Genomic DNA, 57,671 nt, shown 5'->3' with positions numbered 1-57,671 from the left:
AGATCTCTGGTCGATGCGGACGGCTCAAATGTTGTCTCCGTTACGAGTACGAAACGTATCAGGAGTTGCAGAAAGAACTTCCTCCGGTAGGGTCTGAAATCGTCACCAACGAAGGTCGGGGGCGCGTTTTAGCCCAGGAAATCCTGGTAGGAAGGATTCTCGTCGAAATGGAGGACATGCGCCATTTGGCTCTGGATGGCTCGGCAGTCCTGACCGTGCTGAAAAAGCCTGGCAAGCGGAAACAAGGGTCGAAAGCCACTACAAATGGGCACTCTGGCGAAAATTCCTCTCGTTCCGATGAGAACCCGCAGCCAGATGCTGACGAAAGTTCGTCTGCGGAGTAAGATGTAGAGAAGGCGAATTCATTTCTTTACAGTTCATCCGTCGCCATTTTTCATTTGAGAATTGACATCACCATGAACATGCTGGACCCCGATCACCCACTGGCAGAACTGCTAGCACACGATAAGCGTTACAAGCTCGAAGCGTATATCTTTGTTTTCGAAGCATTGCGACATGCGCAAGAAAAGCTTGGGATGGGAACAGAGCACTATCCCGAGGATGCGGTCGAAGAAGAGGAACCTGAAAAGCATGTCACGGGACAAGAGCTTTGCGAAGCGATGCGCATCTATGCTCAGGAACAATTCGGCTACCTGGCCAAGTGTGTTCTGAATAGTTGGGGGATCAAATCAACAGGCGACTTTGGTGAAATTGTGTTCAATCTCATCAAGATCGAACAGATGCGTAAGACACCTTACGATCAGCGTGAGGATTTCGACGATGTCTTTGACTTTGATGAAGGATTTCAGCACAGCTTTCAGTTTTCGCTTCCTGAAACAGGTGAGGAGCGCAGCTGCTGATGGGGGTCAGAAAGCAGCGCGCTAACAGCACCAGCGTGGAAGCGAATCCTCCCACATTGACCCCCAACCCCCCCCGTGGAAGCCGTTGGCAACTCATACTTTCTGGTTTTCTCTTACTAATCTGGTTGTTTTTTCTCGCCTGGATGGCTTTTGCCAGTTGAAATCTTGGCCGTCAACACGTTGAATGGACGGGACAGATTGCATACGAATGAAACGATTCTTGATGAGTGGAGACTGGTAGCAAGATGAATGTGGTTCCGATCGGCGACAATTTGGTGGTCAAGCGTCTCAATGCGGAAGAGACGACGGCGGGAGGAATTGTTCTGCCTGACGCCGCGCGAGAGAAACCCCAGCAAGGTCGCGTGTTGAGCGTTGGGGATGGGCGGATGCTGCCCAATGGAAAGCGTTCGGCTCCAGAAATGAAAGAAGGAGATCGGGTTGTATTTGGCAACTATGCCGGCAATGAAGTAGCCATCGATGGCGAATCTTTGCTCTTTCTACGTACGAGCGACGTCCTGGCGATTCTCCGCTAGTTTCCCTGGCGATTCTAGTGACATGGGTGTCGGATTCTCCGACAGACACTTTGTCACAGCTACTTTCTTGTGGGTACGGTGAAGGTCAGGGATTTCACTTCGGACCGTCATTGCGGTACGATTTGAATTAGCAGTTTCATTTTTCTACTGCCTTCCAGAAATCAAAGTGGAGTCTCCCATGCAGACCAGAAATCTGCCCTCAAAGTTGTTGTTTCTTCTTTCACTTGCCATCGTGATGGCCTGTAGTCAGACGCTTTCGATTCAGGCGACGCAAGCAGCAGCCACGGATGAAGCGACTCAGATATCAGAATTGGTCGATTCGGCTGTCGGTTTTCTTACTCAAGCGCAGGCCGATGACGGTTCCTTTAGCAAAGACTCTGGCACAGGAGTAACCTCCTTGGTGGCAACAGCCCTATTGCGAAATGGGTACACACCGGAGCAACCCGTGGTGGCGAAATCTCTGGAATATCTATTCCAGTTTGTGCAACCTGACGGGGGAATCTACGAACCCGGTAGCACACATCGCAATTACGAAACGTGCCTGGCGGTCGTCGCATTTCATGAAGCGAACACAGACGGTAAGTACGACGACTTAATCGCCAAGGCGGAGTCCTTCATCAAAGGTGAACAGTGGGATCAGGGCGAGGGAATCGAACCGGACGAATTGAGTTACGGTGGATCCGGCTACGGATCGCATTCTCGGCCCGATCTTTCCAATACTTCGTTCTTGATCGACACATTGCATACCTTGGGCCGCGGCGATGACGACCCTGCAATCCAGCGAGCACTAATTTTTGTTTCGCGGTGCCAGAACTTGGAAACGCAATACAACCAGACCAAATACGCCAGCTTGAATCCCGATGGAGGATTTTATTACACGATTGCCGCAGGGGGCTCGAGCCAGGCTGGGGAAACCGAGGATGGCGGGCTGCGCAGCTATGGTTCGATGACCTACGCGGGCCTAAAGAGCATGATCTTTGCAGGAGTCAAAGCCGACGACCCACGGGTGCAAGCCGCGAACGAGTGGATCCAAAAGAATTATACGCTCGATAACAATCCCGGCATGGGGGAGAGTGGGCTCTTTTACTACTATCACACGTTCGCCAAATCGCTGGATGCCGTTGGCAATCCAGAGTTTGTCGACGAATCTGGCAAATCACACGATTGGCGAGAAGAGCTGGTTGCGGAATTCGCCAGTCGCCAGCAACCCGATGGCAGTTGGAAGAACTCTAACGAGCGTTGGTTGGAAGGGGACCCCAATCTCGTGACAGGGTATGTGTTGCTGGCGCTTTCTTATTGTCAGTAGAAACACACGTATTTTTCCTAGCCGGCGGCCACTTGCCTCCGGACTCCGTCCCGGAGGCAGGTGTGCCTCCGGCTAAGGGATCCCGTGTCGAATTGCTAATACTTTGCTAGCAATCCAGGGGCACTGCTCTTTGCCTCATCTCAGTCTTTTGCTACATCTTCGCCCCGCGCGGATCCTGCGTCCGCAATTATTTTGCTCACGCCTGCTATTAATTCGGGGTTCTCCCATGGAAACGAATTCTGACGTTGTTGTTCGCCGATCGCTTGTCGGCCGCCTGTGGAAACCGGCTACTGCCGTCGTTATGGCGACATTGAGTGGCGGGGGTGCCTATTGGCACTGGTCCCCTTCGTCGACTGCCGACACAGATCGGACAGTTGCGCGGAGTGCTCCTACTGCCACTGACGAGCTGAAGAACTTGTTCGCGGAGGAGAAATCGGAGCCGGCGCTCAGCGAACAAGCTCAGCAATTGTTCGGTTCAGCGGACACACCTGTCGATACCGTTGCAGAAGAAGCGGAGACTACGAGCAATTTCCAAGTAGCCAGTGCCCCAGCAGACACTTACGGTGACCGCTATTCAAATTACACGACCGCGATGACTTTGCCTCCTTTGGAGGCTGAGCCGGAAGACGAGCTGGAAGAAGTGACTCGAGGTCAGGGGCCAGATGCGAATCCCTTGCGGATGGCGAGCCAAGAAGTTGAAGTGCATCCTGTCTCCGTGCAGTCCGATGCACGTGCTGCCTTTGCTGACGCGGTACCACAATCGCCACAAACTTCAGGCGTCCCAATTCAGAACGCTGCAAACCCGCTTGCGACGGCTCTTGATCAAGCCCAACCTTTGTCCCCAATTCCTGCTGCGGCTCCAAGCACGCCTGTGAGTACACCTCCTCAAACTGACAATCAATCGCTGGGAAATAATCCATTTGCCTCGGCGCCTGTTCAAGCGGCACCACCGCAGACGAATGCAACCGCTCCCACTGGTCGCTATGCGTCGGCTCAACCGATGCCAAGCTTGCCCCCAGCCGTAGACATGCGTTCGTCTGACGCGGGAGCGACTTCTCGCGAACCAACTCCTGCATTCGAGTTGGAGGAATCGGAGTTCAATTCTTCAGCCTCGCAGCCAACAATCGCCCCCGCAGACGCCACCTCTGGCTTCACTCCAACACCGGGACTCACGTCCCAAGTAGGAACCGGTCGTCCCGGTGAGAAAATTCTTGAGGGAACTCAGAGTCCATCGATTACAATTCACAAGCTTGCTCCACCGGAAATCCAAGTGGGCAAGCGTTGCACGTTCGCTATTCGCGTGCAGAACACGGGGCAGCGCACGGCACAGAATGTGCAGATTCACGACGAGATTCCCCTGGGAACTCAGCTAGTCGGCACAGCGCCGCGGGCTGCGGTCTCGGGATCGAAAGTCGTGTGGGACTTGGGAACCTTATCAGTCGGTGAACAGCGTACCGTCGAGATGGAATTGATTCCCGCCGAGGAAGGTGAGCTGGGGAGTGTCGCCACTGTGACCCTGGCGGCCCAGGCCTCGGCGAAGGCCCGTTGCACGAAACCTGAGTTGGCATTGCGACTCTCCTCACAGCCTCAGGTTCACGTCGGTGAGAAGCATCTTGTACAAATCGAAGTCAGCAATCCTGGCAGCGGTGAGGCGAGTAGTGTGATGTTGCTTGAAACGGTTCCCGCGGGAGTAAGCCACGAAGCTGGACCTGCTCTGGAATTCGAGCTAGGAAATCTGGCTCCTGGCCAGACGCAGCGATTGGAATTGGTGCTGACTGCTGAGCAGGCAGGGCGGATTACCAACACCATGACGGCACGTGCCGATGCAGGGCTGTTGGTTGAAGCGAGCTGTGATTTTGAGGTGATCGCCCCTGAGTTGCGTCTCACGGTTGATGGTCCGGAACGGCGTTTTCTAGAGCGACCTGCTACTTATCAAGTGAGCATCGAGAATCCCGGCACCGCTCCTGCAAAAGAGGTGCAATTGGTTGCCCACCTAACAAAGGGTATGCAGTTTGTTAGTGCAAACAATCTGGGTGAGTATGATGCGGCACAGCACAGCGTGTTCTGGAGTTTGGCAGAATTGCCGGCTAACGAGCGTGGCATGGTCGAGTTGGTGGCGCTCCCTGTCGAGCCCGGCCAGCACACGTTGCAGGTTAGCACCAAGGCTCGCGATGGTTTGACCGATCAAACTGTCAAGGAAGTGACCGTAGAAGGAATCGCAGCACTCATGTTCGAGGTGATCGATCGCGATGATCCAATCGAAGTGGGTGGCGAAGCAAACTATGAGATTCGTGTGACAAACCAAGGTTCCAAAGCGGCCGCCAATGTGCAGGTGGTGGCGGTCATGCCTGCTGGTCTCCGCGCACTCTCCGGAAATGGCGATACGCAAACGACAGTGCAAGGGGATCGCGTGGTGTTTGCTCCGATTCCGCAGCTGGGTCCCAAGGCAGAAGCCACATTCCGTATTCAAGCTCAAGGCGTACAAGCCGGCGATCAACGCCTGAGCGTGCAAGTCACGACTGACGAGATTCGTGATCCGATCACGAAGGAAGAAAGCACGCGGGTGTATTCGGATCATTGAGCTGTTGAATTGAGAAACACGTAACGCCCAGGGATTGGAATCCCTGGGCGTTACGCTTTCATGAAGGTCTCACTCTACACCCGCTCAAACACCGTTGCGATGCCTTGGCCGATGCCGATGCACATGGTGGCGAGACCGAGGGTGGCATCGCGGTCAATCATGTTGTGGATAAGTGTCGTGGCGATGCGTGCTCCGCTTGCTCCCAAGGGATGACCGATGGCGATGGCGCCGCCACGGACGTTTACCTTGGCTTCGTCGAGTTCAAGCATCTGGTTGCAAGCGATCGATTGGGCGGCAAAGGCTTCGTTGAGTTCCACGAGTTCGATGTCGGCGAGCGAGACGCCGGCACGTTTCAGGGCTTTCTTGGTTGCGGGGACTGGGCCGGTACCCATCACGGCGGGATCGACACCGGCCACGGCAGTTGAGCGAACACGCACCAGGGGCTTGAGTCCGAGTGTCTTGGCTTTTTCCTCGCTCATCATCATAAGGGCCGCCGCGCCGTCGTTGAGTGGAGAACTATTGCCTGCCGTCACCGTGCCAATGACAGGCATGAAAGCCGGCTTCAAGGCGGCCAAGACTTCAAGGCTCGTGTCAGAGCGGATGCATTGGTCGACAGTAATCAAAGTGCGGTTGCCGTCTTCGTCGAGACCCCAGACGGGAATAATCTCGTTGTCGAACTCACCGGCCTCGGTGGCAGCGGCTGCCTTTTGATGACTTGCCAGAGCAAACTCGTCTTGAGCCTCGCGGCTGATGGAGCGCGATTGGGCCAAGAACTCAGCCGTGTAGCCCATGCTGAGCGCTCCTTTGCTGGTGGCTTGGAACAACTTGGGATTGAAGTCCACGCCGGCATCCATGGGGATGTGTTGCATGTGTTCGAGTCCGCCGACAATTTGCACATCTTCACCACCAGCGATGATCGAATGAGCAGCCTGGTTGATTGCTTGCAGACTGCTTCCGCAAAGCCGGTTAATGGTGGCCCCAGCCGTGCTGCTCGGCAGCCCGGCGATGAGTGCCACGATCCGGCCGATATTGAATCCCTGTTCGCGTTGCTGTTGGGTATTGCCGAGGATGAGGTCTTCGATTTCAGCGGGGTCGATCTCGGTTCGCTGCACCAAGGCCCGGACGACGGCGACAGCTAGATCGTCGGACCGCACATTGCGAAAGACACCCTTTTCCGCTTGAGAACGGCCTATGGCGGTACGACAGCAATCAACGATAACGGGAGATTTCATAGAGATTTTTTGCCTCGTGGGGAACTCTCTAAGGATACGCGTTTTGGCAGGCAACTGGCAACGCCCTGGGATTGCAATCCCAGGGCATTCTATGCGGTGGAACTGGGAGTGCAGTCCGTTATACTAGCGAGACTGCCTTGGGGCCGGTGTCCTGAGGCGGGAGAATACCATGGGAGTTGATACGATGCTCAGGATTACTGTCTTTTTTGTATTTGCCGCTACTTGGTTTGGTCTCGACGCACAGGCGCGAGTTTGGACGGACTCGACAGGAAATTATTCCCTAGAAGGTGATTTGGTCGCGTTCGACGGAGCGGATCTGGTTCTTCAGAAAGCGGATAATACGCTTGTCGGTGTCGATCTAGAGCAACTTTCTGAGAAAGATCAAGAATACGTCAAGTCGAAGGAAGCGAAGGACACTCTGGACCAAAAGGGCAAAGGTGAGCATGCATGGGAAATGCGGAATGGCCTCAAAGTAATCGGCAAGGTGGTCGACTATATGCGTCGTGATGTCACCTTTCGCATGTTCCGTGGAACTATCTATGTGAACGATCAGAAATTTGAGAATCTACCTGAGGTCTATCAAAAGATTACTCCCTTGGTGGCGGCCCACTTCACCGAGCGAAACATCACGGACAGGGCAGGGCTGTTTGATTGGCTCAGGCGACGTAGAGGAGAGCCCGAAACATTCACTACTGAAGGGGTGCTGCTGGAACTGCCCAACGGCAATCACTATGCGGTGCCATTCTTTCTGTTCAGCGACAAGGCATTGCTTGCGCTGAAGCCAGGTTGGGATCGCTGGGCCGCTTCTGCCCAGGAGTACGAAGATCAACAGGAGTCAGCTCTCTACCTGCAGTCCCAGGCTCAGGCTTTTCAGGAGGATGCCCAGCGGACAGCTGAGTTTCAGAAGCTCCAACTCCAGTTGCAGGGATACACAGCTGGGTTGTTTAGTTTGTGGGAAGTCGTGTTGTATCCCAATCCAGGGACCCCTGGGACGGCGCTCTCGGTGGTCGTCCCTGGACGCGATAGTCGCCAGGCATCCATTACAGCGATGGAACGGAACCCCGGTTACTCGGTAGGCCCCGTCGCTAGAGTGAACCGTCAGTTTTGAGTCATAGATTTTTTTGAGAAGCTTATGAAACCTATTCGTCGTCTGTTGGCTGCCAATCGTAGCGAGATTGCCATTCGCGTGTTTCGCAGTGCCCATGAACTGGGTATCCGAACCGTGGCGATGTATTCGCACGAAGATCGCTATGCACTGCATCGTTTTAAAGCAGATGAAGCTTATCTGATCGGTGAAGAAGGCAAACCCCTGCAGGCCTATTTGAACATTCCGGGCGTCATCGAATTGGCAAAGGAACATGCCATTGATGCGATCCATCCAGGCTACGGGTTTCTTTCCGAGAATCCCGAGTTCGCCCAGGCATGTGCTGATGCGGGCATTACTTTCGTTGGGCCGCGCGTGGATTTGCTGGAGAATCTGGGCGACAAGCTCGAAGCTCGCAAATTGGCAACCAAGGTGGGTGTCCCGGTGCTGGGAGGGAGCGCTGAGGCAATTGTTGAGGTGGCCGATGGTTTGGCGACGGCCGAGAAGCTAGGGTTCCCCATTATTCTCAAGGCGGCCCATGGAGGCGGTGGTAGAGGAATGCGTGTGGTGACCGATCCCAAAGAGTTTGAGAGTTCCTTTGAGGCCGCCCGCCGCGAGAGCCTCACCGCTTTTGGCAGTCCCGAGATTTTTGTTGAAAAATATATCCAGCGAGCTCGTCACATCGAAGTGCAACTCCTGGGAGATCGCCACGGCAATCTGGTTCATCTTTTTGAGCGAGATTGCTCTGTTCAGCGCCGGCATCAAAAAGTCGTGGAAATAGCTCCCGCGCCAAATCTGCCAACCAAAGTTCGCAACGCAATTTGTGAAGCGGCACTGGAAATTGGAAGGGCGGTGAAGTACGACAATGCGGGGACAGTAGAATTTCTGGTCGATGCCGACACGCATGAACTCTACTTCATCGAAGTCAACCCACGGATCCAAGTTGAGCATACCGTCACCGAAGAGGTGACCGGCATTGACGTCGTGCGGTCGCAGATTCTTATTGCTCAGGGGGAAAAGCTCACTTCCGAGGCGGTCGGACTCGCTTCGCAGGAGGACATCAAAACGACCGGTTTTGCCGTGCAATGCCGTGTGACGACCGAAAATCCCTCGAACCGATTTATGCCCGATTACGGTCGGCTTACGCATTATCGATCTGCGGGTGGAATGGGGATTCGCCTCGATGCGGGCACGGCATTCTCTGGTGCTGTGGTCTATCCCTTTTATGATTCGTTGTTGGTGAAGGTGACCGCCTGGGGCCGGAACTTTGAAGACGCCACACGCCGTTCGGAGCGTTGTCTGCAAGAGTTTCGTGTACGGGGCGTGAAGACGAACATCCCGTTCTTGATTCGACTGGTGACCGATCCCGTGTTCCTGGCAGGCGAATGCACGACACGATTTATCGACGATACTCCTGAGTTGTTCGACTTTGTCCCACGACGTGATCGCGCTACGCGCCTGTTGCAGTACATTTCCGAAGTGATCGTCAACGGTAGCCCCATCGTGGGTGACAAGCTGCCCTCTCTGCGGCGAACCCCGGTAGTTGTACCTGATCTGGATGAATGTCCGCTTCCGAAGGGTACTCGCGATCGGCTCAAGGAACTTGGCGTCGAAGGGTTTGCCCGCTGGGTGAAAGAGCAAAAGCCGCTGTTGTGGACGGACACCACAATGCGCGATGCTCATCAGTCACTATTGGCTACGCGGTTCCGCACTTTTGATCTTTGCCAAATCGCCGATGCCTATGCACGGCTTTTGCCAGAGTTGTTTTCCATCGAGATGTGGGGCGGCGCGACATTTGATACTTCAATGCGGTTCTTGAAGGAATCCCCTTGGAAAAGGCTCGAATTACTGCGTGAGAAAATTCCGAACATTCTGTTTCAGATGTTGCTACGGGCATCGAGTGCGATGGGCTACGCGAACTACCCGGACAATCTGGTCGAGTTATGTGTTCGTGAGGCAGCGGATGCGGGGATAGACGTGTTCCGTATCTTCGACGCACTCAATTGGACTCCCAACATGCGCGTGGCCATGGAAGCGGTGCAGAAAACTGACGCGATCTGCGAGGCGGCCATATGCTACTCGGGAGATATCCTGGATCCGGCGCGATCAAAGTACGACCTCAAGTATTACGTAATGCTGGCCAAAGAGCTGGAGCAAATGGGAGCCCACATTCTGGCCATCAAGGACATGGCCGGCTTATGCAAGCCCCACGCTGCAGAGATGTTGGTCAAGGCGCTGCGAGACGAGGTGGACTTGCCGATTCATTTCCACACACACGACACGGGGGGCGTCCAGGCTTCGGCGATACTCAATGCGGCCGAGATGGGACTCGACATTGCCGATGGAGCACTGGCAGCGATGTCGGGCGGGACTTCGCAGCCGAATCTCAACACGATGGTCGAGGGACTACGGTTCACACCCCGGGCATCGACGCTTAGCTCCGAAGCTTTAGATAGGATTTCCGATTACTGGCGCGAGGCGAGAGAATTCTACTCAGCGTTTGAAAGCCCAACTCTGGCCGCCGGAGCTGACCTCTATCAGCACGAAATGCCAGGTGGGCAATACACGAATCTGTTTCAGCAGGCCCACGCGCTAGGCCTCTCTTCGCAATGGGCCAAAGTCTGCAAAGTTTACGCCGACGTGAATCAACTTTTTGGTGACATTGTGAAGGTAACGCCTACTTCGAAGGCGGTGGGTGACATGGCGCTGTTCTTGGTGGCCCACGACATGAGTTGTGCGGAACTTATGGAGAGCGATCGCGAGCTGGCATTTCCCCGCTCGGTACTCGACTTGCTCAGTGGTCGCATGGGGCAAGTAGAAGGAGGTTTTCCGACCAAAGTGCGGGACCGAATTCTGCGAGACGAGAAACCGTTGGAAGGTCGTCCCGGCGAGAGCTTGCCCCCCGCAGATCTCAATGACGCGAAAGAAAAAGTCGCCAAGATGATCGACCGCGAGCCGACGCAGCAGGAGATCGTTGCCTATCTGATGTATCCGCAAGTCTTTGAGCAATACGCTGCCCACTGGGAACAATACTCTGACACCAGCCTGCTTCCGACCCCTGTGTTCCTGCACGGCATGGACGCAGGAGAAGAAATCTCCGTTGTGATCGAACCCGGCAAGACGCTCATCATCAAGTTTCTTACTGTCGGCGATCCTCACGCCGACGGCACCCGCAGCGTGTTCTTCGAACTCAACGGCCATCCCCGCGATGTGACGGTGCATGATCGTTCTCTGGAGAATACCGGAGAGTCGACCCCCAAGGCAGACCCCAACAACGCTAAACAAATCGGATCGGCAATGCCAGGAATGGTAGTGTTGGTCGCAGTTGAACCCGGCGATGCAATCACTCAAGGCCAAAAGCTGATGACGCTCGAAGCAATGAAAATGGAAACCACCATAGCCGCCGAAAGCGAAGGCAAAGTCGCCCAGGTGCATGTCGGCACTGGCAGCCAGGTAGAGGCAGGGGATTTGTTGATTACGTTGGAGTAGGGGGAACAGGATCAAGATGAAGCCATCAGTCTATGTCGAAACAACGATCCCCAGCTATCTCGCCGCCAGACAGAGCCCTCAAATCGTGATGGCTGCGCGACAACAGATCACGCATGAATGGTGGAACGATCATCGAACCAACTATAATCTGTTCATATCACAAGTGGTTATAGATGAGTCTGCCGATGGCGATCCAGAAGCTGCTGCAAAGCGAATGAATCTTCTTAGAGGGATCGACATTCTCGAACCGCCAACCGATGCCGATGAAATAGTGTCTGCGTTAATGCAGCGAGTGCCTTTACCGTCGAATGCTGCAAATGACGCCCTACATATAGCAATTTCTGTTGGAAACGGCATCGACTACCTGCTAACCTGGAATTGTCGTCATATTGCCAATGCGACGCTGCAGGCAAGAATGGAGATGGTTTGCGATTTGTTTGGCTTCGAGATGCCAACAATCTGTACTCCCGAACAACTGATCGAGATTTGACCATGTACACCGATCCCGTCCTCGACGAAATACGAGAATATCGAGACAATGTCGCCGCAAACTTCAATTACGATGTGAAGGCAATGATTGAGGATCTTCGTCGGCGGCAAAAGGAATCTGGCAAGCCGATGGTGTCTCGCAAACCGAAGTGCGTTCCTGCTGCGACGGATACTGACCCGAACTCAATTGCAAAGACTCTTCCGTAAACGAAGCAATGACGAGTTTCTCGCGCATAAATGCCGGGGCTACTACCGGCTGCGCCGGGGAATTCCGATGAATCGGGATAGTACTGATTGTTAACGGCTATTTGGCAGGCTCTCGCTCGCTGAAGAAATTCACTTCAACTACAATCTTGGAGTTGCCAAGTTGCTTGTCGCACTCTTACGAATCTAGCCGGTGTAGACTTTGACAGGAAAATAATTGAAATGGGTCGATACAGAATGAATTTGGAATGCTTGTTGGTACCGAGCCTGTTTATGCTGCTCTTGGTTCCGGTTCGTACGGCGGAATCAGAGGAGGTCATCCAATGGATCGATTTGATAGATACCAAGGGCCCCACGGGGATTGTCCAGCTCGGAAAGAATGCAGTCTTATGCGGCGATGTGACGTTGGAGCTGAATTCGAAATCACTAGAGGCTCAGCCCGGCGAGGGTGTGGTCGCGGCGCTTTCGAAATCCAAGTTTGGAGAAGCAAACAACTTGCTTAGCAGGCAAGAGTTCGGTGATTGCGAAGTCCAGCTAGAGTTTCTTATCGGCAAAGGGAGCAACTCTGGCGTGAAGCTGCAACAGCGCTATGAGATTCAGCTTTACGATAGCCACCATAAGGACAAGCCTTCGGCCAGGGAGTGTGGTGGAATTTATCCTCACTGGTTGTTTCAAGGCGAAGGCAAGCCGTTGAAATACATTGATGAAGGTGTGCCCCCACTGGTGAACGCTGCGAAGCCTGCTGGTAAGTGGCAAACCTTGGAGGTGGTATTCCGGGCGCCTCGTTTCGCTAGCGACGGGACGAAAGTCGATAATGCAAAGTTTTTATCTGTAAAACTCAACGGTCAGATAATACATCAGGAAGTAGAGGTAGCCTCACCGACTGGCAATGCCTCAACTCCACTGCCCGAGGTGGCCGAAGCAGCGCTCATGCTTCAAATGGATCACGGGGCTGTGGCGTTTCGCAATGTACGCGTCAAACGGTTGGAGTTGTAGACGAGGGTATTCGCTGTTTCGACTATCATCTAGCCTTTCTTGGCCGTCGGAGGGAGCCTGCGGTTTCCGGAACGACAACTATCGGCTTCCGCCGACGGCTATGAAGCTATTGTATATCTGCCTCGCTGCGAATCGTCTCTTCAATTACAATGAAAGGACGACGAGTTCCTTACCTCTCTCAATCTCCAGTAGCCGATGCAGCGTTCGCGAATTGGTCCTTTTGTGTTGGAAGAATGCCTCGATCCCCGAGGCTCGGCTAATGTTCTGCGCGGATTGCACGTTGAGCGCAAGACTGCGATGGCGGTGAAGCTGTTGCCACCGAGTCTGGTGAACCAGGCGATGGGTGGGAATCTGTTTGCTGCCGACGTCAAGCGTTTGCAGAAGCTTGTGCATCCAAGCATCGTGCGCTATCTGGGCGGAACGATCGAGGACGGGCAGCCTTATCTGGCTCTCGAACTGGTCCCTGGGGAATCGCTGCGCGATTTGATGGATCGGCGGGGGAAGATTCCTTGGGAGCTTGCGGTAGAGATCACCGACGGCATTTGTGAGGCACTGCGGCATGCTCATCAACATGGGTTCGTGCATCAGAGGCTCACCCCGAGTCGCGTGTTGCTTCCTGAAGGGGGCGGGGTCAAATTGGCGGGGTTTGATTGTGCTTGGGGCGATCGGGATGAGGTGTTGGGGTTGCGATCTTCGATGGAGGTGGCACCCTATCTGGCACCCGAAGTGTTTCGCGGTAAGCAATCGGCGACGCTCCCTCCGTGCGATCTGTTTAGTTTAGGGGTGATTCTGTATGAATGTCTGGCGGGAGAATTACCCTGGTCAGCAAATACTCCATCGGAGTTGATCCAGGCACGGCGCGCAGGTCCAGCGCCGCGAATTGCCCCCAAGGTACTCGACTGCCCTGTATGGCTGGATGTGTTGGTGGCTAAATTGCTCGAACCTAAACGTGCTGACCGACTTTCGTCTGCAGAAGAAGCCCATCGGGCGATAGTTAGTGCGATGCAGAAAGTCGCTGCGGGGGTGGGCGCTACACAGCAGGCACTCGCTGGCAAGTCAGGGGTATTGCGAGTTGGGGGAGATCAGAAAGAACTGCGAAAGTTGTCGAAAGGATTCCGTCGCAAGCATCGCGATACGAGCCCTTTCTACGAGCGCGCCTGGTTTCTGGGAGTTTGTTTGTTGCTGTTGGTTGCGGGGGCGGCTTGGACGCTGCGGCCAGCGGATGAGGATGCCTTGTTTGAAGGGGCAAAACCTTACATGGATTCCGAGAGCCCCGTTGATTGGAAACGGGCCGAAGAACAATACATCAAACCACTCTTGGCTCAGTATCCCGACACAAAGTACGCCGATGAGATTCAGGAGTTTGAAGATCGCTACCTAGTGTATCGGGCGCAGACTCGCGCAAAGAACAACGACCGACTGGGTCGGCCTGCGGAAAGTGAAGCGGAGCGGCTCTATACCGAGGCTTGGGACTTTGAGAAGCGGGGAGACCGCATTACTGCCTGGCAGAGATACGAAGCACTGGCCACGATGTTCAATAAGAGCGACGATGAGTACGACCGGGCCTTTGCTGGCTTGGCACGTCAGCGGATTTCGAATCTGAGATCCGACCCGCAGGACGGAAAGAGCCAAGCGGATTTCGTGCGCGATCAATTGGCTCAGTCCAAGTCCCTGATCCAGGAAGGGGATTTGTACAAAGCTCGGCGCATCTTGGACGGGATAGTCTCATCCTACAAGGACAACAGAGAATTGCAGCCCTTGGTGGATCAGGCCAGGGTGCAGATTCAGAATCTAACCAAGGATTAGATTTGGCGAGCCGGATGTGTAAGCTTCCGGCGTTTGCGGTATCACGGGGGATCGCACTCCCCTTCGGGATCACGGCAAAACCTCAGGGTTTGCCCAGGTGGTGTGAACTGTCGAAAAGGCTGAAAAAGTGGGGGTTAGAGTCGGTTGTTGGGGCGTTGTCTGAGTGGAGAAGTCGAGTTATAATCGCGAGTTCGCTATTTTCCCAATTAACCCAAATCAACACCCATTCCCAACCCTCAGTTCGTCTTCGGGGCACCAGCCTATGCGTTTTTGGCTACTGGATCGGATCAGTTCGTATGAGCCCGATACCGAATTGACGGCTGTGAAAAATGTGACGCTCTCGGAAGAGTATCTCGCGGATCATTTTCCTGAATTTCCCGTGTTGCCGGGCGTCTTCATGCTTGAAGCGGCCACGCAAGCGTGTGTTTGGTTGATCAGGTTGAGCGAGGACTATGCTCACAGCATTATCGTGTTGCACGAAGCGAGCGCCGTTAAGTATGCCGACTTTGTTGCTCCGGGTCACACGCTCACCATCCGCGTCGAGCAAACAAAAAAGGACGAGCGGTTTGTGAACTTCAAGTTCAAGGGTGAAGTGGCCGGCAAAGCCTCGGTGAGTGGTCGACTCGTCCTGGAAAGATTCAATCTTGCGGATGCAGATCCTGAACAGGCCGACCTTGATGCGAGGATGATCGAGTATCAACGGGGAACCGAAAAGCTACTGACCCGAAGTCTGAATTCAGAAGTCGTTCCGACGTAAAGAGAGTTGTCAGTCGTCAGTGGCCAGTTGAAGCGGACCACTGACCACTGACAACATATACCAACCATTTTATCGGAGGTTATTTTTAAGCCATGCCAAGCAATGAAGAGATTTTTGAAAAAGTACAAGAAGCGTTAGTTGATGCCTTGGGAGTCGATGATGATGAAGTCACTCCCCAAGCAACGCTTCAGGGTGATCTGGATGCGGAGTCGATTGACTTTCTGGATATCGTGTTTCGCCTGGAAAAGGCCTTCGATATTAAGATCGAGCGGGGCGAATTATTCCCGGAAGATATCTTGACCAATTCTGAGTACGTGCAGGATGGCAAGGTCAACGCCGAGGGAATTGCCAAGCTGAAAGAGCGGATGCCGTTTGCCGATCTCTCCAAGTTCGAGTCGAATCCCATCGTACAGAACTTGGCTCAAGAGCTAACCGTTCAGGACATGTGCAACTTCGTGGCGCATAAGTTGGCGAGTTAAATTCCGAATGACGAAGCAAGAATAATTAGACATTCGAGCTTTGTCATTCTTTCGTCATTGTTCATGGGACATTCGTCATTCATCGGAGCGGTTCTGACGTTACTCTAAGGTACAAGCAACATGCGTTGGTTTTGGATTGATCGATTCACCGAGTTCGTATGCGACTCCCACGCGACGGCCGTCAAAGGGGTGTCGTTAGCGGAGCCTCATATGCATGAGCACATTGTCGGCTATCCGATCATGCCGAACTCGCTCGTGACAGAGGGAATCGCCCAAGCCGGCGGCCTTCTGGTGAGTGAACATTATGGCTTCTCGGAACTGGTTGTACTCGCCAAACTGTCAAAAGTTAGTTTCCACTCGTATGTGCGAAATGGCGAAACCCTCACCTATCGCGTGACGGTCGATGCATTGCGGCGCGACGGAGCGGTAGTCTCAGCAACCGGGCATGTCGGAGACCGCTTGCACGCCGAGGCCCAATTGTTTTTCGCTCGACTGGATGAGTCCAACGATGTAACCGGAGGGGCACCGCTGTTCCGTCCGCGAGACTTACGGCACTGGCTGCAGCTGGTCGGCGTGTTTGAAGTTGGAGTGCGGCAAGACGGCACGCGTATCCGAGAGTCAGAGTATCCGTTGGTGGAAACGTCGCCGGTGGTGTAGCCGCCTTTCGCTCCGCGAAAGTAGCGATACTTTGGCAATCAGTGCCGAGAGAATTGTTTTCTAGGAGATTTTACCATGCGTCGTCGGGTTGTCATCACGGGTGTCGGTTGCGTTACGCCGTTGGGGACCACGGTCGATTCGCTGTGGGCGAATCTCATGGACGGTAAGAGTGGCGTGGGCCGCACCACCATCTTTGATGCGAGTAGTTTTCCCACCAAGATTTCCGCTGAAGTGAGGGATTGGTCCGTCGCGGCTGTTGGTCTCGACCCTACTGAGTGGGACGACCGCAGTCGACACACTTGTTTCGCTGCGGGGGCTGCCCAGCAGGCCATCACAGAATCAGGTGTGCTGGGGACGGTTGAGCCGACGCGGTTTGGCGTTTATCTGGGCGCCGGCGAAGGAAGTCAGGATTTCTTCAATTTCTCGCAGATGATGACCGCCGCTGTGCAAGGGGGCGATCTTGATTTGAATGGATTCGTCACCGAGGGGCTGAAGATACTCGACCCCCAGGCTGAGCTGGAGCAGGAACCCAATATGCCCGTCGGCTACTTGGCAGGGATGTTTGATGCCCAGGGACCCAACGTAAATTGCCTTACCGCTTGTGCCGCCAGTAGTCAGGCCATCGGCGAAGCGACCGAGATCATTCGCCGCGGTGAGGCCGATGTGATGCTCTCCGGGGGAGCCCACAGCATGATTCACCCCTTCGGCGTCACTGGATTTAACTTGCTTACCGCCCTGAGCGAACGAAATGACGAACCCGAGCGAGCATCGCGCCCGTTCGACAAGAATCGCGATGGTTTTGTCTTGGGAGAAGGGGGCGCGATGGTCGTGCTCGAAGAATACGAACACGCCCGTAAGCGGGGTGCCCCAATCTATGGCGAGCTGCTGGGCTACGGTACAACTGCCGATGCGTTTCGAATCACGGATACCCATCCTGAGGGTCGCGGGGCGATTAGTTGCCTGAAGATGGCACTTAAAGATGCGGGCAAGGATCCGACAGATATCGACTACATCAACGCCCACGGCACCAGCACCGCGGTGAACGATCGCGTGGAGTCGCTAGCGATCCGCCAGGTGTTCGGCACGCATGCCGACAAGCTTCCTGTCTCTAGCACCAAGAGCATGACGGGCCATCTGATCGCCGCCGCCGGGGCGACGGAGTTGATTATCTGCCTGATGGCGATGAAGCACAAAGTGCTCCCCCCCACCATCAACTACGAAACACCCGATCCCGAGTGCGACCTCGACTATGTCCCCAACACGGCCCGCGAGGCCAAGTGCGACATCGCCGCCTCGAATAGCTTTGGTTTCGGCGGACAGAACGTTTCCCTGGTGGCGGGCGGGGTTTGAGAGCCCCTGGGAGCCTCTGATAGCAGGCATTTGGGTAAATTCCTCAAATTTTGCCTATTTCCCTGTGACACTTCTTGCCAGATTCTGCCTACATTAGTGAGGGTGGTGCAGCAGGGGGCTGTTCAAGGGGTTTCTTATGACTGATTGTTCCAGCACGAATCCGCAACTCTTGCTTTCGCAAGCGCTTGCGGGAGAGCGCGACTGTTTTGGGCAGTTGCTCTCGGTGTATCGCAATTACCTGAAGCTGCTGGTAGTGGCCCAGTTGGAGCGGTGTCTCCAGCAACGCGTCAGTCCCTCGGATGTGGTGCAGGAAACCTTTCTTGAGGCCAACCGCGACTTTGACCAGTTTCGGGGGCAGTCGATCGGGGAGTTCTGTGCGTGGCTCCGGATGATCCTGGTTAATAATCTCCACCGGGTGGTCGAGCAGCATGTGCTTACTGCCAAACGGTCCGTCCGACGCGAAGTTTCACTGGAGGTACTGGCCGGTTCGTTGGAGCAATCTACTGCCAGGCTCGATGCGATGCTTTCTGATCCGGGGAATTCTCCCAGTGGAACCTACCAGCGACAGGAACAGGAACTGGATCTAGCCAACCAAATTGCTGCATTGCCGCCGGACTACCGGGAAGTGATTATATTGCGACACATCGAGGCTTTGCCATTTGAGGAAGTGGCCAAGCGGATGCAGCGTCGGACCGGTGCCACTCGAATGTTGTGGGTACGTGCCATTCGCTGCTTACGAGAAAAAATGGATGAATAAGGAATCAGTTAGCCAATTGCAAACTGCCAACAGCTACCAATGATTAGTGAGCCCTCTCAAACTTTGAATCCTTGTGTCCTGGACGACAGGGAATTGGCCGAGGTGCTGGATAGTTATCTGGCATCGCTCGAAGAGGGCACGCCGTTGGATGTGACCCTATTGGCCACAGAGCATCCGCGTCTGGCGGAGGATATTCGTGCCTTTGCAGCTAGTGTCGAAATGTTGCATGAAGCGACACAGGGTGTGCGGGCCGCCAAACCTAGTAAGAGAGGGTCTGCTAAGTCGACAGCACCTTTTTCTGCAGGACCGACTGATGTCGGTGCGAAGCGATTGGGTGACTTCCAGATCGGCGCAGAAATTGGCCGGGGTGGAATGGGGGTTGTTTATGAAGCACAGCAGATATCACTGCAGCGCAAAGTCGCCCTGAAGGTACTGCCGTTTGCTGCTATGTGGGATCACAAGCAGCTTGCTCGCTTCCAGAACGAGGCCCAAGCAGCGGCTCAGCTGCATCATCCCAACATTGTGCCCGTGTTTGCCGTTGGTGAGGAACGGGGAGTGCATTTCTACGCGATGCAATTCATAGCGGGGAGATCGCTCGACCGGGTAGTCCATGCGCTACGCAATGACGAGGAAGATGCCTCTAGCCCCGAGTCAGCCCCTCATGCCGTCTCCACGCTTGTTGCCCAGACGACGCAACACTCGGGATGCGAATTTCTCACCTCTCGCCATGCAGGGAGCCACGCGGAATACTGCGTGGCAATTGCCCGATTGGGGATTCAAGCTGCCAACGCCTTACATCATGCCCATCAATGTGGGGTGATCCACCGCGACATCAAGCCTTCGAACCTACTGCTCGATGACAGGCAAAAACTGTGGATTACCGATTTCGGCCTCGCGCGTATCGCAAACAACCCTAGCGTAACCATGACTGGTGACATGGTCGGCACGCTGCGGTACATGAGTCCCGAGCAGGCCAATTCAGGGCAACTGGTTGTCGATTCGCGCACCGATATCTATTCGCTCGGGGCCACACTCTACGAATTGCTCACATTGCAGCCTGCTTTCCCGGGAGAGGATCGCCAGGAAGTGCTACGAGCGATTGCCCAAAAGGAGCCAATTGCTCCGAGCATGATCGATCCGGCGATCCCCCACGATTTGGAAACAATCATTCTCAGTGCGATGGCCAAGTCGCGAGAAGATCGCTACGCCACGGCGGAAAAACTGGCCGAGGATCTCACTCGCTTTCTTGAGGGGAAGCCGACACTGGCGCGTCGCCCCACCTTGCGGGATCGCTCCGCTAAATGGATACGCCGACATCGAGTGCTCGTCTCGCTCGCGGCCAGTTTTCTGGTGGTGCTGGCTGCGGTCTCGACGAGCTCCGCGTTCTTGCTGATGCGCGAGCAAGGTCGCACCCAGGCGGCCTTGGTGACTGCCGAGGAGAACCTCCAGCAAGCGCGTCAGGTAGTTGATCGGTTTGGGAATCGGTTTTCACGTGAGCTTGCCCAGCTTCCCGGCAGCGAGCCACTACGGCAAGCGGTGCTGGGAGACACGCTCGCCTACTATGAGGATTTCATTGCTCGGGCGGCAAGCGATCCGACACTCGATCAGCAACTTGCGTCGACTCATTTTCAGGTGGGGACCATTGCCAGCCGATTGGGCGATCGACAGCGTTCCGAAGAATCCTACCGTAAGGCTTACGAACTATTTACTCGCTTGAGCGAGGCAGGTGACGATCCCCAGTTGTTTCGGCAGGAAAGAGCAACCTGTCTGAATAACCTCGCTTTACTCTCGGCTGCAGAAGGAAATCTCCAGTTGGCCCGCGAGCATTACACCGCGGCAATTGATTTGCAGAAAAACATCACTGCGAAGAATCCCGCGGATCGCGCGAGTTTGCGTTTGCTTGCCGAGATGCTAACCAACCAGGGTTTTCTCGAGCGACAACGCGGGGATTTGCCATCCGCTCTGCGTTCGTTTTCAGCGGCAATCGGGCGATTGGAAAAAATCGCGGCCCATTCGCCTGAAGACGTACATGCCCGGCACGATCTGGCTCTTGCGCTGAACAACCGAAGCTTTGTCGAGCAGGAGACCAATTGGGAAGCTGCCCGGTCCTCGTGTGAGCGGGCAGTGGAGTTGCTTCAAGAGATTGTCGATCAACGCGCAGCAGATACACCTACACTGGCAAGTTGGCGGAGTGATCTGGCGCTTTGCCAAAACAACTTGGGTGCCATCGTGGGCCGGATAGGTGACGACACGGCGGCGGTTGCCGCCTATCGCCAGGCGATTGAGACTCAAGAGCAGCTCGTGAGGCAGTTTGCCAGCGTGGTACAATATCGTAGCGAGTTGGCGCTTACCTGGAACAATCTTGGCCAGACACTGGCCCGCACTCACGCGACCAGTCCGGCGGTGGCTGCTTATGCTCATGCACTTGAGATCCTGACCGAACTGGTTGCCGACTTTCCGCAGGACGCACGGTACCAGAGTTCGCTGGCGGGAGTGTTGAACAACCGGGCAATGGTGGCAGAACAGACTGGCGACTTGGCCCGCGCTATAATCGACTACGAATCCGCGATTGAGCACCAGAGCGCAGCCCTGGCGGCGAATCCCGCTCAGCCCGAGTTCCGCGAGTTTCTGAGCAAGCACTATTTCAACTATGGTCGGACTCTCCGAACTGCAGGCCGCCCGGCCGAGGCTGCCTCCGTAGCTCTCGAGCGACGGACACTCTGGGCTGACGATGGCGAACATCTGTATTATGTTGCTGGCGAGTTGGCCGAAGCGGCGCAACTGCTTGGCGGTGAGTCAGCCGAACAGGACCAGATCCTGCAAGAAGCTTTGGAGACATTCAAGCAAGCAGAATCTGCAGGTGCCGACGTTGATCGCCTCCGTCGCGAGCATCCCTTGCCTGAGATTTTCAGCGAGTATTCGAGTAGCGACGTTCTCACGAATTCCAGCACATTCCCGGAGAAGCAGCCATGAGATTTTCTGGGAACAAGCGAAGACGCTTCGACAAAGGACAAGAGATGCGTTCGTCGCGTCCGGTCTGTCGTCGCTCGCTGGGCTTCGAGCAGATGGAAGAGCGCATCACCCTCTCGACCTCCACCGGGGGACTAGCGATTACCTTTGATGGTACGAACTTTTCCGAGGGTGGTTTGATTTCTTTCTCCACCGACCAAATGTTCGTCGGCGACATGCGTGGAGTCATCGACTCCCACGGACTCAGTGGATTCGAATTCTCAGCGACCTTCGGTACGGGACAGATCTTAAATACTCAAGACCTGATTACTACTGACATCGATGGGATTGACAAAGGGGAGGCAAATTTCCAATCCCGGGGGGATCTCAATGCGAGCACCCTGGGGGGAGGGTTGGAGCAGGTGATCCCGATTGCCCCACTGGAGCAAGACCCGCCCACCCAGCCAGATGGAGGGGAGGTCCAGATCGCCCAACTTTTTGGCCCTTCCTTTGAGCAGCGTCCGGGTGTTCGGTCGGAAGGCGGCTTAGTTGACGCGCCTCGTACAGAATCGCTGCAAATTGAAACAGCAGTTCGTGCGCAAGAATACGCCCCGGCCCAGGGGCGCGAGATGGCTTTTGAAGTTGCTTCGCTCCGACCTGCTGCTGCCCAGAGCAATGCTCGAGATTCAGAGTTCAACGAAGTGCAAAAGTCAGAGGTTGCCCCCAAGATTTCTCTACCCACAAGAACACCTGCGAAGGCAGATTCACCGCGCGATGAATCGCAACCACCTGTAGTACAGTCTGCCAACCTGATTTCGTCTCGACCAGAGATTGCGCCGGGAGAGAATATTCTCCAGGCAACTTTAACCGCGACATCACACCTCGAAACCAGCGAGGCGAATAACTCGGCTGAGGCTGTCCAGGAAACTGCCCGAGATCAGGTCTTCGCCGAATGGGAGGAGCAACGCCCCGCTGAGGTCGAGGCACCGACCGCTCCGCTGACTAAGGAACGCGAACGTCATGCGACTTCTTCGCTGGTGCTCGGTGGCGTGGCAGTCCTGGCAACCGGGGCTCACCTGGCGCGAGTGCATAGACGCGATTCTCTGAAAGAAATTGAGCCGCTACTGGGACGGGACGAGTAGCGAGCTTACACGGAAACTCTGCAATGGAGATTTTCTGAGAGAATCATGCCCGTTCATTTGCCTGTCATTGGTTAAACTGCTGTGTTAGTTGCAGCAGGCCTATGTGCACCCTGGAACTTTACCAGGCTGCTCTCTATGGGACTTCCCGAGGCACTTATTGATTCGGCGAACTGCGAATTTGCAACGAGCTAGGGTGTAAGATAGGATGGTCAAGAGTCGCGGTCCGACTCTCATGGGGGTACCCGCCTCGTTGGCAGAGAGCTGACCAAACTTGTTGCCTATTGGTTTTTCGTTCGAATGCTACGTACGTCTTGTCAGCTTATTATGCGGCGATTCAAAGCAATATTGCTTCTTGTGGCGCTTACGGTCAAACCTTGTCTTGGTGATATCGCGATCAGCAACACGACTATAAGCGGAACGTTAGAAGTTCCTGCTGGTGAGTTTGGCAATCTCGGGGGAACCGTTACGCTCGACAATGGACTGATCGATGTGTATGGAACTCTTAGTTCTGGTCTGGGCACGGTCGTCCTGACCGGCAACGGTGAGGTTTATCTTAATTCTCCCACAGGCAGATGGTCCTATGGATGTTGTGGAACCAACAGTGTGACCATTGATCCTGGTGTCACGGTGCTTGGCGAGCGAGGAACGAGCTATGCCTCGAAGGGAACCGTGAATCGAGGCACGTTCGCTGCTGTCGCTGGAGGCTCGACAAGCAGCGGGTTCACGATTCTTGCCAATCATGGTTTCGTTAATGAAGGGGTGCTCGAAGCACGTAGTGGTGGCGTGCTCAGAATCGACGGAGCAACACCCGTAACTTTTGGCACAGGTAGCGTATTGCGTGCGAATGCAGATGGAGTGATTCGCGTGCAAGGAGCTGCGATTACTTCGCTTGCCGACCTCGGAACCGTGGAGAATCTCGGCGGCACGATTCAACTCTACGGAGCGAATCTGAATAACGCTGGCCAAACGACCAGCTTCTCGGGGGGAGAATGGTCATTGCTCTCCGGGACAGAAATCGTGGGTGGCGTGTTGGAGACTAGTTCCGGTGGGACATTGTCAATCGTGCCCCAAGGAACTTCACCTCGCGACAATCCCGTGCAGTTCGACGGCGTGACACTGCTCGGCGATCTGCAATTGCTCTCCGGCGGAGTTCTGAAAGCTGTCAACACCATGACGCTCGACGGAGCCAACGTCCGCTTTGAAGGTGGTACCACCTATCTGTATCTCGATGCGGCAACGGCAATCGGCGGAACAGGTACGCTCGTTTCAGAAGGGACCGGCACCGCTCGGATCGAGGCCAGTGGCGGTTTAGTCACGTTGCCCGCAGGCGTTGATCTCCGTGCTTCCTCTGGCACGCTGTCACTCCTGCGTCGTAGTGGCGACGCGACCAGCACCTACGACATTTCCGGCGACGTGGTCGCCTCGGCTGGAACCATTTCCAACACGACGGAAGTGACTACGCGCGCAATGGCAACCGCAATCAATGGGGGAAAGCTCACGCTAGGCAACACGTGGAACAATTTGGGCACCATGCAAGTGGTCAACGGTGGCGTGCTTGAACTGACTGCAACGCTGAACAACCAAGGTTCGCTAACGGTCAACAATGCCAACATCATCTACCGGGGAGGCATGATTTCAGGGCCAGGGAGCCAAAGCATTACGAATTCACGGGTGCTTGCTTCCGGCAGTTCCACTTTGGGGCCTTATCTGGCAATTGGCGGAACCGGTTTGGATCGCGGCGTGTATAATGGCTCACTCGATCTCGAAGGCGGCACGATCACGGTGGGCTCGCAGCCAGGCGAGTTCTGGACTTTGATCGACGGCACGTTGTTTAACGGAACCGTGAATAGCGTCGGGGGCGGTGAGTTGACCATTGGCGTCCCAACGGGGCTCTTGGGGAAACCGCGCGGCACGGTGCGCAACCTGGAATTGAATGCCGACATTCGCATCACGACGGATGCATCTCTGACGGTCGATGGCCCCCTGACCGGCACAGGTCAGCTCATAGTCGATGGTGGTCTGCTTACGATTGGCAATCGACCGGACGACATTTTCTCTCACGCGGTGATCGAACGTGTTTCGCCACTCGCCGGTACAGTAGTTCTCACTGGACCGATCGATAACGTAGGCCAGACGATCCACCTCCCAGCAGGAGTCGAGTGGCGGATTTCACACTCACGTACTGATGTCTTTCGCGGCGGCCGTATCGAAGGAGACCCCGGAGTCGAATTGCGAGTCACCTACGGCTATTCCTTTGAAACAACCGAATGGGCGACTTTTCGCCAAGGAGTCACCTTGGCGTTGCCGATGGTAATTGACAACACGCGGATGTCGGTCCGCGAAGGTCTCACGCTGGACGATACTTCCATCAGCATTGGCTCAGGGAATGGAGACCAGTTTGATGACTCGCGGATCGCCTTTCAAGGTGAGCAAGTCCTCAGCGGTCTTGGTGAAATCCGTTTCAACAACATCAACGGGTTTCCTAGCAACCCCCTGTATCCGCGCATCAACATGATTGAGATAACCGACCAGCAGAGCTTGCCGGCTGGATTGACGATCGGCCCCGACATTGTCATCCGCACGGCCGGTGGTAGCGGCTATGTGGGTGGAAGCTACTTTTATCAATTGCCGCCAGAGCGCGTGCCGCTTGCTAATCACGGCGTCTTGCTGGCCGAGAATGGCCATACGTTGACTCTGTTCGCCAGCAGTTTTGACCAGCAGGGGACACTGCGGGCGGAAGCCGACTCTACATTGCGGATAGAAATCGATGCGTTCCAAAATGATGGACACTTGGAAACGACAGGTGGAGTCTTTCAGTTCACGGGCGATTTCACACAGTCGAGCACCGCGTCCTTTACCGTGACACTTGCAGAGATCCTCAGCGGGGCGGCGATCGATGTGGCAGGTGTTGCTCTGCTCGAGGGGTTACTGAAAGTCGAGCTTGCGGAATCTTATGTTCCGACTGCGGGAGAAACGATTCCGCTCATAAATTCCTCAGGTGGATTGTCGGGGATGTTCTTACAATCTATTCTTCCCAGTCTTCCCACGGGACTATTCTGGCAGATGGAAAAAACGCCTAATTCTCTGTCGCTAAGTGTGTTCGATGGCGGACCTCTAGGAGACTTCGACTCCGATGGCGATGTGGATGCGGCGGATTTCCTCAAATGGCAACGAGACCCCAGTGTCGGCCTACTTGCCGATTGGAAGACTAACTACGGCGTGTCGGCATCCACGGCCACTTCTGCCGCAGTGCCCGAGCCGAGCAATCTTCTGCTGGGAGTGATGGTAAGTATCGTAAGCCTCGCTGCTAGGCGTCTCAAGTGATTTTGATGGAACACTAGGACAGTCACAATCAACAACCAGAATCCTGGCCAAGTAGACAGAACTCACTAGCCTACAAGCACTTGCAGCAATTCAAACAGAGAAGTCCGCTCAGGCCCACTTGGAATTGTGCCTGTCCGAATTGCCCCCTCTAATGCCCTTTTATCGCCAGTATGAGCGACAGAGAAGTGGTCCGAAAGCTGCGAAGGCAATTAGCATCGTCGAGGGTTCGGGGATTGCTACGAGAGTTGACACGAACGCACCCTCAGTTCCATCTGTAAATCGGGCGGTGAAGGCAAGTTGACCAAGATCGTTGAACGCACTTGGGCGACCATCGCCGTTGCCAGTGCTTCCTATAAAACTTAGGCTGCTGACAGTCCTGAAATCAGAAACGGTGCCATCACTAACATCCAGAATAGCACCTGTAAGTGCGATGAGCTGCAAGTCTCCGCTCTCATTCTCCGCCCAGATCCCCAGTTGGCCTATTGAATCGGGGCTATCACCTCTGATTTGACCAACGAATGCAACTTGGCCACGTTTGTTGATAGTCGTGCCGTGGAAATCTATGAACTTAGCATCACCCTGGGTCCCTGGAGCGGCGGTTCCGGATCGAACAACAAGAGTTAGGTCGTCTCCACCACCACCTTTCCAAATGCTGGCCGAGCTTTGTCGAGGATCTACGTTTGTGCCGCGTAGAAATGCAGTAAAAGCCAGTTTTCCTTCGTCATTCAGAACTGGGTCGCCGAATCCTGCGAATTCAACGCCTAGTTCCATTCCGGGAACTGCGTCGTTTGCTCTAACCAGTAGTTCAAGGCCGGAATCTTGCGATTCACTCCAAATGCCCGACGCGTTACCATCGCTTGAGTTGGAGTTAATTGTTGCTCCACTCAGTATTCCTAAGAACGCAGTATTTCCGAGGCTGTTAATAGCTACATTGGGGAAGCTAGTTGCGGCTACAGTTCGGAACGTAGTTTCATCCCCTAGTCCTGGGGCAGGAATTCCTCGTTCAGCTACAGACAGCAATTGATTATTCCTGGTAGCCCATATACCTCGACGGGTACTGAAGTTATCTACTATTTCCCCAATGAATGCGGTTTGCCCACTGGCATTTATGGCCACGCCAGAAAAATCATCGAATTCATTTGCCAAGTGGATGCTTGGTGTCCTATCTCCTTTACGAGCGACTAAGTGCAGGCCTCCGTCTATATCCCCACTCCAGATACCTCGATTGTTGCTGTTGTCTATTCCATTACCCTCTAGAGTTCCACCAAAGGCCACTGCTCCATTGTCGCTGAGAGCAGGAGCTCCAACTCGAGAATAGACCACGCCTGAGTCTGTATCGGGAGCTACACTACCAGAGCGAATGACAAGATGAAGTTGATTTGTTGCTGCATTGTGGAGCCAAATACCATTGTCGTTGTTGCTACTTATCACATCAATGTCAGTGATAGTGCCGGATATCGAAGTTAGCCCTTCGTTGTTGAGTGATATTTGTAAGAAATCACTGAACTTAAAACCCGGATCGGTGCCCGGAGCAAAATCTCCTCGTCGTATTACAAGTGCTAGAGTTCCTCGACCTTCACTCCAAACGCCTGAGCTGGTTAGCCCAATTACTCCACGTCCTGCAAGAAATCCGCGGAAAGCAGATTGCCCTTTATCGTTTATGACGTGGTCCGAAAAGCCATTGAAAACTACACCCCCACCAATATCGATTGCGGATTGGCCGGAGATTGCAACAGTTCGGAGTGCGTCGCCGTAGGCACTTATTAAGAGATTGGTAAAAAGTAAGAGTGCAATACAAAGAGTTCTAATGCATATCATCGTGCTTGCTCTTCTATATAATCGCTAGAACACCAGTGGATGAAAGTACTCATACGAAAATTTCACAGCTAAAAATACTTCGGTTGCCAACTGTACTTATTCGTGGGAACTAATGCGTGAGTCCATGTTCGCTCCAATAAGCAATTCGGGATTTCCATCTAGCATAACCGCACCACTCGTCGATTGCTACCAAACGTCCCGAACTTAATCACTCCACCCGATTCTAGCCCCCACCAGGGTAAACAGGTTGCTCGAGCGGTTACATCGACCTCCAATTTGAATTGAAGTGCGCCAAGTAGTAGCACAGGTCTGAAACGCACTTTATGGCCACACGGCCTGTACTAGAACTGATCTGTCGGAACTGCGCACGGCTTGTTCACGGCCTACGAAGGTGGTATTTCCGCAATTTTTGGTTGCTAGCGGATTTCTTGCGTGACATTGCCCCTCCAGTTCCGGCCTTCTAGAGTACGGCTGGAATAGGCTTTTCCGCCGGTTTCTGGGTTACAATGCCCAGCGTTCTTTCTCCCCCGTCTCGACGGGACAGTGAAGAGGCAATTTTTTCGCATGGTTAGTCGCAAACAGCTGGGAACCTCCTTTTCGTCTCTCCTCCGCCGGGGTTGGGGGGGTGCTGCCCGGGCGCGGTCCCCTCGGAAGGCCGATCAGCGATTTCATGTCGAGCGACTCGAAGATCGCTATCTGATGGACGGGGCAGGGTTTGTCCACACCGACCCCGATGCAGATCCTGATTCGGTGGTTGGTGTGGCCGGGATCGAGGCCCAGGACGACTACATCGAGGCGAGCACAGGTACCCAGCAACTCCGCATCGATGTGCTCTCGAACGATCCACTGCCGGATGGCGCGACTGGGCTGCACATCAAGATGGTGAGCGAGACGGCCAAAGGGGCGACGGTCGCGATCAGCGAGGATGGGAAGCGGCTAATCTATACACCGCCCGAGGGAGGCGTGACGTTCGATACGTTTTACTACATTGTCGAGGACAACGATGGCAAACTCGGCAAGGCGAACGTGACGGTGGGAGAGAAAGACTCCGGAGAAGGCTATCGGCCCCCGTATTATTTCAGCCGAGATGACAACTATACGCTTTACGAAGACAGCCCGATTCAGACGCTGAAAGTGTTGGCCAACGATGGTCCGTTTGCCACTGGCGAGATTATTGAAATCGCCGACCAGGAGGGTATTGGTGGAACGGTGGAAATCGCCGAGGACGGAAAATCCTTGCTCTACCAGGCTCCACCAGCCACGACGGGCAGCGATCGGTTTACCTATACCGTACGGAATGCTGAGGGCGAAACAGCGACCTATCACGTGTCCATCAACGTTATCAAACCAATTCAAACACGTTCCGAGGACGGACTGAATTTTGATGTCGGTACGGGTCCCCATGTCTTGAATGTGTTAGAGCGAGACGTGATTCTGGCCAGCACGCCCGAAACACCTCGGATCGTGGAAGTATCGCAACCAGAAGTAGGGGGCACATTTCAAATCAGCGCCGACGGACAACGGGTGATCTACCAACCTAGTGAGGGTTTTCTTGGTTCGATCAGCTTCGAGTACGTCCTGCGCTACGGATCGCTCGACCATCAGGTGGTCACCGGCTATGAGACCTTGAGCATCCAGAACACATTTCTGGCTGTCGACAATTGGTTTGCAGTGAGTCCTGGCAGCCCATCGCAGGAACTCGATGTCTTGGCAAACGATCCCACCCTTAAGCGGCGCATCGGCTGGAGTGGCACCAAGCCAGACGTAACGCTTTCGATAATTGGAGTCAGCGTTGGTACTCACGAAGGGCAAGTAACCATCTCAACTGGCGGCAAGCTACTCTACACTCCCGCGGCAGGTTTCACCGGTGAGGAGACTTTCAACTACACGGTAGAGGACTCCAATGGTCACATTGATTCCGCACAAGTGACCGTGCTTGTATCCGAACAGGTTGCTGATGCAGGCGTGCCGAAGTTTATCTTGCCGGGGGAACTCGAACAATTTCTCATCGATCAGGCCGTCGAGCGCTATAAGAATCAATTCGGCATGACGCAGATGCATTACACCGGACAGATCGAATATAGCTACACCTTATACGATACTACGAGTGACGTGATAAGAACGACGAATTTCCTTTCGTCCTCAAGCGATCACTCAGAGACCAACACCCAAGAAGCAGGGGTCGATGAGGCAGACATCGTCGAGACCGACGGCCAGTTTGTCTACACCTTCTCGCACGGCAAGCTGGTGATCGTCGATGTGTCTGACCCGACAGATCCTGATCTGATGTCATTCACAGCTTTCGAAGACCGCTACCACGAAATGTATCTACAGGGAGACCGCCTGACGCTCATCTCCCGCGGTTGGAACAAAGTCAGCCCTTCGATTGTTACTGTGCTAGATATTACGGACCGTGCGAATCCGGCAATCGTCGAGCGAACCGAGATCGATGGTCGCATCGTTGATTCGCGTGCTGTGGGGGATCGAGTTTATGTAGCCATCAGTGGTGTCGAACTGCCGATTGTGGAGAGCACAGTCACTGTGCCGGCCGAGGAAGGGGATCCCTACGAGTACCGTACCAATGAAACTCTCGACGAGTATGTAGCCCGGGTGCGGTCTACCTTGTTAGAAACCGCGTTGCCGACTTATGAGACTTACGACGCTGCCGGCGAACTCATCGCCTCGGGTTTATTGACCGATCCCACGCAGATCCATAAGCCGATCGACACAGTCGACAACGATTTGATGTCGCTGGTCACGTTTGATGTGGCAGACGGTGAGGCAGGGCCGGATAGCTCCACGGGAATATTCACTTCCAGCGCTAGCGAAGTGTACATGTCGGGTAGCTCGTTCTATGTAATGCGAAACTCGAACGAGGAAACGGCGATCTTCAAATTCACAATCGATGACGAGGGGACCGCCACCATGGCGGCCACCGGCAAAGTTGGCGGGCTGCTGCTCAATCAATTCTCGGTCGATGAGCACGAAGGGCGACTGCGCATCGCTACGACCGAGACTCGAATGGAAACCGTGTTGGATCGCTGGGGCCGAGAGATCACGCGGCAACGACAGCGATTCAATAACTTGTTCGTTCTCGAACAAGAGGGGACGGAACTGGAAGTTGTCGGAGAAATTCGAAATTTGGCCCCTACCGAGACGATCAAGTCAGTACGTTTCATGGATGACCGAGCCTACGTGACCACCTTCCGGGTGGTCGATCCGCTGTTCTCGGTGGATCTCAGCGATCCGACCGCTCCCACGGTGACCGGTGCTTTAAAGATACCCGGCTACTCGGACTACTTGCACCCCGTCGGCGAAGATTATGTGATCGGTATCGGCCGCGATGCGGACGAAATAACGGGTCGCCTGGGGCCGCTGCAGATCTCACTTTTCTATGTGGGTGATATGACCAATCCTACGCTCGTCGATCAAGTAACCATGGAAGGTGCCGAGTGGCATTTAAGCGAAGCATGGAGCGACCACCATGCGGTGGCATACTTTGCCGAGGATCAGGTACTTACGATTCCTGTCGGCTGGAGCGAATCGGTGCCGGCTGATTGGGATGGAGACGGCATCTTTGAAGGGACAAGCTACGAAAACCACTCGGCGATCTGGGCATTCGAGATCGACGTCGACCAGCAAGGTGGCGGTGCGATTGAGATTGCAGGAAGCGTGGAGCATACGAGCGACGCGACATCGTATCGATACCACGGAAATCAAGCACGCCGGAGTGTGCGCGTGGGTCAGTCGCTCATTACCCTTTCAGATGACTATCTCAAGATCAGCCGACTACATAATGTCTCGGAGCAACTCTCCGAGATTTATTTGGGGACGCTTCCCCGAGACGATCAGTTCACGGTGGAAGAAGATAGTCCCGAGGTGACACTCGACGTGCGGGCCAACGATCGACTGGGTATTGGTGGTGAGGCGCCTCGCATTGTCTCCGTTACGCAACCCACGGCTGGAGTTAGGTACTGGGACAGTCCTATCTACGCCATGAATTCTTTAACCCTCGCAGTACCGATGGTTGCGGAGTTGACGCCTGTTTCGCAAGTCAAAGATGTCGGCACGGTTGAGATTTCAGAAGATGGCGAGTCGCTAGTTTTCACTCCTGCAGAAAACTTCTTCGGCACGGCGACCTTCACTTATGCGGTTTTCGATGAAGTCCGCGGCGAACAGCAGGCTACGGTCACACTCACCGTGACCAACACGCCAGATGATCCTGATGCGGTGGATGATGAATTCGAGATTGATGTTGATTCTGGTCCCACAAAACTTGACGTACTGGCCAACGACGCGAACCCCGACTGGGGTGGCTACTTTCCCTTTGCTACGCCTTATTCGGTGATCGATACGATGGTTATCAGCGATGCTATTTTTAGCATTCCCTATCATCCCCCCTCCGTCGTTGGACTCACGATTACCGACATCAGTTCGCCTGACCAAGGGGGTTCGATTGCAATCGATCCAGGGGGGCTTGGACTTACCTACACACCGGCAGCAGGTTTTGAAGGGATCGAGACCTTCACTTACACGATTACTAATCATGTTGGGGATACCGATGTTGCTACGGTAACCATCCGCGTGGGAGAAACGGCTTCGTTGGAAATTGTCGATACCCCATTACCGAATGAAGTGGAGCCGGTCAAACCGAGTAAGATCGAGTCGACCGAATCACTTCCCTATCTCTCTCGAGAACTTTTTCGACCTCAAGGACGACAGCGGTCAGACACACCGGTTACCCAACAAGTTGCCCACAAAGAGAGGGAGCGAGTTCCAATAGATAGAATTGCTGGACGAGCGACATATCGTGCAGCGCATTTGGATTTGTCAGTGCCTCGCGACCGGGCCTTCGCCAAACTCACAGCTAGTGATTTGGTGTTTTCATCTGAATTCGACTCCGACGCACTTGCCCGGGAACTCGCGGCACTCGTTGGCTGAGAGAGTAATAGTGTTAGCAACGCATCATCGCCTTTCGGCGATAGCCATGAATTAGGCATCGGCTTCCACATTCACCGCTGGTTTCTCGGGTGGTTCGGGCTTGCCGTTGACGATCTTTTCCGGGCCGATGGCGGCCTCGATTTGGCGGAGGATTTCCTTGGTGGCTGCGCGGTCGTAGTAGTAGTCGTCCAGGCGGATTTTATTTTTCTTGCCGCCGTCCTGATAGTCCACCCACGCGATCCCTTTGGATTGCCATTTCTTTTTGTCGAGTCCAGTGATTTGACTGAAGTCAGTTTGTTGCCCCCCCTTGGTTCGCAGGGTAGTCCCTTCAGTCTCGACCCAGCGGCCGAGCATGTACACCAATCGGCTGAGGAAACCCAATCCGATCAGGCCAGCACCACCGGCGTAGAAGAACTGCTCATTAATGTCGACCGGTGCGAGCGGCTTGCCGGTTTCTGGGTTGAGAGGATTGTCGGTGGGCCAACCGCGTTCTGCGGCACGTTCTTTCCACATTTCGCTCAGCTGAAGTTCCCCCAGTTTGTCGCCATTGGCATCGACATCGTCTTTGTGGACTTCAAAGAATTGAATTCGGTCCAAACCACGCTCGCGCTTGGCGGGATAGCCGACCAACCCATCATAGAGAAACCAGAGCCCTCCGAGGACGCATACCGAACCAACCAGGCCGAGGCGAATAAGATAGTTAGGGCTGATAGTTGCACGCGTTGCCATGGATCACATCTCCGCCGAGAGGGCTATTAGCTGTTAGTCGTTAGCCAGACCACATTGGTCTAGGCAAACCGAGATTTAGGATGCCGAAAAGTGCATTGTACCGTGAATTGCCTAGAACTATAGCACCGAAAGCCGCTGCGAAATGGCCAGGAACAGGTTTCAAGGGCCGGTTGTAGCGACGGGGAGGAATTTGGGTATCTTGACCAGCCGCCGTACATTCATACTCGGTTTTGTGTGTTGTCAATTAAGCCGCTCTTCAGCGCATTGCGGCAGATAGTTTGAATTCGCGGCTACAGGATAGAATGCAGCCCAAAATACAAGTCATCATCATCAGACTTGGTTCTGGAACGGCCAAGTTTGCACTCAGCGAGCCCGTCTCGTACTGAGCTTGCCAGTTGACCAAGCTGCTTGCACTCAGAAATGGAACGGAATTGCCTCGCTGCCACACCAAGAAATCCTGGCCATCCACGTCGCCATCGTTATCAAAATCGGCTGAGGGCGGCGGTCCGTAGAGGAACTGTACGCCATCCACATCGTCGGGGTCGGGAATGCGATTGACAGGGGCTTTGCCATCGCCGTCCGGATCGAAGTAACTGCACAGACTGCCGTCGAAACCGGAGTCGACATATCCGCACATCAAACCATCGGACACATCCGAGTGAGCTAGCCCCAACGCGTGTCCCAGTTCATGGGCCGCTAGCCCTTCGAACTCGTTGCGATAGAATCCGCCGCCGGGGGGATATAGGTCGTATAACTCCCCCTCGGCTTCCGGTGCCACGTAGAATGAGATATCGGACTTGTTGTTGAAGATCACATCCCCTTCGAGCGTCGTGCCGCCGTTAGGGGGAGCAGTAAATCCTACCGCTGCCGAGAAACCATCAATTTCGAAAGCGCCGATGCGGATGTCGCCCAGTACCTGCCCAGGAGCGTAAGGCGCCGAGAACGGAGTGCCATCGTCGATCCCCACGTAGACGAACTCGATGTTAGCGACCGTTGACCAACGGTCAAGCGCGGATTGAATCATCGCCAGGGCCGCTGCTTGTCCCCCCACTTGATTAAACACGGGAGTGAGGTCCGACGTCCCGTGTAGGTAAGTCGGAGCGGAAGCGTCGAGCGTGGTACCAGTTGGCATCAAGCTCCAGGTTACTGCACCTCCGGGTGTGCCAGCATGATTGTCCCCTCCCCATTTTGCATAACCCGTCTCACCTCCACCGAGTGTGAAAGGAAACAAATTGTATGCAGTCGCTGAGTGGGGGCTCGAGTAGAGAAAACCAGCAGCCAGTGTTAAGAACAATGCCAATCGCATGTTACGCTCCCCGGAAATCAGGCAACGGATTGAATGCCCCACATTATAGCCGAGCTTCAGGAGCGCGCCTATTTTTGGTTTGTCGCCTGTAGCTGAACTGACTAGGATGAAGCACTCCGTCTCTTTCTTACAAGGCTTTTCTATGGACCAGCAGCGGCAATCTTTCATGTCCAAACGCATTTGGTGGCTGGTGGGTATCGTCGTCGGTTTGCCGCTAGCATGGGTTTTATATCAGATTTTTGCGCCTAATGAGCAGATCGAGATCTCGCCCGAGACGACAGTCCTCACCGAACCGCTTCGCGCGGATGGGCTGCCCGACTACGCCCAGTATTTCTATGAACTGGGGCACGAGGGGGTGACTCCGGAGAACAACGGGGCCGTCGAGTTCTGGCAGGCAATGTGGCCGGGGGACCTGGCGGTGGAGGATTGGCATCCGCTCTGTGATGCGCTGGGGATGAAAGCGGTGCCAAAAGAGGGGAGTGGTTTGGAGTCACCCTATACCCAAGAAAATCGCGCGAAGATCGCCGCGAAGCTGACGGAACTCTATCAGCAGACCCTCGAGGGTTCTGCTGGGGAGGATTTGCTTACCCAACAGAATCAGACATTCATCAAAGACACTTTGGCTCACGACGCGATTGGCCTAGCCATGGAGCGACCCTGGAAGTCGGCGCAATTGCCGGCGCTGGCGGAGTGGCTTGAGCGAAACAGCAGGCAGCTTGATCTCTTGGTGGCGGCGACCGAGAAGCCCAAGTTCTGGTCCCCATTGCCAAGTATGATACATGACAGAGACGAAGGTCTCATTGCATTGTTGTTGCCGAACGTACAATCGATGCGCATGGCCACGCGGGTATTGAACATTCGAGCCATGTGGCATCTGGGAATGGGCGACAATCAGGCTGCCTGGACTGACCTCAAGGCATGCTATCGACTGGCCCAATTCACGAGTGCTGGGCCCACACTGGTCGAACAGCTCGTGGCGATTGCCATGGAAGGAATAGCCAATCAGCAGACGGTCACGCTGCTCGACTCGGGGCACGTCGACGCGAAACTCGCTAGCAGGATACTCGGCGACCTGACTGCCATGGGGCCCGCCTGCGATATCGCCAATTCGGTCGACACCGGAGAGCGGCTGTTGTTTGTCGACACGGTGCTCAGGCTGGCTACGGGACGCGACTCAATGGCTGGGCTCACAGGCGGGGGAGGCGCACCCAACTTCGATCCGGTTCCGTTGATGCACATCAAGTGGAACTATGTTCTGCGCGAAGGGAACCTTTGGTACGATCGGCTGGTAGCGGCTGCCCGACTACCGACGCGAGATGAAAAAGATAAAGCAATAAAGAATCTCGATTTTGAATTGCGACAAATGGCGAACGCGCAAAAAAATCCCTATCGGCTCCTTAGTGGATTGGTGAGTCGACAGGCCCGCAGCGAGATCTTCGCGGAGGTGATGGCAAGCTTGTTCTTGCCGGCGTTGCGCGCCGCCTATGAAGCGGAGGTGCGTGCGGAGGCAGTTTGGGAACTGACGCGGCTTGCTGCCGCGCTGGCGGTCTATCGTGCCGAACGGGGAGAATATCCCGAACAGCTTACGGCATTGGTTCCTGGCATCCTGCCGGAGGTGCCGCTGGATTTGTATGTCGGCGAACCGTTCAGATATGAACGCAAGCCAGATGGCGGGTATTTGCTCTACAGTGTCTATCGGGATGGGAAGGATGACGGCGGAACGAGTATGGACGAAGAGATTGTCGCCGGTGAGTGGATGGCGGATAAAGCGGAAATCGATTCTGGCACCCGTGACATCGTCTTCCGCGTCCCCGTGCCGGAGTTCAAGCTTCCGGAGCTTCCTGTGGAGGAGGATCTATTGACCCCTCCAGGTGAGTAGCCTTTTTGACGCTTTCAAATTATCAATTGGATTTGACAGAGTGTCGGTTATAGCCTACAATTATTTTGAATGGATGCTCAGGAGCAACGAATCCGAATTTATCATACGAGGGAAGGTAAGCGTCCTTTCTCGAAGTGGTTTGCTAAACTTCGAGACCGCAGAGCCCAGCAGCGTATTGATGCAAGGCTTACTCGCGTCGCTTTGGGAAATTTCGGAGATTGTAAGCCAGTAGGTGAAGGTGTTTTAGAGCTTCGCATTGATTACGGTCCGGGTTATCGGGTGTATTTGGGGCGAGATGGTGAGGAACTAGTTATTTTGTTGACTGGCGGAGACAAGAGTAAACAGTCAAGAGATATCGCGACGGCTAGAGACTATTGGGCTGACTATAAGTCTCGGAAAGAGGAGAACACCAATGGCATTAACGAGTGATTACCAAGAAGAGTTGCTAGAGCGATTGAGCGATCCTGAGTATGCCGCCGGATACATCTCAGCATGTGCTGCAGAAGGCCAGGAGGAGTTTTTGCTCGGGCTTCGCAATGTCACAGAGGCCCTCGGCGGCGTTGGCCAACTCGCATCAACGACTGAGCTCAATCGGCAGGGACTCTACGATATGCTTTCCGAAGATGGCAATCCCAGGCTTTCAAGTCTTTTTTCTGTTTTTGGTGCGATAGGGATGCAATTGGGCTGCGTACCTGCCTCAAAGTAACCCCTCCAGGTGAGTAGCCACACACTCGGCCAGCACCGGCGGGTTGTAGCCCCCTTCGAGCGTGCTCACCAAGCGGCCTTCGGCGTAGGTGTTGGCGACTTCCACTGCCGCGGTGGTCAGCCACTGGAAATCCTCTACCTCCAGGCCCAAGGAACCGATGGGGTCGGTACGGTGGGCGTCGAAGCCGGCGCTCACGAGTACCAACTGGGGACGCATGCGCGCGGCGAACTCTTCCAGGTCGCGGAGAACCGCGTCCCGATAGTCGCGCTGTGAGATACCGAATTGCAGTGGCAAATTGTGCGTGGTTCCAAGACCCGCACCGGTGCCCGTTTCGTCAGCATCGCCCGTGCCGGGATAGAAAGGCCAGCGATGGACAGAGAAAAACGCCACGCGGGGTTCGTCGTAGAAGATCGCCTGGGTGCCGTTGCCGTGATGCACGTCCCAATCGATGATGAGCACGCGCTCGACTCCCTGGTCGAGTGCCGTCTGGGCTGCCAGGGCGATGTTGTTGAGCAGACAAAATCCCATTGCCGTTTCGCGCAAGGCATGATGCCCCGGCGGTCGCACGAGGCACAGAGCGCGGCGATCTTCGCCATGAAGGACGCGAGTGGTCGCATCACACACGGCCCCCGCAGCAAGCTTTGCTACGTCGAACGATTCGGGGCATATCACCGTATCAGCATCGGCGCGGCCACCCCCTGTATTCGCCAATTGTTCTAAGTTGCGAATCATCTTCTCTTCGTGGACCGATCCAAGTACCGCGTTTTCCGCGGGGAGCCACTCGGCCAAGGTACAGCGATCCTTGAGGCCCGTGGCTTCCAAGTGCCTGACAATATGCTCCAGTCGCGCGGCGCACTCGGGATGGTTGCCGGTGTGGTGCAGCAGGAATCGCGGTGAAGTGTAGAGAAGGACCATGGTGTGTCTATTCCTAGCCGTCGGCGGGAGCCGATGGTTTTCACAGGTTCAACCATTGGCTCCCGCCAACGGCTATCAAGGAATCAAGCTCTACTGAGTAACTCGTCTCTCAAGTCATAAGCTTGACACGGTCAGTCCACTCTGGGTAGGGTGGGTGTAGCTAAACTCTTTTATGGTAAACAGTTATGTCGAGCCAAGTTGCTCAGAGTTTGGCGAACTCCCATGGAGACTCTACAATAGAGGAAGCGAGCGACTCGCATCTCCCTTGCGAGGCTTTTCAGAGGCATTTTTCAACATAAGGAACAGGGCCATGTGCGCTGTCTGCGGTCGGGGCGTTTCAAGAAAACTTCGATGGTGTCTATTGGGACTGATCGCGATGGCGGTCTTGGTCCGATGTTTTTCTGGTTCGGCTTCGTATGCTCAGGAGCCCGGCGAACGGTACGACACGCTGCCGGCCAAGTTGGATGCACGTGAAGCTCGTCAACTTGCTCCGGCTCTTGAACAGGCATTGCGGAACACGTCAGGGTTTGGTGCGGAGCAAAAAGCTGTCGACGATTATCTGACGAAGTACTACTTGCCGAATTTGACTGTCTACTCTCCAGAGGCCTTGGCAGATTTGGCCAAAGATCGCGAAAAATACTTTAAGAACTATATTGCCAAAGCGTCCCACGCGAGTTCGCGACAGCATCTGGTCGAAATCGCATTCAAGTTTGGCCAGTATTGCGTGCGCAAGAATATGCATCCGGCGGTCCGATACAATGCAGTCTTGATGTTGGGCGATTTGGATCAGCAGCCGGCCACTGGAACGACTCCTCCGATTCCACTGCCTGCAGCGACGTCAGAGCTTTTAGATTTGGTGGAACAGGACGAGTTTAATGGCGTACCGGTGCCGGAATCTTTGAAGCTGGGGGCATTGATCGGGTTGGAGCGTCATTCACGCTACGGCATCGATCCGCAGGTCAAAGATCGTTTGACCAAGGCGATGCTCGCCATGGTTGCTGATCGTGAGTCGCCTGAGGATGTCGATCAGAATGTTCATGATTGGGTAATCACGCTCGCGGCGCAGGTATTGGCCAACCAGAATGCCAAAGAACCTTCCCAGGAAGTTCAAGATGCCCTTACGAAATTGATTGCTGATGAAAAGTTGGGACTCGATGATCGCTGCAAGGTAGCCGCGTTGTTGAAGAAGATGACCTACGCCCCGGGGGGGGCAGTTAGTGGAGCGGCAACGGTACCTGCCTTGGGTCAGCTCACTTTGGATGTCGTGTCCGAAGGTGCGAAATTGGCGAAGAAGTATCAGAAAGAATTTCTTGGTGAGGGGGGTATCACGGCCCCAATGGCTGGAGGATATGGTGGACGTGGAGGCTATGGCGGAGGCTACGGCGGTGAAGGGGGTTATGGTGGGGGCTACGGCGGTGAAGGAGGCTATGGTGGCGGCTATGGAGGGGGCTTCAGTGGAACGCAGGAAGATACCGGCCCCAAGTTCGAGCGCCGACTTCTCATGGCTCGACTCGTGGACATTGCTCGTGGGGGAAATTCCCTTAGCGAAGGTCTCCCCGATGCAGAGAAGGAGCAGATAGGTTCGCTCATTGATGAGATGAAGCCGGTGATCAATGTCATCGAGGACAAAGATGCCGTGCAGATCGATGTTAGCAGTGCAGTAATCGAACTTGAGGAGCGACTCAAAACACTACTAGCAACTTGGCAGCTTCCCGAGGACAAACCTGCAGAAGAAGCGGGAGAGGACGACTTCGCTGGGTAAAATTACTTCACCGAGCAGAAGCAACCATCACTGCAGTCTTCAAGCCCGCACGCGCACTCTTTGAGGTGTTCTCGCGGTAGCAATCGTCAGGCAGGTCACTAGCACGGCAAGATAGAACACGTCGCCGGCGAGCATCGCGCGATAGAAGGGCAATCCGGCAACATAGCAGACCGTGAGTCCTGTGAGTGACTTTTCGTACATGCCGGTCGATGCCCAGTGGACGAAATTGGTCACGACAAAGAAAGCTGTCGCGGGTAACACGCCTCCCAGTACACCCAGACTCACGCGCTGCCAGCCTTGGGAGTGTTGAGCCATGCGACCCAAGAGAAGCGGTACTAGCATCATGACATGTACCGAGATTTGAACAGCCACGCTGTTGTGTGCGGGCAAGATGAGGTCCGAAACTGCCAGTATCCCCACGGGCAACAATACCGCTGCTAACAATGAGCGGAAGTAATAACCTCCAATGACGGTCACAGCAGCCAGCGGAGTAAAGTTCCAGTCAGGCTGTGCCCAGCGCCCGGCAACACCGATGGCCAACAAGAGTCCAAAGACGCTTAAGTCACGAAGGGAATCTTTATTTTTCATGGGAATTAAATCCTCAAAGCTCGTTTGGGCCAATCTAGTGTCAAATAGACTTACCCATTCTACTGTTCATCCGACGCATCCGTAAACCTCCAGCGGACGAGCTCTCCCGGGGCGACCTTTTGCAGGCAAAAACTTACTGTTCCCGGCTTGTCGGCGACCTCGTAGAGCCAGTTTCTCGCGTTCATCCCCTCGTTCTTGAGGCCGTCTATCTCGGTGAGCAAGCCGCTTTCACCCGTGCCGAACTGAGAAAAGCCGATTCCTGGGCGGAAGTGGCTGGCCGCGGAGAGTACGTCAGCCACGGTCATATCTGGTTGCCAGAGGAGCTTGTCAAATCGTCTTGTTGCGCCGTTGCCAAAATCGATTTCCAAGCCGACGGTTTCGCCTGTCGGCTGCGCCGAAGGTGTCCAGTGAGTCGCTTCCGGGATAGAGTCGTGATTGGGAGCATTCAGGCCAAATCGGTTGGAGAGGACTACCCCCCCCAGAACCAGGAGCAACAACAGCGGTAGCAACCACGGTCTGCTGGAATTGCGAGAGGTTGCGTCGTCTGGGCTTGAGAGCGATGTTTTCATAGAATGCACATTACCGGGTCCGTGGTTCTGCGTCGAGTAAGAATTGGAAAGCGGATGAACGCCGATTCAGCGGATTCGCACAGATCAGAGTGAGTTGATGTGAATGATCAGCGTTCATCGGCCAAATCCGTGCTTATCCGCGGCCCATTTCTTCCATTACAAGATCATCGGCCTGGCGCCGTCGACTGTGAAAAAATCTGTCCTGCCAACTCTATGAGTCATTCCTATGTCCGATCCATCAATTCTCGCGCTCGACTATCCTGCCGATGATGTGGCAGTGATCACGATCAATGATCCTACTAAGAAAGTGAATATCTTGTCGCGAGCGGTGTTGGCCGAGTTGGCAGGACTGCTTGATGAATTGGAATCGCGCTCGGGCGTCGCGGGATTGATATTTCAATCAACCAAGCCAGGCAACTTCATCGCGGGAGCCAATCTGGAAGAATTCGTTGCGAGCATCGACAAACCAAAAGAAGAAATCGTCGAGCTTTCTCGTGAGGGGCACCAGCTGTTTGGACGTTTGTCGCAATGTTCATTCGTCACCGTTGCCGCGATTGGCGGACTCTGCATTGGGGGTGGGGCGGAACTGGCTGCGTGGTGCGATCGACGCATCATGGCCAATGACGACAAAGCGAAATTCGGTTTTCCCGAAGTGAAACTGGGACTGTTCCCTGGCTGGGGCGGAACGGCCCGAACGCCTCGGATTGTGGGACTCTCTAATGCCCTGGAGTTGGTCACCGGTGGCGAGAATATCGACACGGCCGCAGCCGAAGCGATGGGGCTAGCCATCGCAGCACCGGCCGATCGTTTGTTGGAAGAGGCCATCGCGCTGGTGCGAAGCGAACACGAGACGAAAGAGTACCTTGCCGATCGTGAGCGCTGGTCTGGTCCGATCTCGATCAGCGACACGGAGCTAGCGTTTCTCGGTGCCAGTGCGAGCGCGTTTATCCAGGGGAAGACCAAGGGTCATTATCCGGCCCCCATGGCAGCGCTGGAGGTCATGCTCAATGCGGCAGGAGTTGATCTGGAAACCGCTTGCCAGATGGAGGCCGAGGGGTTCGCGGAATTGTTTGGTTCGCCAGAGAATCGGGCACTTCTGAACGTGTTTTTCTTGCAAGATCACAATAAAAAGGTCAGCGGGCCGCCGGACTCGGAAGCCCGCGAGATTCAAACCGCCGCCGTGGTTGGAGCTGGTGTGATGGGGCAGGGGATTGCCGCCGCCAACGTCAAACGCCGCATTCCGGTCACCTTGGGCGACACGTCCGCCGAGGCCATCGCCCGCGGGGTGCAGGGCGTCATTACCGAGGTGAGTTACAACAAGGAAACGAAAAAGCCCGATGCGCAGCGAGCGCTGGATTTTCTCCCCTTGTTGAACGGCACCGAGAACGACGCCGAGGTCGCCCAGGCCGATATCGTGATCGAAGCAATCTACGAGAACGCCGAAGCAAAACGTGCACTGTATGCCAAGCTAGAACCACAGCTCGGCGAGCAAGCGATTCTCTGTTCCAACACTTCCACGATCCCCATCACAGAGCTAGCCCACGGCCTGGAGCATCCTGAACGATTCTGCGGCTTACATTTCTTCAATCCCGTGAGGCAAATGCCGCTGGTCGAAGTGATACGTGGCAAGCAAACCTCGGGCGACACGATTGCCACCGCGGTGGCCTACGCCAAGGTCATCGGCAAGTCGCCGATTGTTGTCCAAGATGGGCCCGGTTTCTTGGTGAATCGTGTGTTGCTGCCGTACATGAACGAAGCGTTGTTGCTGCTGGAGTCGGGTGCCTCGATCAAGGCAGTCGACAAAGCAGCTAAATCGTTCGGCATGCCGATGGGGCCGATCGAGTTGTACGACACCGTGGGTCTCGACATCGCCCTGCATGCCGGCAAAGTGATGCATGAGGCGTTTCCCGATCGCGTGGTCCCTTCAAAGATCTTGCCCGCGATGGTCGAAGCGGGCCGGATCGGCAAAAAGGCTGACAAGGGTTTCTTCGACTACATGACCGACAGCAAGGGACGCACCAAGTCGCAACCCAGCCCCGAGGCGGCTGCAATCATCGAGAAGGTTTCCGCAGGTGAATGCGCGGACGATCTCACAGATCGCCTGTTCCTGCCGATGCTGCTTGAAGCAACGCGGGTGGTCGAGGATGGTATCGTGACGGATGTGCGGGACGTGGATTTGGGGCTCATCTATGGCATCGGGTTTCCCCCGTTTAAGGGGGGGCTGTTTTTCTGGGCCGACACGCTGGGCGCTGCGGCGATTGTAGAGAAGCTCGAGAGCTTTCAGCCGTTGGGTGAGCGGTATGCTCCGACCAAGATGCTGCTGGAGCATGCAGACAAGGGGAAAGCGTTCTATCCCAAGCTTTAATCCCCAGCGATGCGTTGCATCGCGGCCAGGAAAAAATCTGCTTGACACGTTATTCTAATTCTTTAGAATTAGTCGCGTAGTCTGCGTTTCTCATCTTCCTAGCCGCGACGCAACGCGTCGCAGGGAGCTGTTTTAATGCCACGCCCCGCAACTCCTCACCCTACCGACGGCGAACTCGAAATCCTACGGATTCTCTGGGCCGAGGGTCCTTCGTCGCTCAGCACGCTTTGCGAACAACTTCGCACCGAGCGCGAGGTAGCCACCACCACCGTTGCCACCATGCTCCGTGTGATGCTCGACAAGAAACTGGTCAAACGAACGGGAGCAGCGCGCGGGGCGCTCTGGTCGGCGGCAGTCAGCCAACAGAACACGGCCCGCGGAATGGTCCGCAAGTTGGTCCATGGAGTGTTCGATGGTTCGGCAGAGCGGCTAGCTGCACACCTCGTCGAAGGGGGGCAACTATCGGCCAAGCAACTTGCCGAGCTCCGCACACTCATCGACGCACAATCCAAGCGAAAGGTCTCATCATGAATGCACTCTTGCAGGGACAGGGATGGCACATTGTCGGTTGGACCATGGTTTACTTTCTGGCGGCAGGAACAGTCGTCATACTTGTTGGTGCGGCTCTCCGTTTCGCACTGCGCACGGCAAGCCCGACATTACGCTACACCACCTCGCTTACCGTCTTCGCGGTGCTGGCACTCCTGCCCATTGCAATCGTAGGCTCGCTTGCGAGCCGGGTCGTTCCCGACCACGGTCCGTACAGCGCCTCCAAACTTGCTCAACTCCCCGTTCGAGTCGAACTCAAAGCAACAGCCTCCGGTACTGTAACGGAACAAGCTCTGCTCCCGGAGGTCATGCCGTTTCCCTCTGCGGAATCGAATCTTACTCCACCCGTGCAAACTCGCGACGAGATCGCATCGCTGCTAACGGGAGCGGTGGAATATCTGCCGTGGGTGTGGATCGTGGGAACGCCGCTGACGTTTTTGCTGTTGGCTAGCGGGTTGGTGGGCGCCGAGCGGTTGCGAAAAACGAGCCGGCCGCTCGATGCGGGGCCGATAATCGCGACCTGTGAATCACTACGAAAGGCTCTCCAGGTTGGTCGCCAAGTGAGGGTGGCTGTCTGTGAGCGGGTAGCCACGCCGCTGTTGGTGGGCATCGTGCGGCCGCTGATCTTGCTGCCCCCGGCGGCGCTGACGGGTTGGTCGCCAGCAGAACTGGAGATGGTCTTGCTGCATGAATTGGCACACGTGCGGCGCTGGGACAATTTGGTAAATCTCGCCCAGCGCGTGGTCGAGTCGCTACTGTTCTTTCACCCAGCAGTATGGATCGCTAGCCGTTGGGTCCGCCATGATCGTGAAGATTGTTGCGACGCCGTGGTGGTTGCCTTTACGGCGAAGCCGCAAGCATATGCGGAGTTATTGCTAGCCCTCGCTTCTCATGGCGGCTTGGCGACTTCAGTCGCCATGAGTCAACACCCAGTCGCTCACAGAATCCGCAGGATTCTCAATCTGGAGGACGAACCGATGTTAGTCTCACGCAAAACCCTTGTCGCAGTCGCCACAGGCTTTCTGTCCCTGGTCCTCACGATTGTTCTGATAAGCCCTCACTCAACCGACGCGGAAGAACCCGGTGTGAGAGCACCGGAAACCAAGGCGAGCCGCGAGCGTCAGCGACCGGAGGAGGAAGAGGTTGCTACTGAGGACAATGAGAGCACGAAGGAGAAATCAAAGCTTCAAGAATTCTCTTTTAGCAAGACGACTCAGATAGAAGAAATCCAGTCATTCGTTGAATTTTTGAAGTCGAAACAAGGATTAGAGGTGTCCATTCGAAAAAACAAGGATGGCACGATTTCCGTTCTCGGCAAGGCGCTGATCGAACCAACTGCTCATCAGGTTCATTTTCCATCCATAGAAGAACAGCGCGCGGCAGATGTGGCATATAAGCTTCTTCACTTGGAACTGGAGAAACTCAGCGAGGAAGACCTCAAGCGGGTTCAAGCCATGGGATACCAAGGCGGGATGCGAATCGATTCTACGTATCAGGTGGGTTCCCTGAATACGGGAGATCTGTTGGTTGGACTTCACGTCTGGCCCACCGAGTCGCTCAATCAAGTGAATGAGATACTCAATCGCGACGATATCGATCAGCTTTCGCCACTGAAGTTTTATGTGATTCGGAAAAAAATGGTGGATAATAGCAAAATTGGATCACTCCCACTGGGCCCGGATCAGCTAGTCACCGGCCGAGTACCGGTTGATCTTACGGAGTGGAAGAGGTTGCGTTCAGCAATAGCAAAGAATACTTACTCTCCCCATCTAATCCAAACACTTCATCAACAACATCGGTTAGATCAACAAAGATTGCAGAACGAAATTGCCAAAGTTCAATCGCAATTACAGGAAGCAAACAATCAAAACAAGCGGTCGGCACTGGAAGAGAGAGTTGCAGCCCTTCAAGCTGAGCTGGCAAGACTAGCCGAGCGACAAGAAGCCATGAAACAGCAGGATCATTGGAAGGAACCACCAGCTCTGCCACAGCAACCACCACAACCACCGGATGTACCTATTCCGCCCGAGGATAAATCGAAGGAATCCTCCGAGAAAGGCTCAGCACTACTCTACGACGGCAAGACGTTTGACCAGTGGAAAAGGATACTAATGACGGAACTCAACGAAGAGAACCGAATCGAATGTATCAAGGCCCTGGCTGCTTTTGGTGCTTCTGGAATGGGTAAGGAGGCCGCGATGGTGATTTTCGATTTGGCAGATCAATACGATTTTACTGAGACGCAAAGTGGCAAAGTAGTCAAACTGCAAAATGCCATTTATTCAGCACTGACAGGTTCGGTCGATGTGGGCAGAACCATTCCCGCTGAATTCTGGCTGGACCTGCTGATCCAGCGATTAGCCTCTAATCCAGATCAGTGGAATAGATTTGCTCAAATTGTGCTGCGAGATGTCAAGACGCAAGATCCAGCAACAAAAACCAAACTACGAAGTCTCGCAAAGGACGAAAACTATGCACCAAAATTGAGGGCTGCGGCGGTGTCATCGCTAATCCGCACTAAAAATCAACTAGATGACGAACAGATTCAGTTGCTCATCTTTGACGCTTTGAGTGCTCAGGAGCCCGAATTGACATCGGCAATTCTCTGGCACAATCTCGACCAACTACTAATAAGCAACCACTTAATCGAAGTACAGAAACTACTGTTTAGTGGTGACCGTGAAATGCGAGAGGAAGTATTGAAGGCACTCAATAGGATGAAATATCCACAGTCTGCTGTTAGATTGCTCAAACCCTTGCTGACTCTACTTGATGACCCGCAACAAAGTGCTGATCATTTGACGGCACTTGCAGCTATATTCGAAATATCCGAGCTGATTATGCTCAGGCCCGAAGCCCAAGCTCAGGCTAAAGAAAGCTTATTTAAGATTCTTCTCGAAGGAGATCCTGATAAACTTCCCGCAGTTATTCGAACCATCAATCGCATTACGAATGGAACCGCGCAAACCGAAGTTCTACAGAGACTCATGGAAATCAACCCTGATGGTGCCGCAGGTGCGAATGCTGATGTGGAAGAGGCGAGAGCATATCGATTCCCGCATGAATTGAAAGTTGAAAGATTTGCAAGTCCGCAAGCAATTCAGAACCGCAGCCCAGATAAGAAACCAGCGAAAGCGAGGATTTCGCCACCCTGGGTTACGAGGAAGATAGAAAAAGTCGTCCAAAGAGTGGGTTTGCGTACCGCCGAAATATTGCTGAGGACGATAGGAACACGGTCCCATTTCGGCCTCGGCAGCACGCTTGAAGACGATAATACTTCCAGTTCGGCCGATGACATAGGTTGACGACTCGACCCCAGGTGGCGGCAAGCTCGCGGAACTCACTTTGCCTTACCTGGGGCTAAGGGGTGTAATCACTGCGTGATATCGGATTGCTTACCGAAGCACCCACTGCGACACCATCGCCAGCGCTGCCGTTTCTATGCGCAGGATCCGCTCACCCAAACTCACCACTTGCCAATTGCTTTCTACTGCCAAAGAGATTTCAGTGTCCGTAAAACCTCCTTCGGGGCCGACGGCCAGGAGGACGGAGTCGCCGGTTTCGATTTCGGATAGAGGGGCTCCGTTGGGATGGGCTAGTACGCGCAGCGGCGCTAAGCCGCAAGCGGCTAGGGTGGACCAAGATTGGGGCTGCTCGATCTGCATGAGGCGGTTGCGGCCGCATTGTTTGCTGGCTTCGATCACATAGCGGGTCAGTTTTGCCGATGCCTCGGCAGAGTTCTTGGTGCTTCGCGCGGTGGTGAGCGGGATAAGGTGGGTGACTCCCAATTCGACGCACTTTTCGATGAGCCACCGTTGGCGGTCTCCTTTGGGCAGCGGCACGGCTAGCGAAATCTCGGCAGAGTTCTCCCGCTCGATTGCCGCGTGTTCTTGCAAAGTCAATTCGACTTCTGCACGACCCAGGCATGCGATCTCAGCCGACCATTCTCCTCCCAGGCCATCGAAGACCACGACTTCTAGCCCAGGTTCGGCCCGCATCACATGCAGCAGGTGATGGGCCTCGCTGCCTTGCAAAGTTACCGATTCACCGGATAGGGGCGTTTCAGAAAAGTAGCGATCTTTCATGGTGACTTGCTAGCAATGCTGGCTAAGGGACTTGGATTATGTGGCAAGGGAAAGATTCGTAAGCGGAACTACCGATTCAACAAGTAACAAGAAGATTTGAACAGGAGAAAACAGAGCCAACGGAGTTGGTTATTAGGAACTCTCTGCCATTGCGCGGATTCTCCGTTTCCTCTGCGACCTCCTGTTCAAGATGATTGGCATTAGTAACCCATTTTGCCCTCACAACTCACAACTCGCAACTCTTACCTTTAGAGGGACATCAAGCTATGCACACCTGGGGATTAGAAAGCTCGCCCTTTTCAGTCGGTAGTTGTGAGCCGGTGTTTTTCGCGGGTTTGCCACAGCAGGAGGCACTCGCGCGGTTGCGGTTCTTGGTTCACAACTCTCGGCGGCTGGGATTGGTGCTCGGCCAGTCGGGTGGGGGTAAATCGCTACTGCTAGAACTTTTCGGTCAGGAGTGCCTTAATGAAAACTGGTCCGTCGTACGATTGAATCTGCTGGGGATGTCGGTTCGTGACCTCCATTGGCAATTGGCAGTCGGATTGCGTGCCGCACCAAGAACAAGCGATGAACCTCTGCGATTGGCGCGACGGTGGCAGGAACAGCTTCAGCAGCATCAGTTGCAAGATGAACGCACCGTGTTGCTCTTGGACGATGTGGATCAGGCAGGCGCGGACGCGCTGACGCAACTGACTCGGCTGATCCAAATTCCGCCGGCGCAAGTGGGCAACCTGACGATTGTGTTGACTGCGAACACCACCGAGACACACCGGCTGAGCAAGCGATTGGTGGATTTGGTCGACTTGCGGATCGAACTGGAACCGTGGGAAGAAGCGGATACGGTTGGCTATCTGCAAGAGGCCCTGGTGGCGGCGGGTGCCGAACAACCTATCTTTGACGAACGAGCTCTTGCCGAGATACATCGCCTCTCGGGTGGGGTGCCCCGACAAGTAAATCGCCTGGCAGATTTTGCGCTCGTGGCGGGTGCCGACCTGAAGCTAATTGATCAGTCAACGATCGTCGATGTCCACGCCTCGCTTACAGATCGGGCTGGCTGTCTGAGTTGAATGCCTCCTTCAAATCGCCCAGTGACTCCCGCAAGATGACCAACTGTTTGTCGAGCGCCTCGCGATCGATTCGTACCCGGTCGAAGATCTTCTCGTTGGCATTGCGAATGGTTTCAGTCGACTTGCGAATCTCGTCTAGATATTGTACTCGCTTCTCGATATCGAGTACTGCCTTGTCAATCGTGGTGAAATCGACGTTCTTCTCGGTTGCCTGCTGAGCACGTACACAGAGTGCCCGGGCGACTTCCAAGGCAGCCTTCAAATTGGCGTCGGTCGTGGGGTCTTCGGCATCCCAGACGACCAACAGGTCGCTGCCATAGCGACGAAATGAATCGCAATGAGCTGGGGCCGTTCGCTGGGAAAAAACGAACACGCCGAACTGGGAATTTCGGTTTTTGCGTGCCTGCTCGATTTCAGAGCGGGCCTTGGCAAGCGTATAGCTGGCATCTTCTTTGGCCTCGATCACAATGCGAGCTCCCGCAGCGGCACTATCGCAACCGAGTTCCACGACGACATCGCCGATCTTGCAGCTCTTGATCATGCCGACGCTCGAACCAGTTCCTTCGACGGTTTCTCCTCGTGGATGAGAATCACTTGCAATGAATTCCAGCACCGCATCTTCGAAAGTGCCACCATGCAGGGTAGAGCGGGCTTCGGTTTCGCGCTTGGTCACTAGCTTGCCGAGGGCGACCTTGACTTCTTCCTGGAAATCGGCTGCCGATTTGATGTGCGCACCGAGAATTGCTTCCAGGTGAGATTGCATTTTCCGCAGGGACGACTCTTCATTGTCCAGCGAGAATTGTTGGGTGATTGTTTCCTGAGCCGTGTTCACTTTTTTCACGAGCCGACTTAAGGCAGAGTTCTCTTCGTCGAGAGAAAACTCCTTCACAACATCGTCAATCTTGCCTTTCATGTCGCGTGTGAAGTCACCATGCTTGCCAGAGACTTCGCAAACTAGACGACTGAGGGCTCCCTCGGGATTGTCGAGTGAGAATTCTTTGAGAAGCGTTTCCCGCTGAGATCCGAGTTGCTTCTCAACTTTCCCCTCCATGGCTGCCAGAAAACCTTGCGATTGATCGGGGCTGAGCAATTTCATGAGCGGACTTGTCTCGCCAATGTGAGCGACCATGGTTTTGGCCAACTGAGAATTGTCGCCATCGACCAGTGAGCGGATCATACGACCTACTTCCCCGTCGGAGGAGGCGAGTTGTTTCACGCGCTGAGTGAATTGGCCGTCTTGGGGATTAAAGTATTTTCCCAACGAATCTTCGAGTCGCTGCTTGGACGTGTCCGCGTGGGAGTGGAACTGCTTTTGAAGCGATTCGAGCAAGCGATCTGTTTCACGTTTGATAAACTCGCCGTCAAGCGAGGCCGACGCCCGTCGCAAGGTGAGTACGCCTATCTTGAGGGCTTCGAGGGCAAACTCCTCACGCGAGTCTCCTTCAGGATACTTTGCGAGTTCAGCAATCGTGTCCGGATCGCCGACCGTGAGTTCCAACGAGAGTTGATAGGGTAATTCCGAATCGGTTGACCAAGCTTCTGAGCGATCTAGTGTGTTCGACATGCCGTGGGATCCTCCGTGAGGCGGTGCTTGACGAGTTGTGCTATGAAGACTGGGGTCATGAACACCCGTCTACTATCTGTCTAGTATGGCGGATTTCATGCGTCAGGGCAACGGGTCCGTGGGGCAGCCAACTTGGCTGTCATTTCAATACGGGCTTGAAGACTGCACTACGTTTCTCCCATCCGTGGACGAGTGGGCTCGCAAGATAGAGCTTTTTTAGCTTTGACAATTAGCCGCCTTGAGTAAAAAATACAGAAATACAAAACATCCCAATTCCAGATGATCAGTACGAAAAGCTCATGGGCGTCGCCAAGGCTGCAGGTTATGAAGACGTTCCTGCGTTCATCAGTGCCTTGGCAAACGAGCCGACGGAAGACCCTCGCGGTCGGCTTTCCGAAAAGGAACTTCTAGACAGCGTAGCTATGATTAAACGTGGCAATGCCGAGATCGAGGCAGGAGGTGGGATGGCTGCTGAAGATGCATTCAGGAAGCTCGCTGATAAGCATGGATTAACCTTCTCTGCATGAACTACCATTGATTGTTACTTCAGAGGTGTTTGCTGCTTTGGATGCCCACATCGAGTATATTGCCACTGAAAAGCAAGCACCTCTCAATGCTCAGCGATGGCTATCCAAAGCTTGGGCAAAACTGCAAACACTGAAATCATATCCCCATCGCTGTCCACCCGCACCCGAAAACGAACAGTTCGAATACACGGTGAGAATGCTGGTGATTGATAGTTGCCTATTCACTTTCACCGTCGATGAGGAGAATAGGGTGGTTCGAGTATTTGGTTTTCGACACGGTAGCCGACAATGAGAATTTGTGACTAAGTACTGTGTCGCCCGCCACGGCGGATTCTAGACATTGCGACACGGCTACTCTGCTCGCTCATCTTCTCCCAATTGCTCCAGTAGTTCGTCCCAGGTGAGACAGACCTGGCCAATGCGATTGTTGAGACGCTCGGAGAGAGATTGATGGTTGTGCTGCGAGCGGGCAGAAGTGACTTCGTCCTCCATGGCGGAGAGCCAATCGGGGAGGTCGAGCCCCGCGCCACTGGGCTCATCGGCCAGGCTGGCGATCTCCCGATCTAAAGCGTCGAAGGCTTCTTGGCGTTCGGAGCCTTCGGCGGAGAGTGCGGGTTCCACGAGGGCTTTGACCCGGTCGATCAGTAACGGACGAACAAAGCGTTCTGCAATGCGATCGGCGATCGTTGCCAACCGCATGCCATATTTCTTACTCAGTTCCTCTAAGCGGGCAATGTGGGCATCGGCTGCATCGGTGGTGCGTTCGGCAAAGGCCTGACACCAAATCTCAGCCGCTAAAAGACGTCGATTGCGAATCAGAATCTCATGAGCCCAGATGACAGGCTTTAGATTCCAGGCGACTCGGTCGTAAGTGGCCCTAAGCCGAAGGAAATCGATGAGCATGTAGAGTTGTTCGCCGTGGTCCGACTGTGTGGTTGTCGTGTTGTAATCGCGGTAGACGCGGTAGTTCTCCACGACTGCCTCGAGCGCGATTGTGAGCATTTCCACGGCTTCTGCACGAGTACAGGTTTTGCCGTATTCTCTCAGTAGTAGAATCTCGTCTTCGGCCTCAGGGTCATCTTCCAGACATTCCAGCCAGGCATCGACGCCTTGGTGCAGGATGCCTCTCAGATTACCCAGACTGCTCATCAAGCTGAGATTAAACAGATCGCCTCCATAGCGTTTGATGAAATCGACGAAACGTTTCCAGTCTTTTTTTTCGGCCAATTTCTCCACCACACTTAGCCGCAGCGTGCGGCTGTGTTGTAGCCAACGGTCTAACTGCCTCTCGGTCAACAACTGCATGGCGTCGATGAGCAAGTGGTCCGCGTGCTGCGACTCCGCATCGGCGGACTGATCGTCCCAGATCTCGGCCGAAGCGATCATCGAGCGTACGATGGCTTGGTAGCCATTTTCAAATAGTCGATCAAATTCTGTGACCGCACCCTGGCCGACGGGGTGGTTGCTTTCCATGTCTTGTGCGATTTCAAGCAATTGACAAGTTTCTCGAATCAGACCCAATTGGGGCAGCCAGCCCAAGAGATCGTTGAGCAAATGTTGCAGACAGCGGGTGTTGACGATCTGCCGCGGCTCACCGCCACGTGAATGGGGTACATACAAGAGAGGTTGGCGAGCGAGTGCTGCGGCGAAATCAGACCACTTAGCGCGAACACCCTCGGAATCACCTGCCAGAACCGATTGGAGGATTTGGACCGAAGGAAGATCAATTGGTTCGGCAAGCGATTCGACCGATTCGCTTGAGCTGACTCCCACGGTAGCCGCCAACAATCGGGCAGCATCGGCTAGTTCCACCGAGGTGGTGATGATTTGTTGAACTAGGGATTCCTTAGTCGTGCGAAGCCGATCGTATTCCATGAGCGAGTCATGGGAACCACTGGGCAGGGCAAACTGGAATTTATGCACGGTCTCCAGGAGGTCGACCAATTTACTGTAATTTTCCCCTCCCTGGATCAACCATTGCTCGAAGACCTGACCTGGGCTTGTTCCATTGGTGTTGGCTTCTGCGGCTTCATTCGAAGTGCTCGCGGAACGGCCCCAGACGATCGTGGCGTGTTTCCAAAGGTTGGCAACCGTCGACAGAAAGTACAAACGCTGATCCAGTCGTTGGACTTCGTATTCCCACTCGGATTCTTCGTAGTCGAGGCCCTCGTCGTAAATCTCTCCTTCGTTGCCATCGTCCGTTGTGTCCCGGTAGACCATCTCTTCGTAAGCGGCACCGAAGAGTTCTTCTTCTCCGTCCTCTTCGTCATCGAGTTCGTCGTCCTCGTCTTCAAAATAGTCCACGTCGTCGAGGTCGTCGAAGAGGCCTTCCAAGTCCCCATCGAGCAGCAAGGAGGGGACAGTCCAATATTCTTCAGCGTTGGCCTCTAGGTAGGCAAAGAATCGCGCGACTTCGGGCCAGCGATCCTCTCCCGATTCGCTTTCCATCTCTTCGACCGTCGAAAGCCAGCGGAACGCGAGTCTCCGGAAGGAACTCTCGCCTTCTTCGAGGGGTGTACGATCCTTCTGACTGACCCATTGCATCATCAACGCCATCGCGGCCACCGTGTCGCCGTGATCCAACAAGGCCTCGATTACCAGTTCAAAGGCCTTGGTGTTGTCAAATTGATCGACGAACATCCGCCAGAAGCCTATGTCGCCAGATGCTGCTCCTGCCTTGTGCCAGGCGTTGAGTGCCCCTGCTACGAGATTAGCCGAGACCTCAATTTCCTTGGCCACGAGGCGATTGACTCCCTCGACCGAGTAGGTCGCAAATTGATCCCACCACTGGGTTTGTTGAGCTAGTAGGGTGGAAAAGACCTTTTCCATCTCCGAGTCATCGATCGCGGCCGATTCGCTCCAGGCGCGTGCAGCCAGATCAAGCACCTGTTCCATCAGTTCGATGAGTTCATCGACCCGCCAGTCATGGACGCTGTTTTCTAAGGCGGGAAACAGACTGAAGTTTCCGGCAAAGCCCACTACATTCCAGGGATCGACCAAGGCTCCGCATTCGATTGCTCGATGCACGAGCGTCACGATTTCTTGTAAGTTATCCGCAGTTTGAGCCAGGTCTCCACTGTCGATCGCATCGTGGCCGGCAGTCAGTCGACAATAGATTTCACTTAACATACGGGCGGCCGGGACCCGCACGGAATCTGCCTGACGTTGGGCTGCCTCGGGGTACCCGAGTCGAGCATACAGATAAGCCAGGTGGACGCGCTGCATTTGCATTGCCCGTCTCCTGGCCAGTTCTTGATTCAAGTGCTGCCGGGCAGCACCAAACGGCTGACGATAAAGTTCGGCTTCGGCACGCAATCGCTCGCCATGACTACCTTCAATCCGAGAAACCAAATCATGATAAAAATCATCGCGATAAGCAGCTATGTGGGGCAAGAGCGTCGAAAGGGTGACCGAGGAGTCGTGGCGAGTGGGGCCATCGCCGCTCGTGCCGGCAGCCATCAACATCGTACCGGCAAGCACTGAGGCAGCTTCTATTTCGCATTCGCTTTCCGAACAGCCTTTGTCGTAAAGATGATTCTCGCAGCGCGAGAGTAAGCCATCCAATGTCACCTGCTGCAGGACAAAACGGCTGTAGTATCCAGCGTTCGTTATTTGATGAGGATCCCATTGGCCGAAGTGGTAGTTGGGCCGTCGGTTCACGGGATGATCGAAATCGTAAGCCCGGGGGTCGAGGGAGATTTCTTCCAAGCGATCCAAATCGAACCAGGCGCGCGCGAGCAGATCTTCGTCGGTGTTGGCTAAAATGTTCAGCGCCAGTTCGATGATCCTTTCATATTTTCCAACAGCAACACCGGCCCCGCGAACATAGAGGGGTATCGGTCTGACAAATTCATGGGGGTAGGGTTCCGAGGGGCTTCCCGATTCAAGCGTAGCAACAGGACGAAAGCCTACGAAATCATTGATTTGCTCCAAGGCTCCGGCCACGATACGGTCGATTTCGTCCCATGGAGTACCTTGGCTCAAGATTGCTTCATAGGCGCGACCAAGGAAAAAGGGTTGCCAGAGTTCACTTGACTGCTGATGAAACAATAGATCTTGATGGAACTTGCAGTAGGCGGAAAGAAAGTGGTTGGAAAGGATCCCAACGGCCGCCTCCGCCTGGGCTGTATCGGCAAAGGCTCCTCCGGCAGCGCTCAGTCGGTCCATGGTTTGTTTGAGGGCCGTGGTTAATTTTTCCAGAGGATCACAGGACCCCGATTCGCAATTCAGCGAGCGAAAGAATTCGTTCAAATTCTTGAGAAACTTGGGGTCGCTCGTTCCGGAGGAGAAGTTGAGATAGCCGACCATCTCCTCAAGCATGGAGTGGGTTAGAGCTTCGGGTTGGTCTGGGCGGTACTTCACAATCAGGGACAATCAGTGGAATTTCGGAGCTAAGTATTACGGCGTTTGAAGCAAGAAAAGGTGGCCAAAACATCTAGTTTGTTTTTGGTTCCAGTGGGGCCTCGCCGGAAAAATCCGTGACAAAAATATTACTAGGTCTGACGTGTGCTTCCTTGTGCGTCTCCATGGTAAGGGACCCCCTGCCCAGTGGTCTAGGTGCCAAAACCCCCAGATTAACGAGGAAATCTTCCATTTCTTCACTGGCTAATTCTTTTGTCTTTGGCAGAGGGGTTAATTAGAATGGAATCGGTGCTGAAATGTCCCCTTCGCTTGCCGTGAACTTTCTGACACCCCAATTTTTTTGAATGAGAGTATCTTCCGCAATGCATGCATCGACGAAATGCCATAAGTCTTCCCTGAGTTTTCTATCATCGCGAATTGCGTTCTTAGGGAGTTGTGCGATCGTACTTGCCCTAGCGCCTGCCCCTCGGGACGTGCGTGCCGGATCGTTGATTAGCTATCAGGACGCGGCTCCGCTGGGTTTGGAACGCGTGTGGTTTGCGCAAGCGCGAGTCGATGTCTCGCGGCATCGCGTCACGAATTGGGTTTTGTACGAGAACAATCTACTCGCGGCTACTAACGGTGGGCTGGTACAGTCATTCAATGCCGAGACGGGAGAAACGCTCTGGACAACTCAGGCGGGTCCACTTGATCAGCCAGCCTTTGGACCCGCCGTGTCACAGGATTATGTAGCGTTGGTGAGCGGGGCATCGCTCTATACACTTGATAGGGCGAGCGGACGCCTGCTGTGGAGCACGTCGCTAGGGAGTGCCCCTGCGGAGGCACCTGCGTTGAGTAACACAGATGCCTATGTTCCTTTCTTGAGTGGTCGTATCGAGAGCTATCAGCTTGCTGATCCGAAAAAGCCAACTTGGTACTTTCAATCTGTCGGACGAATTTTTTATCCACCAAGCGTTAGCGGCGAACTGGTGACTTGGCCTACTTCGCGCGGATATCTCTATGTGGGGCAAGCGGGGGCGCCCCATGTACTGTATCGTATTCAGACCAATTCGGTTGCGATCGCGCCGCCGACCGAGGCTTTCGGTTTGCTATTTGTGGCCGTTCAAGATGGAAATGTTCATTGTTTCAAGTTGCTCAATGGCAATGAGAAATGGCGCTATTCGATGGGCTTCCCCGCCACAGGTCGTCCAGGCGTCGTGGGCGAACGGCTTTACGTTGCATCGAGCGAACCGATGTTGCATGCCCTCGAAGCGGTGAGCGGTCAGGAACTTTGGGATGTTCCCGGCATCACCCATTTTGCCGCACAAGGAATCAAAAATGTCTATGGCCTCGATGAGGGGGGCCGTCTGGTTGTTATCAACAAGGAGACGGGGCAATATATCGGCACGCTTCCCGGCCCGGGAAGATTCAAGGCGGTGTTCAACGATTATTCCGACCGCATCTATCTGGTCGACGACCGCGGTTTAGTGCAATGCTTGCGCGAAATGGGTGCTGTCGAACCCACGATTCATCGTCGAGTAGAGGCGGCAGCAGAGAAGCCCAGCGAAGAAGCGGTTCCGGCGGAAGCTGAAATGCCCGCCACGGATGAGCAACTCGACGACAGTGGATTTGGTGCCCCTGAAGCGAGTCCCTTCTCTGCCGAGCCGAGTGACGATTCGGATAATCCCTTTGGCTTTGAGTGATTTGGTCACTCAGACCCCCGAGTACCATTTCTCTTGTCTTGTGAGTGCCTGGAGTGCCATCCAGAGTTCACCTTCGGGAGAGAGTTGTTTCTTGGCGTCGCAGGAGACTGCCAGGGGCACATCGATTAATTGATTGTGCCACAGGCCCACGAGCATGTCGGTTTTGCCTGCCATGCCGGCATGCGCTGCGGCGCGCGCTAAGCGTTCGCAGAGCAGACTGTCTGTCGCGTCGGCGTGCACACTACGAATGTGATAGCTGGGA

The 57,671-nt window shown here is 54.6% G+C and carries 42 protein-coding genes (2 of these 42 cut by a window edge); 31 read left to right on the top strand and 11 right to left on the bottom strand.

The annotated features are described in order from the left end of the window. From Pr1d_RS25145 to Pr1d_RS25125, 5 genes are all read left to right on the top strand, one after another. Positions 1 to 344, top strand: the final stretch of a protein-coding gene (locus Pr1d_RS25145) for a PSP1 domain-containing protein (protein ID WP_148076104.1). It extends 580 nt beyond the left edge of the window; 344 of the gene's 924 nt are visible here — the last part of the coding sequence; the start codon falls outside the window, past its left edge; it ends in the stop codon at positions 342 to 344. Between the two features lie 72 nt (positions 345 to 416). Next, positions 417 to 860, top strand: a complete 444-nt coding sequence (locus Pr1d_RS25140; protein WP_238476592.1) for a Minf_1886 family protein — start codon at positions 417 to 419, stop codon at positions 858 to 860. A 245-nt stretch (positions 861 to 1,105) separates the two neighbouring features. Then, positions 1,106 to 1,393, top strand: coding sequence for a co-chaperone GroES (locus Pr1d_RS25135; RefSeq protein WP_148076103.1), 288 nt, complete (start codon positions 1,106 to 1,108; stop codon positions 1,391 to 1,393). A 178-nt stretch (positions 1,394 to 1,571) separates the two neighbouring features. Further along, positions 1,572 to 2,699, top strand: a complete 1,128-nt coding sequence (locus Pr1d_RS25130) for a prenyltransferase/squalene oxidase repeat-containing protein (protein WP_148076102.1) — start codon at positions 1,572 to 1,574, stop codon at positions 2,697 to 2,699. A gap of 226 nt (positions 2,700 to 2,925) precedes the next feature. Further along, positions 2,926 to 5,280 carry a DUF11 domain-containing protein gene (locus Pr1d_RS25125; protein WP_148076101.1) on the top strand — a complete coding sequence of 785 codons (2,355 nt, stop codon included), beginning with the start codon at positions 2,926 to 2,928 and terminating at the stop codon, positions 5,278 to 5,280. Between the two features lie 74 nt (positions 5,281 to 5,354). Here Pr1d_RS25125 and fadA read toward each other — a convergent pair whose 3' ends face one another. Next, positions 5,355 to 6,512 (bottom strand): acetyl-CoA C-acyltransferase FadA, encoded by a 1,158-nt coding sequence (gene fadA / locus Pr1d_RS25120; protein ID WP_148076100.1) that lies wholly within the window; start codon positions 6,510 to 6,512, stop codon positions 5,355 to 5,357. 169 nt (positions 6,513 to 6,681) lie between these two features. Between fadA and Pr1d_RS25115 the strand changes: the two genes are divergently transcribed. The 14 genes from Pr1d_RS25115 (at position 6,682) to Pr1d_RS25050 (ending at position 25,995) form a co-directional block, all read left to right on the top strand. Next, the gene (locus tag Pr1d_RS25115) at positions 6,682 to 7,620 is read left to right on the top strand and encodes an SHD1 domain-containing protein (RefSeq protein ID WP_148076099.1); all 939 of its coding nucleotides are present in this window, start codon (positions 6,682 to 6,684) and stop codon (positions 7,618 to 7,620) included. 24 nt (positions 7,621 to 7,644) lie between these two features. Next, on the top strand, positions 7,645 to 11,085 hold the full coding sequence (locus tag Pr1d_RS25110; protein WP_148076098.1) for a pyruvate carboxylase: 3,441 nt from the start codon (positions 7,645 to 7,647) through the stop codon (positions 11,083 to 11,085). A 16-nt stretch (positions 11,086 to 11,101) separates the two neighbouring features. Then, on the top strand, positions 11,102 to 11,575 hold the full coding sequence (locus Pr1d_RS25105; RefSeq protein ID WP_148076097.1) for a type II toxin-antitoxin system VapC family toxin: 474 nt from the start codon (positions 11,102 to 11,104) through the stop codon (positions 11,573 to 11,575). A 2-nt stretch (positions 11,576 to 11,577) separates the two neighbouring features. Next, positions 11,578 to 11,781: a hypothetical protein gene (locus Pr1d_RS25100; RefSeq protein WP_148076096.1), complete on the top strand. Its 204-nt coding sequence runs from the start codon at positions 11,578 to 11,580 to the stop codon at positions 11,779 to 11,781. A 219-nt stretch (positions 11,782 to 12,000) separates the two neighbouring features. Next, positions 12,001 to 12,774 (top strand): 3-keto-disaccharide hydrolase, encoded by a 774-nt coding sequence (locus tag Pr1d_RS25095; RefSeq protein ID WP_148076095.1) that lies wholly within the window; start codon positions 12,001 to 12,003, stop codon positions 12,772 to 12,774. A gap of 195 nt (positions 12,775 to 12,969) precedes the next feature. Further along, complete coding sequence (locus Pr1d_RS25090; RefSeq protein ID WP_148076094.1) at positions 12,970 to 14,580, top strand: serine/threonine protein kinase; 1,611 nt, start codon at positions 12,970 to 12,972, stop codon at positions 14,578 to 14,580. 262 nt (positions 14,581 to 14,842) lie between these two features. Then, positions 14,843 to 15,337: a 3-hydroxyacyl-ACP dehydratase FabZ family protein gene (locus tag Pr1d_RS25085; protein WP_148076093.1), complete on the top strand. Its 495-nt coding sequence runs from the start codon at positions 14,843 to 14,845 to the stop codon at positions 15,335 to 15,337. A gap of 92 nt (positions 15,338 to 15,429) precedes the next feature. Beyond that, positions 15,430 to 15,816 (top strand): acyl carrier protein, encoded by a 387-nt coding sequence (locus Pr1d_RS25080; protein WP_148076092.1) that lies wholly within the window; start codon positions 15,430 to 15,432, stop codon positions 15,814 to 15,816. A 120-nt stretch (positions 15,817 to 15,936) separates the two neighbouring features. Beyond that, positions 15,937 to 16,473 (top strand): hotdog family protein, encoded by a 537-nt coding sequence (locus tag Pr1d_RS25075; protein ID WP_148076091.1) that lies wholly within the window; start codon positions 15,937 to 15,939, stop codon positions 16,471 to 16,473. 75 nt (positions 16,474 to 16,548) lie between these two features. After that, positions 16,549 to 17,823: a beta-ketoacyl-[acyl-carrier-protein] synthase family protein gene (locus Pr1d_RS25070; protein WP_148076090.1), complete on the top strand. Its 1,275-nt coding sequence runs from the start codon at positions 16,549 to 16,551 to the stop codon at positions 17,821 to 17,823. A gap of 136 nt (positions 17,824 to 17,959) precedes the next feature. Next, the gene (locus Pr1d_RS25065; protein WP_148076089.1) at positions 17,960 to 18,580 is read left to right on the top strand and encodes a sigma-70 family RNA polymerase sigma factor; all 621 of its coding nucleotides are present in this window, start codon (positions 17,960 to 17,962) and stop codon (positions 18,578 to 18,580) included. 39 nt (positions 18,581 to 18,619) lie between these two features. Continuing rightward, a complete protein-coding gene (locus Pr1d_RS25060; RefSeq protein WP_148076088.1) occupies positions 18,620 to 21,553 on the top strand; it encodes a serine/threonine-protein kinase in 2,934 nt (977 codons plus the stop codon). Then, the gene (locus Pr1d_RS25055) at positions 21,550 to 22,671 is read left to right on the top strand and encodes a hypothetical protein (RefSeq protein WP_148076087.1); all 1,122 of its coding nucleotides are present in this window, start codon (positions 21,550 to 21,552) and stop codon (positions 22,669 to 22,671) included. Before Pr1d_RS25060 ends, Pr1d_RS25055 begins: the two co-directional genes overlap by 4 nt. 324 nt (positions 22,672 to 22,995) lie before the next feature. Continuing rightward, positions 22,996 to 25,995 carry an autotransporter outer membrane beta-barrel domain-containing protein gene (locus Pr1d_RS25050; protein WP_148076086.1) on the top strand — a complete coding sequence of 1,000 codons (3,000 nt, stop codon included), beginning with the start codon at positions 22,996 to 22,998 and terminating at the stop codon, positions 25,993 to 25,995. 159 nt (positions 25,996 to 26,154) lie between these two features. Here Pr1d_RS25050 and Pr1d_RS25045 read toward each other — a convergent pair whose 3' ends face one another. Beyond that, on the bottom strand, positions 26,155 to 27,813 hold the full coding sequence (locus tag Pr1d_RS25045; RefSeq protein ID WP_148076085.1) for a DUF7453 family protein: 1,659 nt from the start codon (positions 27,811 to 27,813) through the stop codon (positions 26,155 to 26,157). Positions 27,814 to 28,377: 564 nt separating this feature from the next. Here Pr1d_RS25045 and Pr1d_RS25040 point away from each other — a divergent pair. Continuing rightward, positions 28,378 to 32,754, top strand: a complete 4,377-nt coding sequence (locus tag Pr1d_RS25040; RefSeq protein WP_148076084.1) for a beta-propeller domain-containing protein — start codon at positions 28,378 to 28,380, stop codon at positions 32,752 to 32,754. Between the two features lie 51 nt (positions 32,755 to 32,805). On the opposite strand, the gene Pr1d_RS25035 is transcribed toward Pr1d_RS25040, so the two are convergent. Further along, on the bottom strand, positions 32,806 to 33,483 hold the full coding sequence (locus tag Pr1d_RS25035; protein WP_148076083.1) for a hypothetical protein: 678 nt from the start codon (positions 33,481 to 33,483) through the stop codon (positions 32,806 to 32,808). A 256-nt stretch (positions 33,484 to 33,739) separates the two neighbouring features. After that, positions 33,740 to 34,789, bottom strand: a complete 1,050-nt coding sequence (locus tag Pr1d_RS25030) for a matrixin family metalloprotease (RefSeq protein WP_168205478.1) — start codon at positions 34,787 to 34,789, stop codon at positions 33,740 to 33,742. Positions 34,790 to 34,955: 166 nt separating this feature from the next. On the opposite strand from Pr1d_RS25030, the gene Pr1d_RS25025 reads away from it, so the two are divergent. The 3 genes from Pr1d_RS25025 (at position 34,956) to Pr1d_RS25015 (ending at position 37,374) form a co-directional block, all read left to right on the top strand. Then, complete coding sequence (locus Pr1d_RS25025) at positions 34,956 to 36,668, top strand: hypothetical protein (protein ID WP_148076081.1); 1,713 nt, start codon at positions 34,956 to 34,958, stop codon at positions 36,666 to 36,668. A 69-nt stretch (positions 36,669 to 36,737) separates the two neighbouring features. Continuing rightward, positions 36,738 to 37,097: a type II toxin-antitoxin system RelE/ParE family toxin gene (locus Pr1d_RS25020; protein WP_148076080.1), complete on the top strand. Its 360-nt coding sequence runs from the start codon at positions 36,738 to 36,740 to the stop codon at positions 37,095 to 37,097. Beyond that, on the top strand, positions 37,081 to 37,374 hold the full coding sequence (locus Pr1d_RS25015) for a helix-turn-helix domain-containing transcriptional regulator (protein WP_148076079.1): 294 nt from the start codon (positions 37,081 to 37,083) through the stop codon (positions 37,372 to 37,374). The genes Pr1d_RS25020 and Pr1d_RS25015 overlap by 17 nt, the downstream gene beginning before the upstream one ends. Here the strand turns inward: Pr1d_RS25015 and Pr1d_RS25010 are convergent. Beyond that, positions 37,366 to 38,289 (bottom strand): histone deacetylase family protein, encoded by a 924-nt coding sequence (locus Pr1d_RS25010; protein ID WP_148076078.1) that lies wholly within the window; start codon positions 38,287 to 38,289, stop codon positions 37,366 to 37,368. The two genes, Pr1d_RS25015 and Pr1d_RS25010, sit on opposite strands and share 9 nt — an antisense overlap. A 310-nt stretch (positions 38,290 to 38,599) precedes the next feature. Between Pr1d_RS25010 and Pr1d_RS26170 the strand changes: the two genes are divergently transcribed. Next, positions 38,600 to 40,051 (top strand): hypothetical protein, encoded by a 1,452-nt coding sequence (locus Pr1d_RS26170; protein ID WP_210417835.1) that lies wholly within the window; start codon positions 38,600 to 38,602, stop codon positions 40,049 to 40,051. Between the two features lie 39 nt (positions 40,052 to 40,090). On the opposite strand, the gene Pr1d_RS25000 is transcribed toward Pr1d_RS26170, so the two are convergent. Both Pr1d_RS25000 and Pr1d_RS24995 read right to left on the bottom strand, forming a co-directional pair. After that, positions 40,091 to 40,639, bottom strand: coding sequence for a DUF6580 family putative transport protein (locus Pr1d_RS25000; protein ID WP_148076077.1), 549 nt, complete (start codon positions 40,637 to 40,639; stop codon positions 40,091 to 40,093). Positions 40,640 to 40,698: 59 nt separating this feature from the next. Further along, a complete protein-coding gene (locus Pr1d_RS24995; RefSeq protein WP_148076076.1) occupies positions 40,699 to 41,208 on the bottom strand; it encodes a DUF4430 domain-containing protein in 510 nt (169 codons plus the stop codon). A 226-nt stretch (positions 41,209 to 41,434) separates the two neighbouring features. Here Pr1d_RS24995 and Pr1d_RS24990 point away from each other — a divergent pair, with 226 nt between their 5' ends. From Pr1d_RS24990 to Pr1d_RS24980, 3 genes are all read left to right on the top strand, one after another. Then, positions 41,435 to 43,573 carry a 3-hydroxyacyl-CoA dehydrogenase NAD-binding domain-containing protein gene (locus tag Pr1d_RS24990; protein WP_148076075.1) on the top strand — a complete coding sequence of 713 codons (2,139 nt, stop codon included), beginning with the start codon at positions 41,435 to 41,437 and terminating at the stop codon, positions 43,571 to 43,573. 135 nt (positions 43,574 to 43,708) lie between these two features. Then, positions 43,709 to 44,104 carry a BlaI/MecI/CopY family transcriptional regulator gene (locus tag Pr1d_RS24985; RefSeq protein ID WP_148076074.1) on the top strand — a complete coding sequence of 132 codons (396 nt, stop codon included), beginning with the start codon at positions 43,709 to 43,711 and terminating at the stop codon, positions 44,102 to 44,104. Further along, entirely contained in the window at positions 44,101 to 47,427 is a 3,327-nt protein-coding gene (locus Pr1d_RS24980; protein ID WP_148076073.1) for a M56 family metallopeptidase, read from the top strand. Before Pr1d_RS24985 ends, Pr1d_RS24980 begins: the two co-directional genes overlap by 4 nt. Before the next feature lie 90 nt (positions 47,428 to 47,517). On the opposite strand, the gene Pr1d_RS24975 is transcribed toward Pr1d_RS24980, so the two are convergent. Further along, a complete protein-coding gene (locus tag Pr1d_RS24975) occupies positions 47,518 to 48,207 on the bottom strand; it encodes an RsmE family RNA methyltransferase (RefSeq protein ID WP_148076072.1) in 690 nt (229 codons plus the stop codon). 266 nt (positions 48,208 to 48,473) lie between these two features. On the opposite strand from Pr1d_RS24975, the gene Pr1d_RS24970 reads away from it, so the two are divergent. Next, positions 48,474 to 49,274: an AAA family ATPase gene (locus tag Pr1d_RS24970; RefSeq protein WP_148076071.1), complete on the top strand. Its 801-nt coding sequence runs from the start codon at positions 48,474 to 48,476 to the stop codon at positions 49,272 to 49,274. Here Pr1d_RS24970 and Pr1d_RS24965 read toward each other — a convergent pair. Then, positions 49,246 to 50,838 (bottom strand): hypothetical protein, encoded by a 1,593-nt coding sequence (locus tag Pr1d_RS24965; protein ID WP_148076070.1) that lies wholly within the window; start codon positions 50,836 to 50,838, stop codon positions 49,246 to 49,248. The genes Pr1d_RS24970 and Pr1d_RS24965 overlap by 29 nt on opposite strands. A gap of 299 nt (positions 50,839 to 51,137) precedes the next feature. Here Pr1d_RS24965 and Pr1d_RS24960 point away from each other — a divergent pair, with 299 nt between their 5' ends. Both Pr1d_RS24960 and Pr1d_RS26825 read left to right on the top strand, forming a co-directional pair. Next, entirely contained in the window at positions 51,138 to 51,365 is a 228-nt protein-coding gene (locus Pr1d_RS24960; RefSeq protein WP_148076069.1) for a hypothetical protein, read from the top strand. A 7-nt stretch (positions 51,366 to 51,372) separates the two neighbouring features. Then, positions 51,373 to 51,657 carry a type II toxin-antitoxin system RelE/ParE family toxin gene (locus tag Pr1d_RS26825; protein WP_168205477.1) on the top strand — a complete coding sequence of 95 codons (285 nt, stop codon included), beginning with the start codon at positions 51,373 to 51,375 and terminating at the stop codon, positions 51,655 to 51,657. 59 nt (positions 51,658 to 51,716) lie between these two features. On the opposite strand, the gene Pr1d_RS24950 is transcribed toward Pr1d_RS26825, so the two are convergent. Further along, positions 51,717 to 55,727 (bottom strand): hypothetical protein, encoded by a 4,011-nt coding sequence (locus Pr1d_RS24950; RefSeq protein WP_148076067.1) that lies wholly within the window; start codon positions 55,725 to 55,727, stop codon positions 51,717 to 51,719. A gap of 362 nt (positions 55,728 to 56,089) precedes the next feature. On the opposite strand from Pr1d_RS24950, the gene Pr1d_RS24945 reads away from it, so the two are divergent. Next, positions 56,090 to 57,409, top strand: coding sequence for an outer membrane protein assembly factor BamB family protein (locus Pr1d_RS24945; RefSeq protein ID WP_168205476.1), 1,320 nt, complete (start codon positions 56,090 to 56,092; stop codon positions 57,407 to 57,409). A gap of 9 nt (positions 57,410 to 57,418) precedes the next feature. Here the strand turns inward: Pr1d_RS24945 and Pr1d_RS24940 are convergent, their stop codons facing one another. Next, positions 57,419 to 57,671, bottom strand: the 3' end of a protein-coding gene (locus Pr1d_RS24940; RefSeq protein WP_148076065.1) for an ATP-dependent 6-phosphofructokinase. Its footprint extends 1,076 nt past the window's final position; 253 of the gene's 1,329 nt are visible here — the last part of the coding sequence; the start codon falls outside the window, past its right edge — the gene reads right to left on this strand; it ends in the stop codon at positions 57,419 to 57,421.

It is taken from the genome of Bythopirellula goksoeyrii, from assembly GCF_008065115.1.
Classification (GTDB): Bacteria; Planctomycetota; Planctomycetia; order Pirellulales; family Lacipirellulaceae; genus Bythopirellula; species Bythopirellula goksoeyrii.
This window is presented reverse-complemented; position numbering and strand designations above follow the sequence as displayed.

Excerpts from the sequence above, each read along its gene's own strand:
- Pr1d_RS25140 (WP_238476592.1), top strand. The coding sequence starts at position 417 with ATGAACATGCTGGACCCCGATCACCCACTGGCAGAACTGCTAGCACAC.
- Pr1d_RS25135 (WP_148076103.1), top strand. The coding sequence starts at position 1,106 with ATGAATGTGGTTCCGATCGGCGACAATTTGGTGGTCAAGCGTCTCAAT.
- Pr1d_RS25130 (WP_148076102.1), top strand. The coding sequence starts at position 1,572 with ATGCAGACCAGAAATCTGCCCTCAAAGTTGTTGTTTCTTCTTTCACTT.
- Pr1d_RS25125 (WP_148076101.1), top strand. The coding sequence starts at position 2,926 with ATGGAAACGAATTCTGACGTTGTTGTTCGCCGATCGCTTGTCGGCCGC.
- fadA (WP_148076100.1), bottom strand. The coding sequence starts at position 6,512 with ATGAAATCTCCCGTTATCGTTGATTGCTGTCGTACCGCCATAGGCCGT.
- Pr1d_RS25115 (WP_148076099.1), top strand. The coding sequence starts at position 6,682 with ATGGGAGTTGATACGATGCTCAGGATTACTGTCTTTTTTGTATTTGCC.
- Pr1d_RS25110 (WP_148076098.1), top strand. The coding sequence starts at position 7,645 with ATGAAACCTATTCGTCGTCTGTTGGCTGCCAATCGTAGCGAGATTGCC.
- Pr1d_RS25105 (WP_148076097.1), top strand. The coding sequence starts at position 11,102 with ATGAAGCCATCAGTCTATGTCGAAACAACGATCCCCAGCTATCTCGCC.
- Pr1d_RS25100 (WP_148076096.1), top strand. The coding sequence starts at position 11,578 with ATGTACACCGATCCCGTCCTCGACGAAATACGAGAATATCGAGACAAT.
- Pr1d_RS25095 (WP_148076095.1), top strand. The coding sequence starts at position 12,001 with ATGGGTCGATACAGAATGAATTTGGAATGCTTGTTGGTACCGAGCCTG.
- Pr1d_RS25090 (WP_148076094.1), top strand. The coding sequence starts at position 12,970 with ATGCAGCGTTCGCGAATTGGTCCTTTTGTGTTGGAAGAATGCCTCGAT.
- Pr1d_RS25085 (WP_148076093.1), top strand. The coding sequence starts at position 14,843 with ATGCGTTTTTGGCTACTGGATCGGATCAGTTCGTATGAGCCCGATACC.
- Pr1d_RS25080 (WP_148076092.1), top strand. The coding sequence starts at position 15,430 with ATGCCAAGCAATGAAGAGATTTTTGAAAAAGTACAAGAAGCGTTAGTT.
- Pr1d_RS25075 (WP_148076091.1), top strand. The coding sequence starts at position 15,937 with ATGCGTTGGTTTTGGATTGATCGATTCACCGAGTTCGTATGCGACTCC.
- Pr1d_RS25070 (WP_148076090.1), top strand. The coding sequence starts at position 16,549 with ATGCGTCGTCGGGTTGTCATCACGGGTGTCGGTTGCGTTACGCCGTTG.
- Pr1d_RS25065 (WP_148076089.1), top strand. The coding sequence starts at position 17,960 with ATGACTGATTGTTCCAGCACGAATCCGCAACTCTTGCTTTCGCAAGCG.
- Pr1d_RS25060 (WP_148076088.1), top strand. The coding sequence starts at position 18,620 with ATGATTAGTGAGCCCTCTCAAACTTTGAATCCTTGTGTCCTGGACGAC.
- Pr1d_RS25055 (WP_148076087.1), top strand. The coding sequence starts at position 21,550 with ATGAGATTTTCTGGGAACAAGCGAAGACGCTTCGACAAAGGACAAGAG.
- Pr1d_RS25050 (WP_148076086.1), top strand. The coding sequence starts at position 22,996 with ATGCGGCGATTCAAAGCAATATTGCTTCTTGTGGCGCTTACGGTCAAA.
- Pr1d_RS25045 (WP_148076085.1), bottom strand. The coding sequence starts at position 27,813 with ATGATATGCATTAGAACTCTTTGTATTGCACTCTTACTTTTTACCAAT.
- Pr1d_RS25040 (WP_148076084.1), top strand. The coding sequence starts at position 28,378 with ATGGTTAGTCGCAAACAGCTGGGAACCTCCTTTTCGTCTCTCCTCCGC.
- Pr1d_RS25035 (WP_148076083.1), bottom strand. The coding sequence starts at position 33,483 with ATGGCAACGCGTGCAACTATCAGCCCTAACTATCTTATTCGCCTCGGC.
- Pr1d_RS25030 (WP_168205478.1), bottom strand. The coding sequence starts at position 34,789 with ATGCGATTGGCATTGTTCTTAACACTGGCTGCTGGTTTTCTCTACTCG.
- Pr1d_RS25025 (WP_148076081.1), top strand. The coding sequence starts at position 34,956 with ATGTCCAAACGCATTTGGTGGCTGGTGGGTATCGTCGTCGGTTTGCCG.
- Pr1d_RS25020 (WP_148076080.1), top strand. The coding sequence starts at position 36,738 with ATGGATGCTCAGGAGCAACGAATCCGAATTTATCATACGAGGGAAGGT.
- Pr1d_RS25015 (WP_148076079.1), top strand. The coding sequence starts at position 37,081 with ATGGCATTAACGAGTGATTACCAAGAAGAGTTGCTAGAGCGATTGAGC.
- Pr1d_RS25010 (WP_148076078.1), bottom strand. The coding sequence starts at position 38,289 with ATGGTCCTTCTCTACACTTCACCGCGATTCCTGCTGCACCACACCGGC.
- Pr1d_RS26170 (WP_210417835.1), top strand. The coding sequence starts at position 38,600 with ATGTGCGCTGTCTGCGGTCGGGGCGTTTCAAGAAAACTTCGATGGTGT.
- Pr1d_RS25000 (WP_148076077.1), bottom strand. The coding sequence starts at position 40,639 with ATGAAAAATAAAGATTCCCTTCGTGACTTAAGCGTCTTTGGACTCTTG.
- Pr1d_RS24995 (WP_148076076.1), bottom strand. The coding sequence starts at position 41,208 with ATGAAAACATCGCTCTCAAGCCCAGACGACGCAACCTCTCGCAATTCC.
- Pr1d_RS24990 (WP_148076075.1), top strand. The coding sequence starts at position 41,435 with ATGTCCGATCCATCAATTCTCGCGCTCGACTATCCTGCCGATGATGTG.
- Pr1d_RS24985 (WP_148076074.1), top strand. The coding sequence starts at position 43,709 with ATGCCACGCCCCGCAACTCCTCACCCTACCGACGGCGAACTCGAAATC.
- Pr1d_RS24980 (WP_148076073.1), top strand. The coding sequence starts at position 44,101 with ATGAATGCACTCTTGCAGGGACAGGGATGGCACATTGTCGGTTGGACC.
- Pr1d_RS24975 (WP_148076072.1), bottom strand. The coding sequence starts at position 48,207 with ATGAAAGATCGCTACTTTTCTGAAACGCCCCTATCCGGTGAATCGGTA.
- Pr1d_RS24970 (WP_148076071.1), top strand. The coding sequence starts at position 48,474 with ATGCACACCTGGGGATTAGAAAGCTCGCCCTTTTCAGTCGGTAGTTGT.
- Pr1d_RS24965 (WP_148076070.1), bottom strand. The coding sequence starts at position 50,838 with ATGTCGAACACACTAGATCGCTCAGAAGCTTGGTCAACCGATTCGGAA.
- Pr1d_RS24960 (WP_148076069.1), top strand. The coding sequence starts at position 51,138 with ATGGGCGTCGCCAAGGCTGCAGGTTATGAAGACGTTCCTGCGTTCATC.
- Pr1d_RS24945 (WP_168205476.1), top strand. The coding sequence starts at position 56,090 with ATGCATGCATCGACGAAATGCCATAAGTCTTCCCTGAGTTTTCTATCA.